Consider the following 57,671-nt stretch of genomic DNA (forward strand, 5'->3'; position numbering starts at 1 on the left):
TAGCCCTGATATTGCCCGAGTTCGAGGTCATGCAACGCATTTCTATGATTATCTTTTTGTCATGATGATCACCTTAGTCACGATTGCTGCGGTAAAAATTATTGGTGCAGTATTAGTTGGGGCGTTACTGCTAATTCCTGGTGCAACAGCCCGATTAATGACCAAAAATATGGGAAGTTTTGTACTACTTTCAGCACTGCTAGCGACAATCAGTTGCTTAGTCGGAACCGTGTTACCAATGGAGCTTAAACTACCTGTTCCATCAGGGGCATCGATCATTATTATTTCTGCGCTGTTTTTCTTAATGGCAACCTGTTATCGCATTATTCGCAAAGGATAATTTATGAAAAAGTTTACCCTGTCATTAACTCGAACGGTTGCGATGACAACTGTAGTCTGTTCTGCACTAATAGCATCAGTACAAACCCACGCTGCTGATATATTGATTGCGACACCAGTGACCTATTTATTGGCTAGCGAACTCACACAATCAACACCACTGACGACGGACTATTTGCCACCTAAGCGCTACGGTGTAACAAGATTGCCAAATTGGTTTGCATCGAAAGGTGATGTGTTATCACAACAAGCAGCAAAGAAGGCTCAAGTTGCCGTCACTATTCAAGCTATTTGGCCACAAGACCCACTCTATGTTTATGCTCGTCAGGGTAACATTCGTTTAATTGAAGTTGATGCATCTCAAGCAATCTCTCCAAGAGCTCAAGGTGTTGCAGCTTTAATGTTGGATTCTGGCGAGATCTCACCTTATGCATGGTTAAACCCAACAAATATTTCTCGTATGGCTGCGATAGTTTCTGAAGACCTGCAGAAAGTGTGGCCCGAGCATGCAAAAATCATTGAGAAAAATCAGCAAGACTTAATGATTGAAGTGAGAAAGTTAATTAATCAGCAACAAAATACACTGATGGAAGCGGGAATTGATTCGGTGATATTACTATCGAGTGAGTTGGAAGATTTTGCTTCAGGTAATCAATTATTTGTTGTCGACCGTTTAACTAAACCTGAATTGGAATGGAATAACGAGGATATTCAGCAGTTACAAGCGTTACTTATGGATGACCCAAATACTTGGTTATTAACTTCTAAGCGATTAAGTAAAAAAATAAAAGATCTCTTACCTAAAGAGACGAAGATCCTAACGATTGATAGTATTGATCGTTGGGGAGGAAAGGGTATCGATAAAGAAAATCCTTTAGAGCGTTGGTATGTTGAGTTACCAATATCATCTTAAAAAGATACCGAATAGATAAGAAGCCGCAGCTGAGTTAGCCTCAACTGCGGTTTTTTAATTATTGGAGTAGCTGTTTTATCTTAGTTACAGGAACCGTTAATACTCGAATTTTTCGACTATTATCTTCCACAATGACCATCGCGTTTTCATTGTCTAGTTGATAAATATCTGAATAAGCAGAACCGCCATTAACTAATTGTATAGGTCCTTGCCAAGATGCGCCTTCATCAAAACTCATCCATAAGCCTAGGTTTTCACGACCAGAGTTATTAGCTAGATCTCCAATTGGGTTAGTAAAGAGCAAATAGTTAGAACCATCTGATTCAGTAAATCGTGTAATTGAGGCATCAACGGTATTTTTGCTTAAATTGGAGAACTGCTGATAGCCATAATTTTCAGGCATGTGCCAGGTCATCCCCCCATCATGGCTAATAAACTGATGTCTAGGTCCATAATTAATGTTATTGACCGTTTGGTTAAAATCAAGACGAGCAGTTAGTAAAATATCACCGTTATTTAACTCAACAATATCTGTTTCACTTGGTTCTAACGTCTCAAGGCGATTTGGTAGCCAGCGATAAGGAACTGGAAGATGGCTGGCCATATCCCACGTTACTCCTTGATCATCCGAGAAAACTGACGCTACGTTTAAAAAGTATTTATCAAGAGTTATTGCTGGATAAATAATACGACCATTATTGTTACCCGTTACTTCTGTTTGATGTTTAAGTTCAATACCGTGACCGGGTCCAGGGTTAACACTTGCGACACCATAGAAACTGTATGCTCGACCAGACTTATGCTTACTCCAACCTTGAGATTCAGGAGTATTGTTCATTTCGTTAGGATTAATGTCGGTTAAAGTTTCAGCATCATAATCAATAACGCGTTGTCCATTGACGTTTAGGTTTATATTCGCGATGTGAAGTCGTCCGTCATGGGCAGCATTAGTTTGACCAAATAAAATGTGTTTGTCTGCCGATGGTATGCCTGATAACGTACCGACAACTGCATCATCAATAGTTAATTGTGCCGTCTGAGTTACTGGGTCAAAATCCATGGCAACATTAATAAACCCTGCAATATTTTGAATTGTTGTTCTGATCAATTTTGCAGAATTTTGGTCGTCTAGGTAAGCAACAAGCCCATTCTCGTTAACGGCAAATGATATTTTATATTGCTTCGTACCATTAGCTACAACCAAATCATTATCTTTGCCGTTGTATATCTTTAATTTAGATTGTAGGGACCAACTGTTTTGTGAGGAAATTTCGTCAAGTGATTTGCTATAAAATTCAGAGCCAGACCAACCGACAATCTGTAATGTCTTTTCTTTAACATGGCTAGAAACATTTATTGGCGCTGACCAAGTATCATTTGCAACATCATAAGTACTATAAAAGACGCCACTTGCCATCCATGGTTTGATTTTATCGCCGTTTTGGGCTGCATCAGTTGGCCAGCGTACGTAAGAGACAGTAATAGTATCTTGCTGAGGGAGGTAAATTGGTCGAGGATCTGAAAAATCATATTCATCATTAAGGTTAATTTGTTCTGTCAAATTAACTTCAGGTCCCCAAGTACGTCCGTAATCTTTAGAAATACGAGTAATTATATCATTGGTATTAGTCACCGCTCCTGGGTCGCCACCTCCCATTCGTTTTTCAGCAAAAATAGCAACAGTACCAGGAGTTTGGCTACTTGTAACTAAAGATGGAATTCTGTCTGGAGTAGAGAAAACAGGGTCGCCGCTTATTGTAAACGTGATAGAGCGATAGTAAGCTTCACCTGCTTGTGAACTCGAACCATTTCCCCATGCGATCATATTTTGAGATGATGGGTGGCCTTGCCAATCACTTTTGATCAGAACGCCGTCAAAGAAAAAGCTAGCTGTTGGATTTGGGCCTGGATGAAAAACAATATCATACTTATGATAACCATGAACATCGTCACCTGATGCGAGAATAGTTGCGCCAGAACGGCCTTCAAATTCAGCTACTAAGTTTCCATTTTGTAATGAGATGATAGGTAAAAAGCGATGTTGTCCATTGGCATAATAATTAGTGATATAGCCACCACTGACGACACGCATCTCTGTTGATAATGTCCAGCCATAGCGAGTTGCTTGATTATTAAGTTCTGTCGTTGGGGTTATTGTCCAATTGGCTCTGCCATCATTACCGTTTACATACCATTCATCAACACCTTGATTTACTACAGCTTCACCATACCCTGAATTACTTAGATAATTATTCCAACCTTGTTCAATTGGTTCATCATTGGTTGGGTTATCAGAGGGAATAAATTGGTACACATGTGCAGCAAGAGGGGCAGAAAGAAAAGAGAGGATACAACCGGTTAGCAAACGTTTTTTGAATACACGCATTACATTAATCCTTGTGTAAATGGATGATCAAAATAGCTTTTTATACATCACTCTGAATGAATTTAAATGATTAATCTTGTATTACTAAGTGGATAGTCAACACCTCAATGTCTGATAAAGAAGTAAAATAAAGCTACTCTCAAAGAAATAAAACTTCAAATAATAATAATTGCAATGGAGATCTGCTCCACAAAATCAGTAAGGTAATATCACCAGTAAGTGATTTAATTTTTACTGAGTTTAACAAAGAAGAAATTTACGGTCTCATATCACATAAATCGAAAAATTTTATCGATATGATGGATATTCCTTATTGGATATAGGGTGCAATTTAATGACTCTAAGGAACCTAAATATTCGGTGAGGTGCTACATTTACCAGTAGGTGATTTATTTATCATATCAAGAGGGTAGGTTTATGCTAGGAGAGAACCATTCATTAGTTCACGAGTTTCCCGATTACATTGATACAATTTCCCATCTCAATCAAACTGATACAGCATTTGCTAAACAGTCGAAGCTTTACGATAACCTAGATAATGAGATCCGAAAACTGGAGCTTCGGGGGTCACCTATTGATGACCATGAAATGAATCTTATGAAAGCGGAACGAGCAGAGTTAAAAGATCGCCTTTACCAAACGATTATTTCAGCGCAGAAGTAAAAGGTAGCAGCTTACTTTTTCGTTACTGGGTATAAAGCAATGAGGCTCTTAAAGATTAAACTAAGAGCCTCAGTGATATGTCAGTTTTTAATACAAGCAAAAATGGCGTTACCGGATTGCTTATCCCAAGGAATGATCTTGTTGTAATCATGCTCAAGGATATGAACTTCAAAGTATGGTTCAAGTAGTGCTTTTAATTCTGGAAAACTTACCGCTACCATCGGATGTTGGTCTTGCCATACTTCCGTTACATCTTCTGTCGTTTTCTCAATGCTTAATTGTAAAGACTGCCTTTCACCTTCACCACAATAGTTCCAACCAGACTGAAAGGTGAAATTGCTATTCTCGAACTCTGCCGAATGACGCATAAAAGAACGATTATCAATTTTTGTTTTATCAACAGCATTAAAGCAGAACATGCCATTATCATTAAGTGCTGCATGAACACTAGCGATACATTCTTTTAGTTTCTCAATACCATCATTATAGTGGATAGAGTATAAGAAGCAGGTAATCAAGTCTTGCGGTTCATCCAACTTAAAATCACACATGTTTTGTAGTGTGAAGTTAGCGTTTGGACAACGGATTTGAGCCATATCTAGCATAGGTTGGTTAATATCGAGCCCCCAGCTTTGGTATCCCCAACTGGTCAAATGCTCTATATGAGGTCCAGTACCACAAGCAAGATCTAAATGTTTAGTACCTGAGTTGCCAAATAGTTGATGGATTCTGCGGATATTATAACTTTGCTCATAGTAGTTAATATCTGCACACATTAGGTCGTAGTAACCAGAAAGATCGGTGTATAAAGCGTTATATGACATCGATTGTTTATTTTAGATATGATTTAAGAATAAAGAGCGCGCATCATATAGTAAAGCTCAAAAATAGCGAATGTTTTTAGGTATAAAAATCAAATGCAGGTCATATTTTTTCAATTATCACTAATGATTTAATTTATTTATCGTGAAGATTTAATTATTTCATTGAAAGGATGATATTCTATTAATGAATCTATTTAACATGAAATTGATATTCATCTTAGTCAAAATTATGAAAATAGAATAAGCTATATCTAAGTTATATTTAATTAATGGTTTTATCTCTATTGTGAAAAAATTGATAACAGTATTTCAAAATGTTTTTTAATTGATTTTTTAAATTTTAATATTATTATGAACACTATTCTATAGCGGATATATCATACAAATATGACATTTAAGAAGTTTTTTACTCAGTTACTGGTTGGTGTGAGTTTATTAGGTTCTGCAACACTTGCTCACGCTGATGATCAATTTACTCTTGGTCGTACAATTTTATTAGAGCATGGAAATCTGGCGGCTAAAATTCCCGTACCAGCTTGTCGTTATACTAATGCGATTAAAGTTAAAGCAGAGCGTGATGTTCGTTTACGTAAAGTTGTAGTTCATTTTCAGAATGGTGAAAAGCAAACTATTAAATTTTATCGTGATTTAGATAAAAATGAAAAAACGGCATGGCGATACTTTGGCTTTCGTCGTTGTGTAACAAGCCTTGATGTTTATGGTAACTCAGAGCGTACTACTGGTGGCATCCGAGTTTATGGTCGTAAAAAAGACTAATATTTAGGCCTATATTTAGTTTTATCAGGGGCAGAGATTGATTCTCTGCCTTTTTGTTATGTTTCTCTTTCATAAGCAATAGATTACTTAGATTTCACAGTTAGTTAGGTGGTACTTTAGGGTATAATATGCGTTCTAGTGACGATAAGTTACTTGAGTGTAGGATTTGTTATACCGTTATTGGTATCCATTATACCGTGATTTATTATGAAATATGTTGTGCCTTTGTTGCTGATTATAATATCTTACCTTTTAGCTTTGGGGCTAGATTGTAACGAATATTCGATACTCTTTTCAGTTATTACTTTATTTTTATCCCTTTATCTATTATCAGCGAATAATATTGTAAAATACGGTGTGGTTTTACCTCTTTTTTTCCTTCCTATTTTTTATTTTTCATCTGGGATGCAATATGGGCACCCCAATTTAGGTGTAATTGCTTCTGTTATGGAAACAAATAATCAAGAAATGTTTGAGTTTTTAGGTGATATTCCTGTAATAAACTTGATATTAAATTTACTGTTATTTGTTTTATTTATTTTCTATTTGGTTAAAATTAAGACAGAGCCTGGTAAGTTGAAAATCGTTCTGGGTTTAGTTGTATTAATTTTTTCGCCTATATATGCTTTCTATCGCCATATCTATATTAGTGGTGGACACTATATTAAAGAACATCGAAGTCTATTAGCGAGTGAGACGCAAGCACCTAACTGGCAGATTCTTTCTGTTCAACCTAAATATAGAAACTATGTTGTTATCATAGGGGAAAGCATGAGAAAAGATTACCTCTCTGCTTATGGTTACCCCATTGATACCACTCCATTTCTACGGCAAACGAAAGGCCTGCTGGTGGATGGATATATTTCGACTGCACCTAATACAGCTATTTCTTTGCCTAGAACATTAGCGATAAGTGATGGTCTTCATATTCAACCTGCCGATAATTTTATTACGCTGGCTAACAAAGCTGGATTTGAGACCGTTTGGATTTCTAATCAAGGTTTCCTGGGTAAGTATGACACTGCGATTTCTTCTATCGCTGTTAGGAGTGACAAAAAGTTTTTCTTAAAAAAGGGGGGATTTAATAGTTCTAACCATTATGATTCGGAATTATTACCTATCTTCACTGAGCAGCTGGCCCAAAAATCAGAGAAACCAAGATTGTTTGTACTTCATTTAATGGGGTCTCATCCTAAGTTTTGTGATCGTGTAAAGCAGGATATTTATCATCTAAAAGATAAACAGCTTTCATGCTATCTATCGAGCTATCATGAAACAGATCATCTGATAGCCCAGGTCGTTAATGATCTAAAGGCGACTCAACAAAGTTTTTCTCTTGTTTATTTTTCGGATCATGGGCTTAATGATCACATTAAAGGTTCAGGATCTAAACTAACTCACGGTAATCAGTTTCGTTCTAACTATGAAGTTCCATTTGTAAGGATATCTAGTGATGATAAGCGCCATCATGTATTGAAAAAAACGATTAGTGCCTATTACTTTCTGCCGTTTTTCTCTCGTTGGATAGGTGTAGAGACTCGGCAACTTAAGCCGTTTAGCTGGAAGCAGGCAGGAAAAAATGTCCGTGTGTTCAATTGGAGTAAGATGATTCCTATTGATCAGTTGAAAGCAGATCCTGCTGATATTGTTAGTCAGAAGTCGTAGTTTACGAGTGAAAAAAAGCTGAGGTTGTGGAGGCCTCAGCTTTTTTTGTGACTTATTTTTGGTGTTGCTGGTTAGCTTGCCAATACTTGAGGTTTGCGGCGTACACTTGCAAGCAGCATATAAATAGCAGTAGCCAGTAATACAATAAAGAAGAAATCCATTAACCCGTTTGGTTGTGCCATAAACTGGTTTGCGCCAATAGGGCCTAGTGCAGAACCTACACTGTAGCTAAATAACATTACCTGTGTTGCAGCGACAATCTGTGAGGATTCTAATTTGTCACACGCTAACGTAATTGCAATTGGATAAAGGGCAAAAGAAGACATACCCAATAGCGCCAATGCTGTGATTAGAATATAAAAATCACTGGATAGGTGAGTGATACCCATAGCAAACACACCAAGCAGAGATGCTAGCGCAAGCAATACTGTTTTACTCATACGAGTTGATAACTGACCAACAATAGGTTGAATAACCATACCACCTAAGATAATTGCAGCCATTAAAACGCCAACTTGTTCGGTATTTAATTGACTTTGTTTTAGTGCTAGAGGCATTAATCCATAGATGGTACCCATAACAACGCCAGAAGTAATACAGCCAATAATAGCCGCTTTGCTGAGACGACTAATTTGCTTCAAAGTTAGTGGCTTATGTTCTGTGCAACTAGGCTGACCTTGACGAACAAAAAGGGGCGGTAGAATAGCCGCAAAGAGTAGGCCAAGAATCACACTAAATGGGCCAAATCCTTGAGTACCAAAGATACCTACGGCAAGCTGACCAATCGTTGTACCACCATATAGTGATGTCATATAGATACCTAGACGGCGAGCACGCTCTTTTGCGCTATCACCAATAAGTAACCATGACTCGACGACAACAAAAATACCTGCAACCGCCATCCCTGCAATTAAACGTGCAAATAACCAAAGATCTTTGTTAGGAAACATTGGTAAAGCAACAACGGGAAGCGCCAGTAAACTTAAAAATACAATAAAAGAGATACGGTGGCCGATTCTCGCAATGATCGGTTCGATCATCATTGAGCCAATCAGCAGACCAACGTAATAACTACTTGCTAACCAACTTGCATAGCTTGAATCGATTTTAAAGCTTGCAAGTGAAAGCGGCACAAGACTCATTAAGTAGCCTGATGCAACAGCAAAAATAGTTAGGCCAGCAACTGGCACGAAGATTCCGTTACTTTTACGGCAATCTAAAGTAGTGGTCTGTGTCACTACCGTATCCCCACAAATAAGAGTCATAAATAATAGATATAAACGAAGACAACCCAAACTTGATGCTTTTTTAAAAAATAAAAAACAACACAGTTTAGGTTATTCAAATCTATCGTTGAGAGTTGGTTTTCGATTGAAAACAGGTGGAATATGACGCTAAAAAAAACATTAGTAAAATGAGAAAAACTAATCCGAAATGCGGTTTTGATTCATTTTATTAATGAAAGCAGAAGATTAATTAGAGCTAATTGTATTGTTATGCTTGTTAGTATTATGGTTTTTTGGATTTATCTTTATTTTTCAATGTGATATGGTTGTTAGTTGTCATTATAAAACATTGTTTTAAAGTAAAATGGTTAGAGTTATAAACGATGATTTTCTAGCAAAACCCGTTAAGAAAAGAAAAAATTTATCGTCATAATAAAATTAGATGTGGCAGTAGCACATAGAATGATTAGCTAAAGTATAAAACTTCAAATAATACGAATTTATCATACCAATTCATAATCCATTCATCTTCTACTGTTATTATATTTTTAAAATTCTACTTTGAGTTAATATAAATGACTGAACAACCTTTTTTCCCTAAGCTTCATCGCTTAATTCACTGGTCATTAGCGTTTGCTATTCTTTTTATGCTATTAACCGTGGTTCTAAGATCAACATGGTTAGATAAAAATAGTGTTGCGGCTCTGATTCAATCAGGGTTGAGTAGTGATAATTTAACGATCACCTCTCAACAAGCGATAACTATTGCTAAGTCAATTCGTAATGAGATGTTCCAGTGGCACTTCATTGTTGGGTATGTCGTTGGCTTGTTGTTAGTGGCAAGAGCGTACTATTCAAAAAAAGTGGGCGTTTTTATGCCATCCCCGTTTAAAAAGAATACCATTCACGATCGTTTACAAGGCTTGCTCTATATCGCATTTTACTTCTTTATTGCTGCGGTTGTGGTAACAGGTTTAGCTATTCATTTTCTTGGTCATGACTTTATTTGGTATGCTCAATTTAAGAGCTTCCATAAATTATCATGGTGGGGAATCTTAGGCTTTATGGTGATCCATATCGGTGGTGTGATAGTCGCGAATGGCAAACATAATCGAGATACTATTACCAAAATGGTTAATGGTTAACTTAATATCTTCAACTCGAATTTTCTAATTTAGATATAAAAGAGTTACTTAGCCGTATATGCCTAAGTAACTCTTTTTTATGTCAATTAGTTCACACGGGCAAATCGTGATAAATAGCGACCGTCTTTAGCAAAAAAGACAATTTCTTTTGTAGTTTCATTGCTATTTCTATGTATTCGGATCTTGTTATCAATGCCTTGGGCAAAAAGAGTATTTCTATTTTGAACCATTAAAGGAATGCGAAATTGGCTGACTTTTGCCACCAGCTCTCCATCTTGATATACCACTTGTAATGGTACGCCTAAACTGTCCATGTAATTACCGATAACATCGACGTCATCTTGCCATGGTGCCAAATGCTTGATTGGGGGCATAACCTTATAAATAGGTAATTGCTTATTAAGTAGACGTACCAGGTCGACGCTGAATAGCTCAGTATTGGTGTTACTGAAGTTACTCAGGGCTACAATGGTCATTTGAGACTTAGGCTCATACATCAAAATAGATTTAAAACCATCAATATGCCCACTATGAGTGTAGAAATCCGTCTGGCCTATCTCTTTAGCAAATAAGCCATATTGATGCTGATACATTTTATCTAAGCTTTCTTGGTTAATGACTTGGCCACTAGCCAGAGCTCGACTCCATACCAGCAAATCTCGACTGGTAGAAATCAGTTCACCGGCAGACCAAGCGCAACCTGTTGGAGTAATATGAGCGTTCAATAACCCCGAGAGTTCATAAGACTTAGCTAACTGAAAAGATAGGGTTAACTTCATTGAACTGTCTTTCATACCTAGAGGCCGAAGAAATTGCTCTGTAATGTATTCGTGATAAGGGAGGCCCGATGCTTTTTCAATAATCCTACCTAATAAATAGTAGCCGTTATTACTGTAGTTAAACATTAGAGCCGGAGGGTAGGTTTTAGAGCTAGTAATAACGGGGTTGATTAAATTCTTTTTACTACAAGATTGAGTTGCATCACTCCAGTTAAAATCACGACCAATTCCCGCTGTATGATTCATCAACATACCAATTGTAATATTTTTACTTCGACTCAAACTTGGAAAATAACGTGATATTGGCGTATCAATAGAGAGTTTTTTCTGTTCGTTGAGTTTTAGTATAGCAGCAGCGGTAAGTTGCTTTGTAATATCCCCAACTTTAAAGAGATTGTTCTTTTCTATGGGACGTTGCATTTGTACATCAGCATAGCCAACAGCTTGCTCAAATAAGATCTCATTCTTTTTGGCTATGATGACGTTACCACTAAAGCGGCCGTACTTGTTTTGATGTGTTAAATATTCAGATAAAGCCTGATTTGTCGCTGCATCCAGTGGAGTGGCGTAAGAATTAACGCTGGTAAGTGCACAAAGAGACAGTGCACATAATCCGATTAAGCGTTTCATGGTTCCCTCAAATTTATAAATCCATTCCGCCAGCAATATAACACTTGTATTTGTAGTGATATTTAATGAGCTGAAAACAAAATAAATAAATGCGAATAACCGTATAAATATGATTAGTAATGCTATATTTGTTGCATAAAAAATTAGAGAGACTTAAAAGAGTCTTTCCAAAAAATTGGAATGTTTTGCTTAAAAGATAAACAGATTATAGGGTTTCGATATGTATTTAAGGTTATATCGGTTGTTAGATTCATATATAATGTGGCGAATAAAAACATTGCTACAATAAAGATCTTGTTGTGATGTGGTGCTATTAACCGTTGAGGTCTGTTTTCTGTGTTAACCGATTATGAATTAACTGCGCTTTTATTAAGTTTGAAAATAGCAGGCGTAGCTATTGTTTTTAGCTTGCCTATGGGAATTTTTTTAGCTTGGTTATTAGCGAGAAAACAGTTTATTGGTAAAAGTATTCTTGATGGTATTATCCACCTCCCATTGGTTCTGCCTCCAGTGGTTATCGGATATCTACTCCTAATTTCTATGGGACGACAAGGTTTTTTGGGTAAGTATCTGTATGAGTGGTTTGGGTTCACCTTCAGCTTTAGTTGGCGAGGAGCTGCACTTGCGGTCGCCGTTGTCTCTTTTCCTTTAATGGTTCGTTCTATTCGTTTAGCGATTGAAGGGGTTGATCAGAAACTGGAGCAAGCAGCAAGAACATTAGGCGCAACGCCTCTTAAAGTATTTTTTACTATCACATTACCATTAACGATTCCGGGAATATTAACCGGAGCACTACTGGCGTTTGCTCGTGCGCTTGGTGAGTTTGGTGCAACCATTACTTTTGTCTCTAATATTCCGGGTCAAACCCAAACGATACCTCTTGCAATGTACTCTTTTATTGAAACCCCAGGAGCAGAAGAGCAGGCAGGACGTTTATGCGTGATTGCTATTGTGATAGCACTCTCTTCTCTGTTTGCTTCTGAATGGCTGACCCGATTAGCTCGTCGTCGTTTGGAGGCTAGATAATGAATAAGAATATAACTAGCTTACAAATTAAGATAAAACAACAGTTGGGTGATTTAGCATTAGACGTTGCTGTGAACCTTCCTTTATCGGGGATTACTGCAATTTTTGGCCGTTCAGGAGCGGGTAAAACATCGTTTATTAATGTGCTAAGTGGTTTAACACAACCCGATGAAGGGGCTATTCATCTTGGTTCTCACTGCTTAGTGGATACGGCGAGAAAGCTTTGTCTGCCACCAGAAAAACGCAATATTGGTTATGTATTTCAAGATGCGCGTTTATTTCCTCACTATACGGTAAAGGGGAACTTGAACTACGGTTGTCGAGAAAAAGATCCTAATCACTTTAATGATGTCGTTAAACTATTAGGTATTGAGGCCTTGCTAAATCGCTATCCTGCATCACTGTCTGGTGGTGAGAAACAGCGAGTTGCAATTGGTCGAGCACTATTAACCAAACCTGATATGCTGTTAATGGATGAGCCATTAGCGTCACTAGATCTCCCTCGGAAACAAGAGCTTATGCCATATTTAGAACAATTGGCAAAGCAGGTTAATATTCCAATTGTTTATGTTACGCACAGTCTCGATGAAATCCTACGATTGGCTGATCATATGGTGATGCTCAATCAAGGGAAGGTCGTCGCTTCTGGTCATGTTAATTCTGTTTGGGGCTCTCCTGAAATGCGCCCTTGGTTACCGCCGAAAGAACAGAGTTCGTTAATCAGTGCCCGAGTTAACTACAATCATCCTAACTACGCTTTAACGCAAGTGATGTTGAGCCATAATGCTTTTTTATGGGTGAGCCGTTTATCTTTACATCGAGGAGAATGGGGTCGTGTCCGTATTTATTCTAATGATGTCTCGATCACTCGAGCAAAGCCACAACAAACCAGCATTCGAAATATTCTGCGGGCCCGTGTTGATAAGATCCATCATGCGGAAGATGAAAGGGTGGAAGTAAAACTCCGAGTAGGTGAAACGCATTTATGGGCCAATATTACTCTGTGGGCCATTGACGAGCTGCAATTACAAGTCGGTGATGAGGTGTATGCACAAATTAAAGGGGTGAGTGTAACTAAAGATGATTTGGCTTAATAAGTACTTTAAATCACTTATGTTCAAGCTTACACCTTAATATCACTAAGTAATAATGGATGAAAAAATAGCGCTAAGAGTTTTAGGTCTTAGCGCTATTTTTATAGTCCGGATTTGATAGTTCAAATAACCGAATTGAAGAGGTTATGACGTTGATTCTTGAGTGTCATGGGAGACACAAGGCATCAGTTTATGCAAGATGATATGAGTGGCCCATATGGCAATAGACGTTAATATTACGGCTACGACAATAGAGCTAAAACGATACAGTATCGAGAAAAATGCGTCTTTTTGCTCTGGAACCAAAGAGGTCGTTAATGGAACAGAAAGTGCTGACATGGCAGAAAATGCAATACTAGATTTAATACTCCCTTGTGCCAACCAAACACAGAAAAATCCTGCTGCAATTGTGTAGGCCATCCAGAATAAAAGCCCATTATCAATCCAAGTATATAATCCGAGTTGAATTATCATACCTGCACAGCACCCAAGAAATGTACCAATAATACGAATCTTGGCAGCTCCCATACTCCCTATTAGCGTCATTGGGGTTAAAACAATAAAGATAGACGCTTGAGCTGATAGAGAATCACTTAGATCACCAAATTGAAAAACCAAGTAAGCAACCATTGCAACTGTCCATCCCATTGCGGCTTGACGAACCATGCCATATTCATCTTTGGTCACTTCATTATTTACCGTAACAGGCTGCGGAGTCGCGCACTCTGGCTCGGGAAATAAAAAGTAAGCTAAAGCGGTAATGGGAGCCGTTGCTAAACCACACATCCAAAGATTAATACTAAACTCTTCAATATCAAAGAAGTTATAACTGGCGAAGTTTAATAAAATAGAGCCAATTAATAAGCCAGTGAAACCAAATAGATAGGTGCTTTTATGCTGCATAGCTACACATTTAAATAGCATCATAATTGCAACGGCCATGGTCATCAACAATGGATAAGGTTGGAAGAAGCCAACAAGTAAGCTAACTTGAACCGTGACCCATACAATCCCTAAAACCAACTGAACATGCAGTGGTGTACTCCATCTGTCTGCTTGTACTAACACAAACATAGGCAATAAGGCGGCGAAAAAACCATATGACCAGCCGAAGATCATACTAACGGCTAGCCCCATTGAACAGCCAAACCAAATCCGCATTGTTTTCATATCGGACTCCTTATGCTCTATTGATTAGTAGATGTAGTGGAATACACTCGCAATCCAAATTTCAGCAGAAGCCATAAATTGCCAAATTGGATTTTCAGTTGGATAAATAACAACTGTTGCCCGAGAGCCTACAAATAATTGTTTTGGCATTGGTTCTTCGCTTACTAAATTGACACGAATTCGTTGAGCATCACGAACCCAACGATTATTAACTTCAACTGTGGTTAATTGGCCATTTGGATTTTGTTGTGCAGAAGAGACACCAAAGTCACGACTGGCAATTTTGAAATCAAATACTTCGCCTGGTAGGGCATCATAAGTAACGTATGCGGCAGATTTATCATTAATGAGCGCGGTCGCTTTTTCACGAAAATCAGCTGATACCCACATGTTATCTGTCGGTATAAAAGTAAGAATCGGTTTATTGGCACTCGCCATCGTACCTTCATCTAGCTGCATATTGGTGATGACACCATTGCTAGGTGCTTTAACTTGGGTATGAGATAGGTCTAATTCTGCTTGCTTTAAAGCATTCTCAGCCGCATGGACCATAGTACTGTCGCCAGGAGTTGAGCCTAGCTTTGCTTGAATCACGAGTAATTGTTGCTTAGCTGCTGCAAGGTTAGAACGTGTTACTTTATCTTGAGCAAAAGCATTGTCACGCATGGACTGCGAAACTAAATTTTTATTAGCTAATTTTTGGATTCGATTATATTCACGATTTGCATTGTTATAAGCTGCTTGCGCCGTGGCAATTTGTGCTCTGGCTGCATCGGCTTGGGCATATAGCGCCGTTTCTTGTTCGTGAGCTTGGGCTAAGTTTACTTTAGCGCGCTCTACAGCAATCTGATATTTACTGTCATCTATAGTAAATAATAGTTCGCCTTTTTTAACGTCCTGATTATTTTTAACTTTTACCGATGTTACATTGCCTGATACTTCTGGAGCTATCTGTACAACATAGCCATGAACACGACTTTCAGTAGTTAAGGGTGCATGGCGATCAGCAACAATAATGTATGCTAAAAAGATTAAAAACAAAATGATAAGACATCGCATCCAACGGCGGAAAGCAGATTCTGCAGTTTGCATAATTAACTCGATTGATAGAGAAAAACATTCCAAACATTATAGAAATTGCTGACTCGATTAAATAGAATGACAAATATGACATTTGAGACCTAAAAGTAGGACAATGAAAGTATCATTTGATGATTTATACTTGTTTATGTTGACTGTTCGTCATGGCGGGATCAGTTCAGCTGCGAAAGCGTATTCGATGCAACGTTCAAAGGTAAGTCGTCGATTACAAGAGTTAGAAAAATCAATAGGATGTCAGTTACTTATTCGTACAACACGCCATATCGAATTGACTGAAAATGGTCGAGCATTGTATGAACAAATCAGTCAACCATTAACATCTGTCAATCAAGCGGTGAATCTATTAGAGAGTCGGCAAAAGGAGCTTCAGGGTGTTTTGCGAGTTGCTGTTCCTGCGGCATTAATCACATCTAGTATGTTTTCTGCTCTTATTGAACGTTATGCTCAAGACTTTCCAGGTGTTGCACTTGAAATAGAACAAAGGCAAGACAGTGTTGATTTAAAAAGAGAAAATATTGATCTTCAATTAATTCCAAATAATATCAAAGTAGTTAATTTAGATTATGTTCAACAAACGTTATTACCTTTTCCTTGTGTATTAGTCGCATCGCCAAATTATCTAGTCTCTAAACCCGAACCAAAACATTTTGATGATCTTTATGATCATAAAATACTCGTGAGCCGCTATAACGTTAATGCCTTGCCGGATGAGCTTAATAAACGTTTAATTTCTGATGATCTTCATCTTATTCAGCATATGGCGATAACGGGTCATGGTATTGCTTTATTGCCGTTAATATTGGTAAGAAGTGCATTAGAAGCAGGGGATTTATGTTGCGTATTAGCTGATGAGAAGCATCCAGAGATTAAACTTACGTTGGTTTATCCTGCTACTCAATATTTACCTGAAAAAACCCGAGCAATGGTTAAATTACTCCGAGATGTTTTTGTTCATGGGGTGGCGAGTTTGTAAGTTTTATATTAAAAACGCCGACGTGGGCATTCGTCGGCGTTAATGGACAAATCAGGCTACTGAGCTTTCTTTTCCATTGCTAGTCGATATTCATCAACATCATGGACCCATGAAGGTTTATTGATGTATTTTCCGATAGCAATAGCTGGAATAATAAATAAAAACATGGTGGTAGCTTCTTTCAAAAACGCAATAGCTTGAGCTGTATCATGTGATAAATAATTGAGTAGAGCGAGGGCGCAAGTAATGATCCCCAACATAACCAACACCGCAAATCCAACTAAGGTTAAACCAAGAAGTTCACGAAAATAGAGTTTAGACGCTTTCATTTTACCACTCCTTTACTGTGATCGCGGGCGCGTCTGGGGGCGGAGGGATCACAGAGGCTATTCAGTCCTAAGAATAATTACGCTGTTATTAATACTACTCTGATTGGAAGTGGGAGTAGTGATGTGGATCACAAAAATATTTTCATAATGATGAACGTGCTTAAATGCATAGTTTTATGAGATAAGAACATCATTTTCTAAGAAAAATAAATGAAAAATCACATACATAGTTAAAAGGCAAATTGCATACCTAATAATGATTTTTTCATCTCTAAAAATGCAAAATAACAAATCAATTAAATATTAATGAAATAAAATTCTTACTAAAGTTAACAGTGATAAGAGATATTATGATTTCTTAGTATTTTAGTTGGATAATTATGTACTATTTTCTGAAATAAATACCAATTGAAAATATTAAAGATCTTTTATCTGTTAAATAACGTATATTTGTATGATAGCTTCATTAAATATGTACTTGTTCAAATAAGGATATATTTATGAATAAGATTTTTGGCTTTTTTAAGAGCATGACTTTTCCTAGTGCATTTACCATCCTCTTTTCTATTACTATTATTGCGGTTGCATTTACTTGGATTATTCCTGCTGGTTCCTATTCAAAGCTGTTGTATAACACCAGCGATAAAATGTTGCAGATTACCTCTCCTGTCGGTGAAGTAACACAAGTTAATGCAACTCAAACTGAACTGGATAGGTTAAATATAAAAATTAATATCGATCAATTTACCTCTGGTGTAATACGAAAACCAATTGCTATCCCTGATACTTATGAAGAAGTTGCTCCAATTCATAAAGGGATGATGGATGTAACACAAAGCATGGTTGAAGGCACAATTGAAGCTGCTGATATTATGGTGTTCATTTTAATTCTAGGTGGAATGATCGGCATAGTTAACAAGACAGGTTCCTTTAATTCAGGCTTAATTGCACTATCTCATAAAACGAAAGGACATGAATTTCTACTTGTTTTTTCAGTGAGTCTTGTGATGGCTTTAGGAGGAACAACCTGTGGTTTAGAAGAAGAGGCGGTAGCATTTTACCCCATTCTTGTACCAATCTTTTTATCCTTAGGTTACGACTCTATTATTTGTGTGGGCGCGATATTTTTAGCAGGTTCAATGGGAAGTACTTTTTCTACCATAAATCCATTTTCTGTTGTTATCGCTTCTAATGCTGCAGGAATTCCATTTACAGAGGGGATTGTTTTTAGGACTTTAGGTTTAATCATCGCTTTTTCTGTTGTTATCTCTTATTTGTATTGGTACGCTAAAAAAGTAAAACAGACACCGTCTTTCTCTTATACCTACTCTGATCATGAAGCATTTGAAAAAAGATTTTTAGAAGATGTGAATCTTGATGCTCCCGCTCCATTTAATATTAGAAAAAAATTAATTCTTACTCTATTTGTTGCCGCATTTCCCCTAATGATATGGGGTGTCTCTGTCGGTGGGTGGTGGTTTCCTTCGATGGCCGCATCATTTTTAACTATCACCATTGTGATTATGTTTATTTCAGGTTTAAAAGAAAAAGAGCTCATTGATTCATTTATTAAAGGGGCTTCAGAATTAGTCGGTGTGTCCCTTATTATTGGCTTAGCAAGGGGAGTTAATATCGTATTGGATCAAGGTATGATCTCAGATACGATTCTTTTTTATGCTTCTAATATTGTATCTGGTATGGAAGGCAGTATTTTTATTATATCGATGATGTTTGTCTTCTTTTTGCTGGGCTTTATTGTTCCTTCCTCTTCAGGGCTTGCTGTTTTATCAATGCCAATAATGGCTCCATTAGCAGATACCGTGGGGATCCCAAGAGATATTGTGGTTTCAGCTTATAACTGGGGACAATATGCAATGCTATATTTAGCACCAACAGGGCTCATATTAGCGACGTTACAGATGTTAGATATGTCATATAATAAGTGGTTAAAATTTGTATGGCCTATGGTGCTCTTTGTCCTTAGCTTTGGTGCTATTTTGCTTGTGATTCAGGTGAAACTGAGTGGTGCCTAGTAACGTAACTATATAAGGTTTACTGGAGAATTCATTCTTCATGGTTTGATAAAGGTAGCGTGTCATTTAAGACCCAATGAAAAGCTTTCGCAAAGAGAGCTTTTCCATCTGTTTCAATAACTTGTCCATGTGAAAGAATAATTCGGTCAAAAGGCCAAGTAAGAATTTCTTGTAAAGACTGGCGCATTCGAGTTTTATTGTGAAAGCTCAATCGCCAGTAATAAGGCATAGCAGGGTTGAAATAACAACCATTGATTAAGCCTAATAAAATTGAAATAGGAGAGGTTCGATTTTTTAACCACACCAATGAATCCCCGATAATTAATGTACGAGACAGAGGGTCACAAAATATTACTTCTTCCATGGTGTCACTGCCTTTAAGGACGGTTTGCAGTAATTGTCCGTGCCATAAAGGTTCAGTTTTAGTGTTTAGGGTGCCATCAAAAACCAGATCAGAGCGTTTTTGTTGTAACCCTGGTGGGGCATAAAAATAAGCCGATGGATAAGCTAACCACCATTCAGATAAAAACAGATGGTGGTTAAGGTTTGGTGTGACAACCATTGCAACGTGTCCGAGCTTTGATAGCTCAAGTTGCAGTTGTGTGGTCAGTTGGATTGGCGAATGAATGAAGAGTTTCTCGTCCGCTAATTTAATGATGGTCATACGACTACCAACAGCAATCCCCAATTGTGAAAATTGCCCATCTTGGTACCAGATACGATCCTTCATCCATTCAATCATACAATTTCCTTATCGTTATTAAATCCCCATTAGACCAATAAGCTCTTCTGCTGTGGTTATGGCTTCCTGACGATTGGCAATTCCTAGCTTTTGATACAAATTACGGATATGAGTTTTAATGGTCGTTGCTGCAACATCAAGCTCTGATGCAATTTGTTCATTACTGTAACCTGAATAAATTAATCCTAAAACCTGCCATTCTCGTTGGGTGAGGGGGCTGGTGCGGATAAGCTCAGGAATATTGGGTAGCGTTAACAGTTTCTCGACAAAGTCTTCATCGAAATGAACAGAGCGTGTCCGTTCTTTATTATTCATTTCACGCAGTAGTTGCTGAGCTCGATACAATGCTAGATCGGAAAGATGCTGTTTTTGAATCAATTCATCGAGTAGTTTTGCCACAATTTCGGCATCACATAGGAAGTTACCAACCATGCCTGTATTATTAGTCAACAATAATGCATTTTTGAGTTTACTCAAAGCAACTTCTTTATTACCCATCTGTTTATAGATAACGGCTTCGAGTACTAGATTTCGGTTATTATCTGTGACTAGATTATGTTGCTGGCATGCCGCATCAAGCATATTCATAATGTCTAACGCTTGCTGATAATGGCCCAGATACATGTTGGCGCGAGCAATATTACGCCACTGCAGTTGCTGAAAGTGATTACATGCCTGTTGTGGTTGCTCTGCTTTTACTAAATAGTGCTCAATGGCTGTAATTTCGCCTTTTTGATGCCAATAAAGAAGGCTAGAAAACTCGCTGTTTGCCCGCCAATCAATATGAAAAGCAGAACGTTCCATTAATTCATCACATAAAGTTAGGTAACGAGCGGCTTTGTCTAATTCCCCACGAGTTAATGCGATTCGAGCTAACATTGAGTAAGCGTGTAAAGAGTAATTATCTTCAAAAGGCGCTAAAACATCTAAGCTTTTTTGTGCGCATTCTTCCGCTTCATCTAATCGATTCCAACACCATAAAATTTGAGCTTTTAGGCGTAGTACAAATTCATGAAGAGGGACTTGTTGTAAATGTTGTTCACGAATTAATTTGAAAGCTTGTTCCAGAAGTTCAAAGGCCGCTTGTACATAACCTTGTGCCACCAGTATTTCACTTTGTTGGATCAGAGCCCATAGAGCTTGGTGGTATACATGGTATTGACGCGCTAATTTTTCTGTCTGTTGCATCATAGGTAAAGCACGGTTTAGGTTACCGATGCAGTGGTGAACTTCACCAACAACAGAGGTTGCAACAATGCGACTGCGATAGGTATTTGATGGTAATTGCCCTAATGATAACTCAGATAATTCAAGGGCCTCTTGTGGATTGTTTTGGTTAATCGCAACTTGAGCGCGTAAGGCATTAAATTCACCTTGCAAGCCATCATCCAGAGTAATATTACGATGAGTCATTTCAATTTCAGCTTCGTTGAGCAATGCGCCTACGTCATCATATTGGTGCTGGCTTTGTGCTAACCAGGCTCGTAATAAAGCAAGACGAGGAGTGCTAAATAAAGCATCACGGCTTAGCGCACTAATTGCTCCTTCAAGTAATTTTAATTCACCATGATGAAAGAGTTTCCAGCCATGCTCGACAATAATATCAACAGTCAGCTGTTCATTTTGTCCTTTTAATGCATGGGCTAATGCTTGCTGTGGGCTATTTTGTTTCAGCCATGCTTGAGCTGCAAGAGTATGAAGATGATCTTGCTGTTCTGGTAACCGACTATGACGCTGGTGGTTAAGAAATTCTGCAAATAAGTTGTGGAAGCGGTACCAGTTATCATCGCTATCTAAGGTTGTTAAAAATAAACCAAAGCGATTTAACGATTCAAGTTTCGCTAGGCTATCACAATAACCTGTTAGTTCTGTTACTAATACAGCATTAAAGGTATCGAGTACCGAGCACTGTAATAAGAATTGCTGTGTTTCATCATCCAATTGATCAAACACTTCTTCAGCCAAGTAATCCCATAGATGACCGCGATTAAATTGAGCCATGGAAAGGGCGGATTGAGCCAAATGCTGTGGTTTTTGTTGAGCGTGGAGAGCAATTAATTGTAGCGCAGATGGCCATCCCTCAACTTGAGAGTGCAATGTGTGTAGCACTTGAGGTTCCACATCGGCTTTTATTCTTTGGCCAAAAAAGCGTTCTGTCTCTTCTTCATCAAAAGCAAGCCATTCGTTATCAACTTCAATCAGTTGATCTCGAACGCGAAGATTCGCCGTATTAAGTGGTGGTTGGGTGCGACTGGTTAAGACTAAAGTTAGGTTATCTGGCATATGTTTTAAAAAGAAACGCATGCCATCGTGAATGTCTTCATTGGTGATGACATGATAATCATCTAATACCAAATAAGTTTGCTGTTGGTAATCGGCAATTTCTGCAAATAACTCACCAAACAAAGTGGTTAGGCACGCAAATTGGCGACGTTCTGCCATAGCTTGAGTTTTAGGTGCTGCATCTGAAGTGCCACGGTTTAGCGCTTGAATCAGATAGTTAGCAAAGCGAAAAGTATCATTGTCGTTATCATCAAGGTTTAGCCAGCCCGTGGTTGGGTGCTCACTAAGCCATTGAGCTGCCATGGTTGTTTTTCCGTAACCTGCTGGAGAGCGGAATAAAACCAAACGATAAAATGGAGCATGCTCAAGGGTGGCTAACAGTCTTGGGCGCAAAATTGCGTTGTATAGACGGGCTGGGCGAGTGAGTTTCGATGGTATCCACATAATTCTTACTTCACTTATCGGTTGCCAGATAAACGACAACAGTAGGGATTTATTAAGATTTGATAAAAATGTGTCCTACATATTTATTCAAACCTAATTTATTTATGTTTACTTTACCTGTTTAGAGGCAAATTCGATGCGATATCTTTCATCTCAACCCTAAATTTATGAGTGCTGTCACATATCTAACCTATGCAACTAAATAATAACGGGCAATTTACACATTGTTCAATACTATAGATTGCATATGTACTTTTCAGTCTCCGCCCTCAAACTGCGGTGAATGTCACAAAATACAGGGAATTAACGTCACTACGCCCTTGCTACTCCTCCCTAATCTTTTCTTTTTAGGAGGATGTTTTTATGGCACTAAGGGCGCAGGATAGAAAGTAATCGGACTAATCGAAGAGTGAGATAGCAACATGACAACTCGTGCTCCAAAACAGCATTTTGACAAGGAATTATTCAAAAACGCCGTTAAGAAACATTTGTCGGCAACGTATGCGCAAAGTAGCGCAACAGCATCATCTCGTAGTTGGTACTTAGCTTTAGGTCGTGCTTTAGCTGAAATTAGTACTGAAGGTCTATTAACCACTGCGGATGCGGTCGCAAAAGCTAATACTCGCAGTGTGAACTACCTATCTTTAGAGTTTTTGATCGGTCGTTTAACCGGAAATAACTTAATTAGCTTGGGCTTATATGAAGAAGTATCTCAGGCGATGGAAGAGTTGGGCCAAAACCTAACGGATTTATTAGAAGAAGAACGAGATCCCGCGTTAGGTAACGGTGGTTTAGGTCGTCTTGCTGCATGTTTTATGGACTCTCTAGCAGCTCAAGAATACCCAGCCGTTGGCTATGGTTTACATTATGAATATGGTTTGTTCCGTCAATCGTTTGAAGATGGTCGACAAACTGAAGCGCCTGACGCATGGCGTGGTGTTGAAGGTTATCCTTGGGAAGTCGTACGTCCTGAGTTGACACAAAACGTGGGTTTTTATGGCCATGTAGAGCAGTATCAAAATGAGCAGGGTGAAACTTGCTCACGTTGGATCCCTGGTATGTTCGTTGAAGGCATCGCATGGGACCTACCAATTATTGGTTATGCAAATAAGAGCGTTTACCCGCTACGCTTGTGGGAATGTCGAGCACCAGCTCCATTTAATTTAGCTCGTTTTAATGATGGTGACTATGTTGGTGCTCAATACAGTCAGCTAGAAGCCGCTAATGTCACGAAAGTTTTATATCCAAATGATAACCACGAGCAAGGTAAAGTACTGCGTCTAATGCAGCAATATTTCCATTGTGCTTGCTCAGTTGCTGATATCCTTCGCCGTCATAATGCATTAGGTCGCGATATTCATGACCTTGCGAAGTTTGAATCTATTCAATTAAATGATACTCACCCAACGATTGCGATTCCTGAATTAATGCGCATTTTACTGGATGAATATCAACTAAGTTGGCAGCAGGCATGGGCTATCACATCAAAAACTTTTGCCTACACTAATCATACGTTGTTGCCAGAAGCTCTTGAAACATGGAGTGAAAATTTAATAGCACAGTTGTTACCTCGTCATATGGAAATCATTTTCGAGATTAACCATCACTTTATGCTGCAAGTGGAAGCACATTGGCCAAATAATAATGAAGTAAAACGCAAGCTTTCGATTATCCAAGAAGGGCCTCAACGCATGGTTCGTATGGCTAATCTTTGTGTTGTTGGTTCATATGCAGTCAATGGTGTTGCAGCTCTGCACTCAGAGCTAGTTAAGCGCGATTTATTCCCTGAATTTAACGAATTATTCCCAGGTCGTCTGCAAAATGTGACCAATGGTGTAACGCCTCGTCGTTGGTTGAAATTCTGTAACCCAGGTTTGTCTGCATTAATCAGTGAGAAAATTGGTACTGAATGGCCTGCGAAGCTGGAACAGTTATCTCAACTGGAGAAATTTGCAGATGATAAAGCGTTCCAGCAACGTTATATGGCAGTAAAGAAAGCCAATAAACAACGTTTTGCTGATTGGGTGCTTGATAATATGGGCATAGAGTTAGATACCAACGCCATCTTTGATGTTCAGATTAAGCGTTTGCACGAATATAAACGTCAGCACTTAAATCTACTTCATATTCTATCGCTATATCATCGTCTACTGAATGAACCAGAATTTGATATGCACCCTCGTGTATTCATTTTTGCGGCTAAAGCTGCACCGGGTTATGCGTTAGCGAAAGATATTATCTTTGCCATCAATAAAGTGGCAGAGAAAGTGAATAATGACGCTCGTTTAGGCGGTAAGTTGAAGGTTGTGTTTGTGCCTGATTATCGTGTGAGTTTGGCTGAAATTATTATTCCAGCGGCAGATGTATCTGAACAGATTTCAACAGCAGGTAAAGAAGCATCAGGCACAGGTAATATGAAGTTAGCACTAAACGGTGCATTAACGATCGGTACTATGGACGGTGCAAACGTTGAAATTCGCGAAGAAGTCGGCGATGACAACATCTTTATCTTTGGTTTGCTTGTTGATGAAGTGATGAAAACCTTAGAACAAGGTTATCAGCCATATGACTATTACCACAATAACGCCTTATTAAAAGCGGCTTTAGACCTATTACAAGGTGATGAATTTACACCAGGACAATCAGGTCAGTTACAAGCCATTCGCTATAACTTGCTTGATGGTGGTGACCCATACCTTGTTCTGGCTGATTTTGCAGATTATGTGAAAGCGCATGAACGTATTGATGCTGAATACCGAGACCAACAAAACTGGGCTCGTAAAACGATATTAAATACAGCATTAGTGGGTAAATTCAGTTCTGACCGTAGTATTCGTGACTATGTTAATAACATCTGGAAACTGACTGCGGTTCATCAGAAATGAGTTAAACCTATCTATAAATAGTTATCGGTATATAAGTGGCTTAGTATGGTTTCTAAGCCACTGCAATAATAATAAATTTGAATCGTTGCGATTGGGTTAGTCGCTAACGGAGATTTCAATGTTAGAAAATTCAGTACTAAAACACGTTGCTCATATGGCTGGTATTACAGATAAGTACATCAGTGCTTGGGGTGATGAAGCAACGGTTGAAGATGAAACATTAAGCCGTTTATTGGCTGCGCTTGGTTACGATGTTCGTAATGATGAAGCCTTATTAGAATCTGCGCGAAAGAAAAATCGCACCGAAGTATTAGCTCCAGTTAAAGTGATTCGTGCTGGTGAACCAATGCAGGTTGAGCTTCATCTTGGTGCCAGTGCTCGTGTTAGTGATTTCAGCTGGCGATTAGAAACAGAACAAGGTGAGGTTTTTGAGGGCTGGTTACAATCTCAATTGGTTGCTGATGAACGAGATGAAGGTCAACCCCTTGTTTTCGCGTTACCGAATGATCTTGCTTGGGGTTACCATAAACTGACAGTTTCACGTAAGCGTCGCAAATCACCTTATGAAATGACTTTAATTGTTACGCCAACTGCATGTTATAAACAGACTGCGCTTTTAAATAATAAAAAGCTCTGGGGTACCAGTGTTCAATTATATTCAGTACGTACTCAACATAACTGGGGTATAGGTGATTTTGGTGATTTAAAACAATTGGTTGCTGATATTGCGAAAAATGGCGGTGATTTTGTAGGCTTAAACCCTATTCACTCACTATTTCCTGCCAATCCTGAAGGGGCAAGTCCATATAGCCCATCATCTCGACGTTGGTTAAATGTTATTTACATTGATGTAAGTTCAGTGTGTGAATTTGCGCAAAGTGATGCGGCCCAACAATTGGTGGGGAGTCATGAATTCCAGCAACGTTTAGCTGAAGCTCGCCAAAGTAACTGGGTGAATTATAGTGAAGTCGCATGCTTAAAAATGGCGGCTTTGCGTCTACTGTTTGATACGTTTGTTACGCGTCATTTAGAGAAAAACACAGAACGTGCAAAACAGTTCTTAAATTTTGTCGAACAAGGCGGTGAAAGTCTACTGCACCAAGCGGCTTTTGATGCACTGCATGCGTTATTAAAATCTCAAGATGACACCATGTGGGGATGGCCTGTATTCCCAGAATCTTATCGTCATTTTGACAACCAAGCAGTACAAACCTTTATTCAAGAGAATCAGCATGAAGTGCAGCTTTATATGTATTTACAATGGCTTGCTGATTGCCAATTAGCTGAAGTACAGGAGTTGGCTGAAGAGAAGGGTATGGTGATGGGACTGTACCGAGACTTAGCAGTAGGTGTTTGTGATTCTGGTGCTGAAACATGGGCACAACATGGTGAGCTATGTCTGGATGTGAGTGTTGGTGCTCCACCTGATATTTTAGGTCCCCTAGGTCAAAACTGGGGCTTGCCACCATTAAATCCAGAGGTATTGGTTGAGCGTGCTTATCAGCCGTATATTGATCTATTACGAGCAAATATGCGCCATTGTGGTGCCTTGCGTATTGATCACGTATTAGGGCTATTACGTTTATGGTGGATTCCAAAAGGTGAATCGGCTAAAGCAGGCGCTTATATGTATTACCCAGTTGAAGACCTACTGGCTATCTTAGCGCTTGAAAGTCATCGTCATCAATGTACGGTCATTGGTGAAGATCTTGGTACTGTGCCAGATGAAATTATTGATAAGTTAGCGACTGCTGGTGTTCACTCTTACAAAGTTTTCTTCTTTGAAACCGCTGAAGATGGTGGTTATTTCTCTCCACGCCATTATCCAGACCAATCAATGGCAGCTTTATGTACTCATGATATGCCGACATTACGCGGTTTTTGGCATTGCGATGATTTAAAAATGGGCAGTGAGCTTGGTTTATATCCAGATCAAGATGCTCTGAACGGATTATTTGACTCTAGAGCAGAAAGTAAGCAAAGAATTCTTGATAGTTTGGATTGGCACGGTTATCTTTCACAAAACATTGGGCGCAATGCTGCATATGTACCAATGGACAGTAAGCTCAGTGAAGGTATGCAACTTCATCTGGCAGCTGGTGCCAGTGCATTATTAAGCTTGCAGCTAGAAGATTGGTTAGAAATGGATAAACCAGTCAATATACCGGGAACGGTTGATGAATATCCAAACTGGCGACGTAAATTGTCAACTACGCTAGATGACCTATTTACACGTCAGGACATTATCGATTTAACACGTCGTTTAACAGAAGCTCGTCAACAAGCGAGTGAGAAGTAAATTAGGAGTACCGCGTTGGACACAGGAATCGTGACACGCAGTGAAAAGGAATATATGCAGCTCGCAAGGGCTGCTTTTTCAGATCCATTTTCATTTTTAGGGCCGCAATACCACAATTTAGGTATTGCTCTTCGCGTTTGGATGCCAGGAGCTGATGCGGTTAGCGTTAAGACTCAAGCTGGTGATATTTATCCGCTTTCTCGTGATAAAGAAAGTGGATTTGTACTTGAAGGGGATCTGGACCTTACCTCTTCGCTTTATCAATTAATCATTAGTTGGCCTCAAGGCGAACAAACTATCAATGATCCTTACCAATTCCATCAACTCATTTCACACCCTCAAGCGTTAATTTCTCCCGAGCAAATGCACAGTGAGATGGGCGCTCAATTACTCAGTTTAAATATTGGAAATCAACCAGTTGCTGGTGTTCGCTTTTTAGTGTTTGCACCTAATGCATCGGCTGCCAGCATTGTGGGTAATTTCAATGGTTGGGACGGCCGTCGTCATCCCATGCAGCGCTTAGACGATGGATTATGGGGATTATTTATCCCAGGTCTTGAAGAGGGCGTACAATATAAGTACGAGCTAAAAGATGCTCAAGGTAATGGTCTTCCTCATAAAGCCGATCCTTGGGGATACGCATCAGAACAATATCCATCTTTTACCTCACAAGTGTACGATCAGCACCGTTATCAATGGCAAGACAAAACTTGGCAGACAAGAGCGGTCACTGAAAAGCATAAAGAAGCACTCTCTTTTTATGAGTTGCATGCAGGCTCTTGGCGTAAAAATGCAGCAGGGGATTTTCTCTCTTATCGTGAACTAGCAACAGAACTGGTTCCGTACTTAGTTGAGATGGGATACACCCATGTTGAATTAATGCCAATTTCTGAGCATCCATTCTATGGTTCTTGGGGCTATCAACCGATAGGATTATTCTCACCTACAAGCCGTTACGGTAGCCCTGATGACTTTAAGTATTTTGTCGATCAGTGTCACCAAGCTGGGATCGGGGTGGTATTAGATTGGGTTCCGGCTCACTTCCCATCTGATGAGCATGGTTTGGCTAACTTTGATGGTACTGCATTGTATAACGATCCAGATCCTCGCCGAGGCTGGCATCAAGATTGGCACAGTTATATTTATGACTATGGCCGCGATCATGTTCGCCGTTTCTTAGTATCCAATGCTTTGTTCTGGTTTGAGCACTATCATATTGATGGTTTAAGAGTGGATGCGGTTGCTTCTATGCTTTATTTGGATTACTCCCGCGAGCATGATCAGTGGATCCCTAACTGTGATGGTGGCAATGAAAACTATGATGCAATTAGTTTACTGCGTTGGGTTAACGAAGAAGTTTATCGCCACTACCCAAATGCGATGACAATTGCAGAAGAATCAACGGCATTTCCTGGTGTTTCTCGTCCTACAAGCATGGGAGGGTTAGGTTTTGGCTTTAAGTGGAATATGGGCTGGATGCACGACAGCTTATCCTACATTAAAGAAGAGCCTGTTCATCGTCAGTATCACCATAATACGATTACCTTCCCATTGATTTACGCCTTTAGTGAAAATTACGTGTTATCGCTATCACATGACGAAGTGGTATACGGTAAAGGCTCACTCTTAAATAAGATGCCAGGTGATGAGTGGCAGAAAACGGCAAATCTACGTGCTTATTTGGGCTATATGTATGGTCAGCCGGGTAAAAAACTCAACTTTATGGGTACTGAAATTGCGCAAAGTGCAGAATGGGCTCATGAAGGGCAATTAGAGTGGCATTGGTTGCAATACCCAAGGCATGAAGGTGTTCAGGCTCTGGTTCGCGATCTTAATCATCTGTATCAAGATTTACCTCAATTACACCAGCTAGATTGTGACCCTGCTGGGTTTGAGTGGCGAATGCAAGATGATGCTGAGCGCAGTATTTTGGCCCATGAGCGCTTTGATGAGCAAGGAAATAAAGTTTTAGTTGTAACGAATTTTACACCGGTTCCCCGTGAGAATTACCGTCTAGGTGTGCCTCAAGCGGGTGAATATGAGTTGGTACTCAATACGGATTCACCTCAATACTGGGGAAGCGATTACGCTATTTCTAATTTATTACCAACAGAAGCGATCCGTACTCAAGGATTAGAACAATCGATTAATCTTACATTGCCGCCATTAGCCACGGTATTTTATCGATTTAATAAAGTGTAATCTGAGCTCTATTTACTATGAGTTAGTGCACCTCCTTGGGCTTATGGTATGAGAAATAAAAAAACCTCACTGTAAACGAGTGAGGTTTTTCTCTATTCTAGCTTTGCTTACTGAATTACTTAAACTCAGCCGCACGCATACGGTTTAGTACCGCCATTATTTCCATAACACGTGGTTTTGCTAGATCGCCGTAACGAGGCATCATTGTTGCCCAGTTTTCATTTAGCATCTGCGCAAACGCACGAACTGGTGCTTTTTCCCAGCCTTTATTCTGTGCCATCATAAACCACAAACAACCAATAGCATGAAGCTGACTTTGGTGTGCAATTTGTTCTAGAGCTTGCAGATCAACGAACTCACGACCAAAACGTAATGAATGTTTGTTCTTCGCTTGAATACGGAATTTGCCTTCTTCTAGCATTAATTTCAATGCAGAGCGGTTAAGCTGACGAGTACGTGGACGAGCGATGGTCTCAGAGCCTTCAAAGCTACGGCGAGTAGGGTGTGAAGCTACAACTTGACGCGCTTTCTCTGTTACATCAATCGCTTCGTAGTTATGCATTTGAATCACAGTATCAGCAACATCTAAGTAGTCACCAGAACCACCCATAATCAACATTACAGATACATCAAGTTGATCACGAAGAAGAGCGATACGATCCACAAGTGGTGTAATTGGTTCTTCATCTTTTGCGATCAAAGCCTGCATACGCTCATCACGAATCATAAAGTTTGATGCTGAAGTATCTTCATCAATCAACAGTGTTTGCGCGCCAGCTTCTAGAGACTCTTGTAGCCAAGATGCTTGAGAGGTAGAGCCCGATGCATCTTGAGTCGAGAATTTGGTTGTATCTTTACCCATTGGCAAATTGCTAATGTATGGAGAAAGATCCACATTATGAACACAACGACCGTCTTCCGCACGAATCTTGGTTGCCGTTTCATCCGTTACAATGTACTCACGGCCATCCCCTGGAATGTGATCGTAAACAGAGCTTTCTACCGCGCCAAGTAGTGTTGATTTACCGTGGAAACCACCACCAACAATCATTGTGATACCTTTAGGGATACCCATACCTCGGATTTTACCGTTATGTGGTGTATCTAGCTCAATTGCAAGCGCATCTGGGCTCTTAAACGGAATCGCATCAGGCATTGGTAATTGGCTGTTACCCGCAAGGCGAGGCAAGATACTGCCATCAGCAACAAACGAAACCAAATTATGTTCTGCTAGTTGGTTACGAAGTGCTACTTGGTTTTCTGCTGCTTCACAGTGACGTTGTAACTCTTCCATTGGCAATTCGCGAGCAATTGTTGCACGACGAATGATTTTTGGCATGTGGAAAGTTAATAAATTCAGTGTACGCTTAGCAATGATCGTGCGGCCATCTGATGGCAAGTTAACACGAAAACGTAGTTCAATACCTTCATCATCAAAGACAACAGCAGTGCGGTCTAAAATCACTTGTCCTGGGCGATCGATTAAGATGGCATTCTCATGCTGTGCTAATTCAGCAAAGAAACGTGCCATAAAATCGCGGGCAGCACGTTGATAATCAGCTGATTTATCACGTAACCATTCAAGATCTGTTAGCGACCAAGCTCGGCGAGCACGTACTCGAGACGCGGGAGCGAATGGGTCTGTTTGGACCGTATCGATAAAGAAATCAAAATCAACAAAATGATATTCGCCACGTAAGCTAGAATAGCTACGGTAGTTATGACGGTCAATTTTATGAAGTTTTGCTTCAAGTAATTGCATAGCGCCTCGATGTAATACGTTTTATATAGGTTTTGGGGGCAGGATATTACACTAAACTCATGATATTTGCATGTAAGTTTGATAACTGAGTTGCTTGAAAAATAAAGAAAGGCCGAAAACTCTATAAAGTAGAGGTATTCGGCCTTGATTCATCAATTTATCTAGCTTATATATATCGCTAGTGGCGAGGAAGAGGTAAGGTTAATTCAGCCTTTAAGCCACCTAATTTGCTACGGCTAAGCTTTAATTGACCTCGATAGCTGTGGCAAAGTTCGTTGACAATATTTAAGCCAAGCCCTGTACCAGGAGTGCTTTCATCTAATCGGACTCCTCGTTTTAGAACTTCGCTAAACTCATTATCAGCAATACCTGGGCCATCATCTTCAATGACAATAGTCACAAAGCCGTTATCATCATGCAGCTTATGTACTCGAATTAAACTACTGGACCATTTGTAACTATTTTCAATAAGGTTACCAAGCATTTCATCCGTATCTCGTTTTTCAACTGCGATCATTAACTCACTATCAAGCTCGTTAACTAAAACAACTTCTCTAGCCGCATACACTTTATCCATTGCCATCGAAATAGCATCTACCCGAGGAGCTGGGGCTGTTTTTAGACCAAGAATATTGGCCGATCCTGCCATTCGTGCTCGACCTAGATGATAGTCAATATGCTGTTGCAGTTGTTCGAGTGCTGGACGTAGCTTAGCTTGTTGTGTCGGCTCCAATAGTGCGACTTCATTGTTTAGGATCGCTATCGGTGTTTTTAAAGCGTGCGATAAATTACCAGAGTGATTTCGTGCCCGTTCTAATACTTCTTGATAGTGGAAAAGAAGAGCATTGAGATCATCAACTAAAGGTTGGATCTCAAGTGGATATTCACCTGTAACCGTATTGATATTACCGGCGCGAACCTCTTTTAAATTACGTTGTAACTTACGAAGTGGCCAAAGTGACCATGAGATTTGCACGGTAATGAGAATCAAGATCCCTATCACCATAATACCAAGTAGAGCCCAGACTTGATGCGTTAGCTCTCGTATCGTTGTTACTAATCTATCTTGATTAATCGCAACCATAAGGTGAACAGGGTGATCACTTTCAGGTAATAAGAATTTACGTTCAACCACGATCAAAGGCTGTTTTTTCGGCCCTTCATAACCAGATTTTTCGTTACCGGTAATGGTTGTATCCCACAGTGAACGAGAACGTAGCTGTTTTTTGTCTAGGTTTAATGTCCAATAGAGGCCACTGTACGGTGAATAAAATCTAGGGTTACTCAGTCTACCTTGTACTTTGATATGACCTGTCGGTGTTAGGTCGATCATACCCGTTAATTGATCTAAATAGAGGTAGAGTTGAGTTTTTTCCTGTTCGATAAGATAGGTTTTAATAAAAGAGGGAACAAGATAACCCGTTAGCAGTGATATGACCGATAGCCACACAGCCGCTGCAATTAATAAGCGGCTGCGAATACTTCGACGAGGACGTTTATTTGGCATTGATTCGGTATCCTAAACCTCGGACAGTCTTGATAACATCAGTGCCTACTTTACGGCGAATACGACCAATAAAAACTTCAATGGTATTTGAGTCACGGTCAAAATCTTGTTTATAGATATGCTCGACTAACTCTGTACGTGAAATCACCTTATCTTGGTTATGCATGAGATAAGAAAGCACTTTAAACTCAAGCGCGGTTAATTCTACGGGCTGACCATGGAAAGTAACTTTAGAGCTGCGAGTATCTAATTCAAGTGGACCTGCTTGAATTACAGGGGATGTGTTACCAGTAGAACGACGTAACTGAGCACGTAAACGGGCAACCAGTTCTACCATCTGAAATGGTTTAGTAAGATAGTCGTCGGCACCGGCATTGAGTCCTTCAACACGTTGAGTTAGTTCACTTCGCGCGCTTAAAATCACAATAGGACAATCGACATTTTCTTCTCGAATACCTTTTAGTACGGTGATGCCATCCAGTTTAGGCAGTCCTAAATCCAGTACGATGGCGTCCCAAGGTTCTGATGTTGCACGATATAAAGCATCAATGCCATCTGTTGATAGTTCTGCTACCCAACTGTTTTGTTCAAGACCTGCAACAATTTGTTCACCAAGTTGGATTTCATCTTCTACAACTAGAATTTTCATTGGGTTAATCCTTTTAGAACGTGTTCAAGGCCACGTCCTTTAATTTCAATAATGCTGAGAGTTCGAGCGTCATACTCGACTTTTATAATATGATTGTTGGGATCAATCAGTTTAAGTTCATATACCCACTCATCATCATCTTCATCGAGCTCGACTTTGATAATGCGGCCATTAAGTTGTTTTGCTACTTTGGCTTCAAGCGCTGAGTAGGGTTGAATAAGCCCCTGATCGACGGCGGCCATTACTTCATCATGGTCTTCGTCAATCTCTAGATTTGGGGCGGCATGAACAACAAACGTGATGCCCAGCAAGAAACCCAACAAGTATTTATAACGATGATATCTTTTCATAAGACAAATAATAGTCAACGAGCCATGAACAGAAGATGAATAATACATTTATGTTGCCAATCGCATTAGTTGATTGGTTATCCTCGTTATTATGGCGATTTACCACCGAGGATACTTGCTACTTTGCGTGATTTGTCGCACACTTTCAAACAATTAAAGAGATAAACTTCGTGTTATTCTAAGTTGTTATCTCACATTTATACTGACAATCAATAGGCTGATATCTCATGGCTTCTAGCGCACACGCACTTCACATCTTAGTTAAACATAAAGAATTGGCTGATGACATTCTAGAGCAGTTAAAGAAAGGTGCTAAGTTCCAAGACCTTGCAAAAAAACACTCAACTTGTCCATCTGGTAAAAAAGGTGGCGACCTGGGTGAATTTCGCAAAGGTGCAATGGTTCCTCAGTTTGATAAAGCCGTTTTTTCTGGTAAAGCGATTAGTACAAGCCAAGCTTTAAAGCTAAAGAATAATAACTTGCGAGGTTTGATCCCAGAGCCAGTAAAAACTAAGTTTGGTTGGCATGTAATCAAGGTTCTATACGTGTTGTAAGTTACTAGTATGACCGTGCTGTCTTTCAAGGTTAAACGATTATTCCTCAACTAGTTGAAAGCCAAGTTTGGGTGGTATATCGTGAAAACTCTTTGGAGAGAGTTATATTTCTTGTTGTAGAAGAGGTACTAGAACACCTCTTCTCTTATAAATGTAAGACCTAACTAATTGTTTCAGTTTTCCATTTTTGACCAAAAGCGACTCGATCTTTATCTAGTTTAATGAACTTCGATTTTTCAATTAAATCTCTTGTCTCATCTTTGTATTTGGACACTTCATCAATCGAGATGAAGATCTGTTTATTGAAACTAGCATAAGTAGCTATAAGATTTTCAATTGATGTTACATCCATATTTTTGAAAAGTAGGCTGTCATGAATAATAGCTGGCAAACAAGTTTTCTCTAGTATCGTAAGGTCTAATGAAATCATGTTTGCAAATCCCTTTCCTGTGCCTCTATCATCACCTCGATAAAACACATAGTCATTATCTAAGATACGTAGTTCTGGGCTAATAGGGTTACCTAAGTAGATTTTTCTTATGTACTCAGTTAAGCCTTTATTGATTTCAGTTTGAATGTTATCGATTGATTGTACCAGCGTTTCTTTTATTTCTGTTTTGATACTCTTGATTTTATGTGTAGCCTGATCTTCTTTTAACCAGAAGTCATTTTGTTGTGACAACTGCTTTTCAAGACGATCTAATTCAATCAATTTCTCAAGTAAATAAATTGAGCCTTCTTTGGAGTTAACTATTTTTAGTAGTTCGCTATCTATTTTTCCAATTTCAATGTCTAGTTCATTAATATTTTGGATTAATGCTAGTTTTTCTTCATTTAATTGTTCTCTCATAATTTTGCTGATGCCACAGTGGAAGGCATCAACTTGAGACAGTCTTTCTTTATCAATTTCAGGGAAAAAATCGACTAATTCATTAAAACTTCTGCTATTTTTCAGCTTTGTTTTTGAAAGGTTGTCTTCTATTCTGCTTAGACTAGTATCTAATTTAAATTTCAAATCAACTAGAGTGTCTTTATTTCGTTTCAATTCAGCATTTTTACTATTTATTATTGACTTTATATCAGTAACATTAGCCTCTAATGCTGATTTAATAGAAGTGATCTGTTCATTAATTTCATGAAGTTTAGCTTCATTATTTTTAAAGGTCGTTTTATTAATCTTGCTTATAACGCCAGTATTAAATGTACCTTTAATATTGTTTTTATTTTCAGTTTCAGTTTTTTTATCTTGCTCTAATTTTGATATTGCATGGTATTCGTTAAATAGCTTGAGGATTCTTTTGCGAATTGATGCCCAGGTTTCTTTAGGGAAGTTATCTAATGGCCTCTTGTCATTATAATTATCTCTTTGATATACCCTATAAAATGCACTCACACATTCTCGAAAGCTCAGCTCAAATTTATCAATACCATAGCTATTTTTGAGAAAATTACGATACTCTTCTATAGTTAAAAGTTCTTGTTCCTCAACATGATACACACTGTCACTAGAGCCTGTATTTCGAACAAAAGAGTATGTTTTATCGAACTCAAAGGTGACCGCTAAGTCAAAGTCTTCTACATTTTTGATTACATCATCACACTTAGTGGTAAAGTCATCACCACCGAAAGCGAAATCAATCAACATTAAAATTGACGACTTTCCAATTGAATTGTGAGCATCATCTGCACCTACAACAGAGTTTAAGCCGTGTTGAAAAGTTAAGGTAATATCGATGAGCTTTTCGCAACTTATTGATTTAAGCAATTTTAATAACTCCGTTATCTAAATCTACGTCTATTTTGTTTAATGCAAATAAAACGTCTAACGCTTCGATGAAGTCGGGTATATCTACAAATAGTCTTTTGTTCTTTGTATATAGCTCTGATATTTGAGCATCATTATTGATTTTTGGTAATAGCTTCGCGGCTTTATAAATGACGCTCTCATCAATGGATATTATTTTATTCGGCACTATCATTTGAGAATATCTCGCAGTGTTGAATGAAGTAGGAGACTAGCACTTCAGCCTTTGTTCTTTCTTTGATCCCAGTATTTACCATGAACCAATCACACATCTGCTCGAAAATATCGTTTTGGTTGAAATCTTGAAATAATAACATGCTATAGTAGCTTCTAACTTGATTACATATTACCAATGAACTTGCTTTTCTCTGCATCTCAAGTCTCTTTAGCGACTCTTTAATATTTGCAAAGTAGTTCACAACAAACATGCTGACTTTCATCTCATTTAATTGACCAAAGGTATCATCTGTCTTATCTGAAACTTTTAATGCATCAAATGAAAGTTTGGTATCTTCTAAAGTACTGGCGTCTAGTTGGTCGATTCTCTCTGCGACTAGAGCAATATCTTTATGTAAAGTTTGGTTATCCCAAGTGTCAGTCAAGGCTCTTATTTTGTTAATCGCTTTTTTGACTTCAACAAGATGCCGATATTCTTCAACAGTTTTTTGAGTATCGTACATTTTGTGACATTCTTTACATAAAGTGATGAAGTTTCCTTCGGAGTCAATGTCATCACATAGCCTCTCTTCATCTTTGAGTAACTCTAACTCTCGCTCTGTGGCGTTTAGCGGGTAAATATGAGCCACATCAAACACACGGACAGGTACATTTGGTGCTTTCCTTTTGATTAGATTTTTTCGGCACAAGGGGCATTTCCCTTGAACTTCTGCAACGAGGCTCATTTTGACGGTTTCAGTAACCTGTGCACGCCTTAACTTGTTTGCCAATCGAGTAACACTCCCCAGAGAGATTTATAGGTAGCTATTTGGGGTGAGGTATATGGCCTCTATCCCCATATCTGCTATTCTATCTTACGGTAAAAGTATTTTCAAAACATGCGGTTAGTGTATATTTTTATCCGAAATGAGTATTTTAATATTCATCTATATTGTTTCCATCCTAACAACCGAAACGTTGGTTATTCCAAGCCCTGTTAGCGTTTCATAGTGCGTTTGCTGATCGTCTGGGTCATAGTAAGTAGCAACCCATTTCGCATCGGTTTTGACTGATCCTGCTAGCTTTTTGAAGTAGGGGAGATCTACTTCAGCTAATGAGTGACCTAAAATGAATACTTCATCCACATTGCCAAGACCTGCAAAGAAATCTTCGTTGTTTTTGATTATCTGTTCTGTTCCCTTAAACGTTGCAGAAAAATATTGATTGATAACATCCTTTCCACGCTCGTATGAATAGTCATATTGATCAGACTGATATTCCATCCAATGCTCTAAGTCTTCTTCACTCAATCCAGCTGGTGGTTCAGCTGGTTTCTCTTTGAAATTTTCAGGATCTACGCCATGACCAAGTATTAACTCTTCAACATCCTCATCAGCTTTCTCATGAATGAACAATACATTTTCAACAGGAACTTCGTAGTATTGAGCAAGTGTATCCGTGTAGTTGAATGTGAGGTAAACAGCGTCTCTATCAATGTTTATAGCTCGACTGCTATCAAACTGAGGAAACTGTACTGCCAAAATGAATTCTTTGAACGCCTTATACAGTTCAGTGGTTAGAAGCCCAAGTATTCGCTTCATCTCAATTTGAAGCGTGTATCGGCCTCTGTCTCGAAAGTCATCGGAAGCATAATTTGGCATTGCATCCATATTGGCTGCTAAGACCGAATCTTTATCAAGTAGCGACATACTCGTTTCAAATTCAGACCATAAAGGGTCTGAGATTGATGTAGGGTCGTTTGGATTTAGGTCTCTGAAACCGTAGTGATCAATCAGCAGTTCGTATGTTTCCCAGTAGTTATTTTTAAGATAGAGCCCAAAAGATGTATATCGGGTGTCCAGTCCATGATGAACATCAAAGCCATTACCAATTATATATAGTTTCATGTTATTCACCGTTAATATTTAGTCTTTGAGGCTAATGACTTCGGAGTCTTCATCAGTCAGCTCGAAATATGTATCTTGGAAGTAAAGCTTTTCAATATATGTATTAGCTTTTAATCTGCTGTCATAAGCAAGTGCTAAGTGGGCAGTGTATGTTTCTTTGTGTTTTTATTTGTAGCTATGATATTTATTTTTGGATTAAAGCCTCAAAATTAGTCATTCATTTTGCTCTCAATAATTTGTTGCTTCAGACTGAATTCCTATCAAGGTAACGTTTAATAGAGAATTCGAGTGGATATAAAGGAATATTGTAATATCAATGAATATAGACTTAGTGAGCGTTCTGTTAATGCGGTTCATCAAATAAATAATACCGTTGAACTTGGTAACTATACAGCAACATTTGCAGCCGCTTTACCATTGGTTCAAATATTCTCTAATCCAACACCTCATGAAGTCATTAAAGAAATTACAACATATGACTGGGAAGAATTTTCCTCAGGAATGATGTCTGTTAATAAAATAGTAAGACGGAAAGTTGAAACTATCGCTGAGCAAGAAGCGTTTTTTGGCGATGGACAGGATTCTACTTTTTGGAAGTGTGTTACAGAGGCCGTAAGATGAAGAAACTAGCAGCATTAATTGGAATTTTCTTTCCTATAGTAGCTATTTCTACGCCATTAAAGATGGCTGAAAAGAATTATTTTCAACAGATAGAATATTGTAAACAACAGAAAAGAAGTGTGGGGAATATTTCTGATTCTTGGTTTAATGCTCAAGACTTAGCTAAGAAGAAAGCAATAATTTTTAAACTATATCAACATGCTTATCAGCTTTGTTATGAAAATGAAGAGCGAGAATATGCATATCAAGCTGTATTACTTGCAGCAGAATCTGGCGACAAGTCTGTTTTAGATTCTATAATTCAGCTTAAAACGCCATACAATAAACAAGATTGGTCAATGTTAACATTGGATGATGAGAAGGAAATTCAACGTTTATCTGAGACTGAATTATTTAAAACGCCATTTGATTTATTTAGTGTGACGCTAAAGTAAGATATGTATGGTATAGCCCATTGAATAGCAAGGGTTAAGATAGCAATATGGCTGAAGATAAAAATATCGAGATAAAAGTAACCATTCGTCCATATCAAGAACAAGATGCTGAACATTTATGGTCTTTGTTATTTAATACCATCCGTAGTGTTAACATTCGTGATTATAGTCAGGAGCAGGTCGAGGCGTGGGCTCCAAAGCCTCATAATGCTAAAGCTTGGCGAGATCGTGTAAATCAAACTCAGCCATATATTGCAGAGCTAAATGGGGTCATTGTGGGCTTTGCTGATCTTCAATCGGATGGGTTAATCGATCACTTTTTCTGCCATCACCGATATCAAAGACAAGGCGTCGGCTCGGCACTAATGGCGCATATTTTTATCAAGGCTCAAGAGCTGGGGTTACAGAAGCTGTATTCAGAAGTAAGTATCACCGCAAGATCATTTTTTGAGCAATATGGTTTTAAAGTTGTTACAGCACAGAAGGTGGCACTACGAGGTATAGTACTTGATAATTTTCTTATGCAAAAAGTGTGATTAGCACAAAACGATCCGCTATTTAAATAGATAACTTATCGCTTTGTACTTTACGGTGTTTATATAACAATATTACGCAACGCGATGACTTCGATGATCAGCAATACTTTGATCACAGGTGTTACGATCTCGACAGTGCTTATAAAGCTGTTCTGTTTCAGTTGGACTATTATGGCGGTTATCATGATCACAAGAAGAACACCCTACCAACGTTAAGAGAACAGCACATAAAATAATCGGCTTCATGACATACTCACTCTCAATTTTCCTTCTGAAATTCTATCTAACTTCTGCTATAAAATAGATAGCAAACAAAATCTGTAGAAAACACAGATGCTAATAGGAAAGATTTTTAAAAACAGAATGTTAATGAGACATAATCCACAGATTCTAATCTTTTCTTCTTCTTTTTTTCCTTGCCATCTACAGTATTAAATAAGGGAGAAAAAGGAGTGAGGTTGGAATGAAAGGATTTATTCTAAAAGCGGTAAAAAGCGCAATATTTGCATCCATCGTTGGAAGTAGCGTGGTATTTGTCGGGATTATTGTCACTATGATACCTCATCACTTACAACAGCTTGCTTGGCTAATGAAAGGGGCTTTAGCTTATTACTTGTTTGCAGTGGTATGTTCTATCTTAATGCTATTTGTCTTCACACCCATGTATTGGTTATTACGCCAGTTAAAATGGAATAGCTATGCCTTAGTGACGGCTTTTGGTGTGTTTCAAGTATTCCTCATTTTCCGATTTCAAATTCCAATCAGTGAAATCTATTTCCCTATTGCTGGTGGGATTGTTTTTGCTCTTTTTCATCACCAGTTTATGACGGTAAACAAGAGACAACACAGATCTCTAATATAAAGAATTGATTGTTCATCATAATAATTTCATCGGTCGTCCCTATTGATACAACAGGGTAAATGATGTGTTAAAAACGTGTTCCTTTGGGTATGTTTATTGTGAAAGCATAATAAAAAGGAATAATCATTATGAATAACGTGAAACTAACTCAATTTATCGCAGAGATTTTACGGCTTGAAAATTTCACTCCCAAAGAGTGCGAATTGGAAAATATCAAGAAAGATTTGCTAGCCACTATTGATGCCAAACGTTTTATTAATTACAGCATTTTCCGCAATATTGTTGCTGAGCATGTAGTTTCAATAACGAAAACTTGCTTAGATGATCTTGATCGTCACGATCTCTCTCAAGATATTATTCGTGCAGACATTTTGTAGTGAAAAGAAATAGGCAGGGTAGATTGCTTACTCTGTCTAATATCCTGGTGGTGAATGTATTGTTTGCAGATTAATCTTACAGGTTATTATTGATGCATAAAAGATATAAAAAATGCTCTTTTATTCCTAAAGCAACCTAAAAACCTTTCCTGTATCACATTATTAATGAAAAATACGCGCTAATTATTCACATGAAATACCAACAAGGAATTATGTTGTATGAAATTAGCGTTCAAATGGCCTCAACTCTTAGCCGTAATTGCAGTAACGGCTTTGTTGTATAGTCAACTTCCACCTGCGGGTTTATCTACGGAAGGTTATCATCTCGCTCTACTCTTTATCGCAACTATTGCTTCTATTGTATTAAATATTATGCCCACAGGAGCTATTGCGGTTTTATCTATTGCGGTTTATTGCATTATTTTGCCTGTAGAGCCAACGGGTAAGGCTGCAATTACAGCAGAATTACACGATTTCAATAACTCGCTTATTTGGTTAATTGTGATTGCTTTTATGATGGCAAGAGCATTTGCTAAAACGGGGTTAGGTGAGCGCATTTCTCTGGTTCTGCTGAGTAAGTTTGGCCAATCTTCATTACGAATTGCTTACTGTTTAGGGTTAGCGGATTATATTTTAGCTCCAGCTACTCCAAGTAATACCGCTCGATTTGCGATTACTTCTCCAATTGCAAACAGCCTAGCAAAAACCATCAATGAGAAAGATCGCAAGCTCGGTGAGTTTTTGATTTCAAATGCATCTGCTATGAATGATGCGTCAGCGGTTGGATTTAGTACTGCATTTGCAGGTAACCTGGCTCTTATTGGAATTGCATCAACATTGCTGGGTATTAACCTTACATTTGGTACTTGGGTTACGTATCTATTGGTACCTTCTCTTTGTCTATTTTTAGTAATTCCATTTGTGCTTTATCTGTTTATCTCACCGGATACAAAGCAAACACCAGAAGCACCCGTTTTTGCAAAAGAAAAACTCAAACAATTGGGACGAATTTCGATTCCAGAACTGATGTTGGCTATCATTTTTGTCGCTCTTGTTGTTATGTGGATATTTGGCGCGGCATTAAATCTAAACGCAACCGGTGCCGCTTTTATTGGCTTGTCAGCTATGTTGATGCTGGGTGTATTAAGCTGGGACGATATTAAAGCGGAAAAAGGGGCATGGGACACCTTAATTTGGTTTTCTGTATTGATGGGTATGGCAAACCATTTAAGAAGTTTAGGGGTAGTGAAATGGCTAGGGACCAATGTCTCTGATTTCTTGTCATCGGCTATGCATGGCGCATCTCCAACCATATTCTTACTGGTATTGATGCTATTTTTCTTACTGACTTCTTATCTGTTCGCTTCTGGCACAGCTAAAGTTGTTGCGCTTGGTGGGGTTATTATTGGCTCATTACTTACCTTAGGGGTTCAACCTATGATTGCACTTCTTTCTGTAGCTGGGGTTATGAACATCGGTTGTAATCTGACAACGTATTCTCATGCGCGAAATCCATTAGCTATGGGCTACGGTTACCATACTCCAGGGAAATGGATGGTAAATGGTTTGGTGATTTGTGGTACTGGGTTTGTACTATTTATGCTAACGGGCTTAATTTGGTGGCACTTGCTAGGGGTTTAATTGGTACAAGGAGCCTTTAGAAGATAGAGGCTCCTTGGTTTTTAGCATAGCGGAAATGCGCGGGGTTATTTATCAAAAGAAATAGGAACGACAATCGCTGATTGCTTTCTAATATCACACCATGAGAGGAGTTGTCGGTAATGGTGTTTGAGTAAATAGATAAGTGTAAAATTAATCACGCCAACCCATTGACATAAGGCGCTATCGGTTGTGGTTGCAGTAGGATCGAACAAGAGCAACATTCCAATAAAAACCAGCAGTAAATTAAGGAGCTGTACGATAAAATAGCTTAAAGAGAAAAACGGTTTAAAAGTGATTAAAAGAGTAAATAATCTTGCTTTTATCTGTTTCATATCAGCTCCTTAGTCCTAAAAATGGATTAAGTATTTTATTCTTCGTCGTCTTTTATTCGTTTTTTGTACGGCGTTGGAATAGTCCTTAACAGTTGATCCATCTTACGGTTTTTAGAAAACAAAATTTCTAACTCAAGCCACACTCCTGGATTTATATGGTGGTTATGCTCACGAGGAAATTCAATTTGTGGCGTAAGCGTTGTATATAACCAATTTTTGTATAAATTTCGTTTCCAACTAGCACTTAGCCATATATTTGATACTTTCTTGAGCTCATCGGTTTCCGAGCTAATCCCCACCGAATATTCCATCAAATTCCGTCGCGATACCCGATCAAAATAGGTAAAGGTCTGAACCAATTCCCAAGTATCGTCATTTTCTAAATACTGGGCACTCGATGCTGATTTAAATATTTGGCTATGGTCTTCTTTAAAAGCATAGTAAAAATCCAACTCAGTAAGAGAGCCAGGTCCTTTTGAATGGTAATAGAAAAGCTCTTGTTTGAAACGAGAAGTCCAGTTATCGCTTAAAGCATCAACTCGACGAATATCGGCTCTTACAAAAGGGTCAAGGGGGAAGCGGAATTTAATGCCGACATCAAAATTAGTTTTCCAACTACCAAAGTAAAGATCTTGCAATCGAACCCCACCAACCGCTTCGCTAAAAGAGCTGGTTCCATTTGTTGGTGTATTTCGCTGTTTACTTTCTAATGAATCAAAATCATCAGGGTCTGTTTCCAGAATCAAATTCCAGTCTTGTTTGGTATGGGGTAGATCAACTTTTAAGGAAGCCCGAGTATCAAATTCAAATTTATCACGATAGCTATAACTTGGTGTTAGACGAATTTTTAAATAACTATTATTGATGAGTTCTTCTTCATCCTCATCTTTAGCCATTGAATGATCGAGATAGCTACTCACATCATGAACTTGCTCTGAAATGGTGCTTTGTCCCACTTCTACCCATTCTGGAATGGTAATATCTTGCTCTGCTTCAGTTGATAATGGTTGGGCGTAGTTAGCAGAAGAATAGATAAGACACAAAGGTAAGCTCAGCCAGAATTGCCGCCTGCTTTTATTGTTGCCCCTCAACGTGGTGTGATCTCCATACACCATAGATCTCTCCATAATACATATAGTTATTTTTATCTGTAAGGTATTAAATTCAGTATAGGAAGAGTTATTAGTCAATCACAATTTTAATTCGTGAATTTGCGAGATTATCCCGAAGATACAAACAGTAATTACAACTTAATTCAGCCATTTTATCTTTTGATGGAATAATTTGTCCTCAAGAGAATAAAAGTCTAACTACACTTATATCCAAGTAACTTGAATTAGTGACATTGACCTAAACCTACAGATTGAAGTCACTTAGGTATCATTTATTGCGTCGAGAAGAGAGTACGATTATGAACTCATTAGAGATCGCAAGTATCAAGCGAGATTTGTCGGGACAAGTTGAAACGGTATTTGATGAATTGGAGCAAGAAAACAATGGATTGCCTACATTAGAAGAGTTTCGAGCAAGGTTTGCATCATGTGTTGATGATTATTTAGAGAATCTCCCTATATCTCCGGTAGAGCATCTAGAATACCGTGATAAATTGGAACAAGCGTTGTGGGTTGCGGCGAATGAATTAGAAGCTGAATTGCGCCAATTAAAAGAAGAGTCGTAAAGGAGTGTGATCTTGCTACAAAAGTAGAGATAACTTGAATATAGTTATGAAAACTCTGTTTACACAAACAAAATTAAAAACAGTGTACTATGTTCTATATAATTAATTACTGGTTCATTATCGATTCTTAGGGGAAGAGGATCATGGAAAAAGGAAGGATCCTAGTATCGTATATTGAGTGTAAAACGGGTAACAAAATAGGGGTATTAACATTAGATAACCCTAACTCACTCAATGCATTAAATTATGACATGCTAGTAGCAATTAAAGCGCAACTTCAACAGTGGGAAAGTGATCCTGAGGTTGTCTGTGTTTTTATTGATTCGGTTGACGACAACGCTTTTTGCGCTGGTGGGGATATCCGAGAGATGTATCGCGCTATGGCTGATCATAGTGATGATGTTACTCAGCTGTTATTTACTCAATATTTTACAGCTGAATACAGTTGTGATTATGAGGTTAATTGTTGCTCTAAACCGGTCATTGCTTGGGGGCATGGTTTAGTCATGGGCGGCGGGATGGGCATTTATATGGCTGCAGACTACCGCATTGTGACAGAGAATTCACAATTAGCGATGCCTGAAGTGCGTATTGGACTATATCCTGATGTGGGGGCAACCTATTTTTTAAGTCAGTTGCCATCGGGTGTTGGCTTATTCTTAGGTCTAACCGGTTGTCGCGTCAATGCTAGCGATGCGCTGTTTCTGGGTATGGCAAATGCCTTTATACGTAAAGAACAAAAAGAACAGTTTATTGCGACGTTACAACAAATCTCATGGCGCTCTGATATTACACAAGAAGCTCAGAATGAAAACCATCAACATATTGAGTCACAATTATCAATATTAAGTGAAGAGAACGCAGCTGTTTATCCTGCGAGTCAAATGGTTCCCTATCTGCCACAGATACAAGCAGCATGTCACCATGGCGATCTCAATATTGTTGCAGAGCAGATTTTAGCTATCGATGGACTTGGCCCATGGCTTGAAGAGGCTAAGCAAGGGTTAAGAGATGGTAGCCCAATTTCTGCTCATATCTGTTTTCGTCAATTGACGCAGTATAACCACATATCATTGGCTGAGAGTTATCGGCTAGATTTAGGGCTCTCTATTCGTTGTGGGTTATTAGGTGAGTTTCAAGAAGGCGTTCGAGCAAAATTAATAGATAAAGATCAATGTCCTAATTGGCGCTATAAATCATTAAAAGAGGTTGATTCATCCCTCATAGATACGCTTTTTGAGCCATTATGGCTTGCTGATGATCATCCATTTTCAAGTTTTAAATAATTTATCTTCAGAGGATATTTATGGAGATTCAAGATCGTGTTGTTATTGTGACAGGGGCTGGTCAAGGCCTTGGTCAGATGATTGCGGTTAATTTAGCAGAGCAAGGTGCTCAATTAGCGCTGATTGATGTTAATGAGGCCGCCTTACGCATCACTCAGGATCAATGTCATTTGCTCAATAGTAAGGCAATGATCTATACCGCTGATGTGAGTAATGAACAAGAAGTTGAAGAAGCTTTTCAGCATATTGTTGAAGACTTTGGTCATATTGATGTCTTGATTAATAACGCAGGTGTTATTAATGATGGTCTGCTGGTTTGTAAACGAGATGGTGTGATCCGCAAGATGCCATTAAGTCAATATCAGAAGGTGATGGATATTAATGCCACTGGCTCTTTCTTGTGCGGACGTGAAGCTGCTGCTCATATGATTGAGCACGATACTCATGGTGTCATCATTAATATCTCTAGCGTGGCTCGTGCTGGTAATGTGGGGCAAACAAATTATTCAGCATCTAAAGCGGCAGTCGCGGCAATGACAGTTACTTGGGCAAAAGAGTTAGCTCGATACCAGATTCGTGTTGCAGCTGTAGCTCCTGGTGTGATTGATACACCTATGATTGAGCAGATGAAGCAAGAAGCTTTAGAGCGCTTAGAAAAAAATGTTCCGGCTGGTCGTGTAGGCAACGCTGAAGAAGTAGGGCATGCACTTAAATTTATTCTTGAGAATGACTACTTTACAGGGCGTATTCTTGAAATTGATGGTGGTCTTCGCATTTAATCGTATTGATTGAGTATTTGCTGGCTGCAATTGACAATCGGTAGACCAAACAAAAATGCCGTTATCTCTTTGTTGAGGGATAACGGCATTTTTTGTATTACAGCAATGATTAGCTATGACCACCAAACAGCATGGTAACTGCCATAACCGCACCTAAGACAAGCATTGCCATTGATACGATATAAGCAAACTTTGCCATGTAAGGATAGATTTTATCCATTGAGTGATCTCCTCATTAGTGTAAATGATTAGGCTTAGAATGGTTGTGGTGCGTAACCTGTTACTTCTTTTAAGCCCATGCTACGGCCAAGCGCTGTCATTGGGTGAACAACTACAAGTCCCTTAACTGATTTTTTCAGTTTACCCATATCTGCTTGCTCTTGCTTAGTTAGCGCACGGTGGAAAGACAGTGATTTAGCATCTTTACTTTGTGTGGTCACTTTTGCAGAACGACGATGCTTAACGTTTTGAATCTTTTTACGAAGCTTCTCGATCTCATCTCTAAACTGTTTGATGATCACATCATCATTACGCGAGATAGCTGCCGCAAGTTTACGCTGACACTTATCCATACGGTTGTTTAGACTTTGAAGCTCTTGGTTTAAATTCATTGGATTACCTTTAACTATAAGATCGCTATCTACTGTTCTCTAATAGATAGAATACCGCTAGTATAACCTATCTTATTGACTCTGCGCATGCTCTATAAAAAAGGAAATCGCGAATATGGCAAATAATGTTCATGAATTTTGTGTTGTTATGACCACTTATGCCGATGAAAACGTTGGGAAACAGTTAATTCATGCATTGATTGAAAAAAGATTGGCGGCTTGTATTCAGTCAAAACAAGTTGAAAGTCATTACCATTGGCAGGGAAAAGTATGTTGTGACATTGAAACACAGCTAATGATTAAGACTAAAACAGCGCTATTTGATCAAGTAGAAGCTGAGATCAAAGCGATACATGATTATGAGACTCCAGAAGTCATTGCATTGCCTATAACAGCAGGCTCTCAAGATTATTTGGATTGGATTTCAACTGAATGTAAGAAAATTGACTGATTTATGTGATGATGCTTTGATTTTTAGGTTGTGATTAGGTAAAAAGAATCTATCACTTTTTTCACGGATTGAATCATTAAGTGATAAAAGACATGAACGTCTTGAATCCCATTGCGGTTCTTACTTAATGACAACAAGTTTAACATGGAAGTTAACTATGCAACCAATTACCAATTATCAAGCTCTTTCCTTGCAAGATTCTGAACTGCGAGTGCGTTATAACGATGTCACTCGTGGGGTTTATTTTATTGGAACAACCCCACCCAAAACCAGCACTGATTTATCAGATGTCGATGGTATTGCCGATAAACTTGTTGATCGTATTAAAGATCTCGCATTTGATGGCCTTATTGTTTATGACATCCAGGATGAAGGCTCTCGTATCAGTAAACCGAGGCCATTTCCTTTTAAATCAACGCATGATCCTCGCTATTATTCCTCATTGCTAAATAAAAAAACTGGACGTCCAGTTATTACCTATAAAAGTGTGGTGCAATCAGAGCCCGAAGTTTTTAACCAATGGCTTAATGAGGCATGGGAGCAGTATCAAGTTCGCGATATTGTGCTGGTGGGAAGCCCATCAACACAGAACCAAGTTTCACTCCCGTTACATGAAGCATATAAAACCATTGCTGATAATGAGCATCCATTTTTTACGGGTGGAATTATGATTGCAGAGCGTCATGCTAAAAAGGGGAATGAACACCAGCGCTTGATAGAGAAATATCAGCAAGGATGTAACTTTTTTATCTCGCAAGCCATTTATGATACGCAAGCAACTATCGACCTTTTGACTCGATATGCAATTGAATGCCAAGAGAAAGGGTTAAAGCCGCAGCGTATTATTCTTACCTTTTCTCCGTGTGGAAGTGCTAAAACGTTAGAGTTTATTGAGTGGTTAGGGGTAAGCGTACCTGAAGCAACCAGCTTACGAATTCTTAATGCGGATAACCCATTACATGAATCGATTAAAATGTGCTGCAACAGTTTAAACCAAATATTAGAAGCGGTTGTGGAGTACGATTTACCATTGGGGTTAAATATTGAGAGTTTAACTAATCGAAAAGAAGAGATAGAAGGTTCTATTTTGCTGTATAAACTCTTGCGTTCAACAATGGACATGTATTTAGCACAGCATGAATTTAGAAAGCAGCAGGGGCTTAAAAAAGCGTTTTAATTATATTGTGAGTCATGAAAAAAGAGCCTGCTATCTGCAGGCTCTTTCAGTATGAATAGGTAAGACTACTTACGCTTTAGCATGTTGTTCCATTGCTTGACGTTTTTTACGATCAAAGATAATGATTACACAAATTAAAATAACAAGAATTGCAGCGATAGAACCTAGAAGAATAAATACACCATTCCAAGAATACGCGTTTTTAAGCATGGCAATAGGCGCACCAGCAAGAGCAGCACCCACATATGTTACACCACCTTTTAGGCCAGTTGCAGCACCTGCACCGTCTGCGTGAGATGCTTCAATGATACCTAATGCAAATAACATTTGTGGTGCATAGATACCCGCACCAATAATAAAGAAACATAGCGCAACAAGCATGTAGTCGATATGAATGGTTAACATAACGCCGATCATACCAGCGATTAGAACAAAGCTATAAATTAGGATGGTTTTCCAACGGTCAGCGCCAAAGAATTTATCTGAAATAATACCAGAAGTTAGGCCGCCTAAAATACCACCAGCTTCGAACCATGCTACAAGTGAGTTTGACTTCATTAAATCCCAACCAAGTTGCTTAACAAAGTAGACGTTAACCCAGTCGGTACTTACGGTACGAATGATGTAGATACATAAGTCACCACCAATTGCTAACCAAATAATAGGGTTAGTTAGGATGTAGCGCTTAAACATAGTCCACATGCTTAAACCCGCTTCAGAGTTCTTATTGATCTCTAACTGTTTAGTATCATTTTTCCAAACCCCAACATTGGGTAAACCGTAGTTTTCAGGTTTACCACGCATAAATACTGCGGCAATAATCGCTTGAACGGCTGTAATAATAGCAGGAACGTAAAATGCGTAGCGCCAGTTACCTGTTGAGGCAATAACGGCAGAAGCAATTAATGGGGCTAGAGCACCACCAACGTTATGGGAGGTATTCCACAGTGAATACCAACCGCCACGTTCTGATTTTGAGTACCATTGACTGATCGCTTTTGCAATAGGAGGGAAGCCACAACCTTGTACTACAGCGGTTAGACAGTATAGAGTCAGTAGGGTAGTCACACTGTTAGACATACCAATACCAACGTTAATGATCGCAATGACCACTAGAACAGGTGCTAAGAACAAGCGAGGGTTAATGCGGTCTGCAAGTAAACCAGAGCTAAATTTAGATAGGCCATAAAGAATGTAATAAATTGAAGAGGCCATACCAAACTGAACGGCAGTCATGCCTAAATCTTCCATTAGTAGCGGAGCTGCAGCAGCAAACGCTTTACGGGAGATGTACATAACCGTATAGGTCAAGAAGGTGGTGATGATAATTTGCCAACGAAGTCGTTTATAGGTTTCGTCAAGTTTGTAATTCGTGCTCATTGTTTAATGTCACATGTAAAATTTTAGTGGCGAGAGGTTAGACCTATAAATCCCCAAAGACAATATTGTTTTGATTGAATATTCTAAATTGGAATTAATTATGATTTGGATGATTATCCTGATTAATTACTTTTGTTTTCTATATTTATAGATAATTTAACTGGTTTCTTGTTATCTATTATTGTTTATATTCTTTAAATGGCTTTTTTTCTGGGTTTTTATATGTGTGATGAATGCAACATATAATTTTTGTTTATTAAATAATGTTAATTAATGTTGCTCAATAAAAGGTCGTTTTATTTGGTGAGAGCCGAAATATTGACATCAATGTGTCAGCATTTAATGCGGTCGATAGAATCAATGCCTATATTCTGATGTGTTATATACCCAAGTGACTTCAATATGCGAGGTTACGTGGGTATATGAGCATCGGCTTTGGTTAAGCAATAAACAAATAATTATTTGCCGAGTTGTTCATAATATTTGGCTATGTCGGCAATATCTTGATCGGTTAGATTACGAAGTTGGTCTTTCATCATTGAAGACATTCCACCTGTTCTTTGGCCATTTTTATAGGCTTGCATTGAATCATACAGGTATTGGGCATGCTGACCTTTGAGGTTTGGATAAGCGGGACGAGGAGCAATGCCATCTACACCATGGCAAAAACGACAACTAGGTGTTTTTAATTCGCCTTTAGATGCGTCACCTTCTGGCATTGCAAATGCATGAAAAGAAAAAACAACAGTAAATAGAGTTGAGGCTAAAAAAAGAGGCTTTTTCATTTATTTCTATATCCTTAAGAATTTCAGCGCTATATTAATAGAAATTATCTGTAGATCAAACAGTAAGCATCTTATCTACAACGGTATTTGGCTAGTGAAATAGCGAATGATAAGAGTGAATCTACAATTCTGATTAAATGGAGATTTTTGATGACTATTTCTGGTTATCAGGTACAACCTGGTGATATTGTTGCTGTTGATTTTGGGCGATATGACCATTGGGCTTTAGTATCAGACAAAGTGTGTCATCAAGGAAAGCGAATGTTGATTTCAGCCACCAAACGAAATGGAACGGTGATGGAAGAAACCTGGGATGAAGTAACGCAAGGACAAAAGGTTGTACTGTCAAAGTTACATTGTCACAATGATGTGAGGGGTAGTTTAGAAAAGGCACGTAGCCAAATTGGGGTATGGCGATATTCTATCTATAAACGTAATTGTGAACATTTCATCTATTGGGTTTTATCCGACAAGTTACGCTCTAAGCAAGTTATTGGTGGTGTAAGTGGTGCTGTTTTAGGCGCGATAGGGGTTGTTACCTTAAGTAAAAAGCCTAGTGTTCTTAAAGTATTGGGTGGTGCGTGGGCCGGATTGAGTTCGGGTGTTATTTTAGCTAAAGCATCCAATAAAACCCGAAAAAAATCATAGCAGTTGCATCGCTTTTGCTTTGCAGTAAGCCGCGAGCGTTTTGTTATCTTGAATTTGATTTGCAGCAATCTTCTGTTCAAATTCTGTTATAGAGAGAGTAACCACATCCATAATTTCATCATCATCTAATTCACCATTCGCTTCACTTAACTCTTGAGCGAGAAATAGGTATTGAATCTCATCACAAAAACCAGGAACGGGTAATAACTCCCCAAGGCTTTGCCAGTTTTTTGCTTGCAGTTTTGCCTCTTCTGCTAATTCTCTTTGCGCACAAGCTAGAATATTTTCTTTATCTTCTAATGTTCCTGCTGGAAATTCGTAAATCCACTGTTTTATGGCAGGTCGATACTGATGGACAAGAATTAGATCGCCGTTACGATCTATTGGTATGATCACAACTGCGCCAGGATGTTTGATTGTGGTAAAAGGAATGGTTCTACCATCTGGCAGTTGATGCTGCTCTTCATCAATAGAAAAACATTTCCACTGATAATGTGTTTGCACTGTTGTCATGATTTAATTTGAGAGCGTTAAGAAAAAGTACCGATTATTGTACGCTTGATAACAAGGTAATCAATGAGATAGCAATAGGATATTTCATAGGGTTATTGTGGTGATGGATAATAAAAAATCCGCCCAACATGACGGATTTTGAAGTGGTGATAGGGTGATATATTGCTATTCACTGATCGCTAATTGATTCCCACCCCAATGTTTCGCTCTCATTACAGCATTATCCGCTTTAATATAGTCATAATTAAATTCACGAAATTGGATTGGCGTTAATCCCATACTCAGGGTTACTGAAATTCGATGACCAGATTCTAATTCTAAGACCCAACTGTTTACTTGTTCTTGTAAGCGCAGCGCAAATTTTTCAGCTTGTTCTAATGAAGTATCTGGTAATAGGAGACAAAACTCCGTTCCACCTAAGCGGGCGATTGTGTCTTCTTTTCGACTCAGTTGTTGCAAGCATTTTGTCAACATCATTAATACTTTATCACCAGTCTCAAGGCCGTAACGGTCGTTGATGTTTTTAAAGTCATCAACACTGAGCAGTAACATCGAAAAATCTTTTAGATAACGTTCGCTACGAGCGGCTTCAGCTTGGTAAATAGGCAGTAGGCCTTCTCGATTGTAGAGGCCGGTTAAAAAGTCATTAGTTGCAGTTTGCTTAACACAGTGAATCGCTTCGTTTCGGTGCTTGGCTAGGAGATAGGCCATCACAAACACTAACGAATACGCACTCATATTTTGTAGTGCATCATTAAGCTGCAATTGTTTTTCGCCAATTTCTGAAATACTTAAGATAACGTAACAAAAACCAAATAGACCGCTATACCAAGCAGCCGTCTTTTGTTTTAACGCAAAAAAGCACAGTAAAGGAATCGTTAGCCCTATGGTATTGCTGATATGGTGAGTTTCACTAAAGCTATAACCTGTAATGCAAGCCAAAGTGGTGGAAAGAATAAAAATCCACATTAAAACTTTAGGATTGATGTTTATTCGATTAAAAATTGCCAATGTATAAGAGATCGATAGTCCTAATAGTGCTGAATAGAGTGATACTAATGAAGTCTTAGCGACAAAATACGCAAAAGCAACTAAGGTGCAAATAATGCCAGAAGAGGTAAACAGAAGAGAAAGTTGGCGTTGTAGGGTATTTTTGCTTAATTCGATATAGGCAAAGTTAACAGATTCAAGCTGAGTACTTTTAACTAATGTCGCCATTTTGTTACGTCCTTGTTCCATAAGAAAGCCATCAATGCAACTATGTGCACCGATGGCATAAGAATAGCGATTTTGTTAAATATGTCTAATTTTTTTTGATATATAGTGCAATCAATTGACCTGAGATAAGAATGACTCGATGGTTTTGGCGGTTAATTCTGGCTTTTCATTGGTAACCCCATGAGCTGTCTCTGGAAATACAACAATAGGAGCCTGCAGATAATGACTTAGCGCGATCCCGTTTTCTAATGGGAAAATTTGGTCTTTATCTCCCCAGATCAGTAAAGTTTTCGGTAGAGTCTCGGTCGATATTTTACCTAAACGTTCACGATCGGCAGTAAGTGTATTAAGTAATGACTCCCGCTCTGGTTGCCAATCTTTAAAATAACCATCATAGATCTGCTCTGCGATGAAATCGGGTATATAAGGCGATTTAATAAATACCTGATCGTACAGTTTTTTGATTCCACTTTTATCCTGTGGCACAAAAAGCTCTTCAGGATTCTTAACATTTGCTCGCTGGCACAGTTGTGCTAAATGTTCATCACTAAAAATAGGGCCCGGGCTCGCAATAATAATGGCCTTATTGATTCGTTCTGGTCGAGCCATCAAGCTGTAAGTAACAAAGCCTCCATAGGAGATACCCGCCACATTCACTCGCTGTACTTTTAGGTGATCGAGCAACTGCCAAATAGCTTCGGTCTGCGTTGTTAAATTGGAACGACCTAAACTGTGTGATTTACCAAACCATAATAGATCGGGTGCAATAACATAATAATGCTTACTCAGCTCTTGCATGGTGGCTAACCATGTCGCTGAGGCGCTACCGCCAAAACCGTGTAGTAACAGTAGAGGTTCGCCTTGTCCACCTTGCCAATAATTTAGCGTTCCGCCTTCTTTTAATAGCAGAGAGTGCTCTGAAAATCCTTGCTTTTTTAAGCTATGAGTATCGTATTGGCCTTTCCATTTTACAATTTCACAACCAGATAGACTGGTGAGCAGACTGCCACACAAAATGACAGATTTAAGTAAATTCTTCATCAATTCCTAGAATCTTCAAAAAACAAACGATAGATTAGTAAAACAAAATAAATAAGATTAATTATACGGTGTTTTATTTTGAATGGAAGCATCGATATGATTTTAGGGGATGGCGTGTCGCTCACCATCTTTCATAAGAGACTGCTTGCAATTGGTTAGGTTTAACAGCATTATACCGAGCAAGAAAATGTGATGCTATTGATTATTTATTAACTATTAAATCAACTGGTTAATGATTATAGCATGACAAATTATCTGAATAAGGGAGAGCACGATGCGTGTTTTAGTTACAGGTGGTATGGGTTACATTGGTAGCCATACTTGCGTTCAAATGATTGAAGCTGGCATGACGCCAATTATCTTAGACAACCTTTATAACAGCAAAGAGACTGTTTTAGAGCGTGTTGAAAACCTAACGGGTGTTCGACCTGCTTTTTACAAAGGTGATATTCGTGATCGCGCATTCTTAGATAGCGTTTTTGCTGAAAATGAAATTGACGCAGTGATCCACTTTGCTGGTTTAAAAGCCGTAGGTGAGTCAGTAGAAAAGCCACTTGAATACTACGACAATAACGTTCACGGTACGCTAGTTTTAGTTGAAGCGATGCGTGCAGCGGGTGTTAATAGCTTAATTTTTAGTTCATCAGCAACGGTATATGGCGATCCCGCTTCTGTGCCTATCACGGAAGATTTCCCAACTAGCGCTACAAACCCATACGGTCGCAGTAAGTTGATGGTAGAAGAGTGTCTAACTGATATTCAGCACGCTTATCCTGAGATGAGCATTACGCTTCTACGTTACTTCAACCCAGTGGGCTCGCATAAATCAGGCACTATGGGTGAAGATCCACAAGGCATTCCAAATAACCTAATGCCATTTATCTCTCAAGTTGCTGTTGGTCGTCGTGAGTTCTTATCTGTATTTGGTGATGATTATCCAACTGTTGACGGTACTGGCGTGCGCGATTACATCCACGTGGTTGACTTGGCTGATGGCCATATTGCTGCACTTAAATACAAAGGTAGCGAAGCGGGCCTTCATATCTACAACCTAGGTACTGGTAACGGTAACAGTGTATTGCAGATGGTGTCAGCATTTGAAAAAGCTTCTGGCGCAAAAGTTGCGTATAAGATCGCACCTCGTCGCCCTGGTGATATTGCAGAATGTTGGGCTGATCCTGCAAAAGCAAAACGCGAACTACACTGGGAAGCAACGCATACTATTGAAGATATGACAGCAGACACTTGGCGTTGGCAATCAACCAACCCAAATGGTTACCCTGACGCATAATTTCATGGTTTGATCGTGAAAAAATAAGAGACAAAGGCGCTAATCAATAGCGCCTTTGTTGTTTTTGGCTTCCCAGTATATTTTAGGTTTCTTCAAGCGGTTTTGTGATATAATCCGCAGCCAACATTACATCAGTGCTTTCAAAAAGATGTGATGTTGATCGTGATAAACCTTTTTTGATTCTACACTCTATCTAAAGAGCGATTTTACCGGAGCATCATTTTGCATTTTAAAGATCTTGGATTAGACCCACGCCTACTGAAAAAACTGTCTCATTTGGCGTTTGATCAAGCAACCGAAATTCAACGTACCGCAATTCCTGTTGCCATTTTAGGTAAGGACATTCTTGCGTCGTCGAAAACGGGTTCAGGTAAAACTCTTGCGTTCTTGCTACCTGCAATGCAACGTATGTACCGCAGCAAGCCATTTACACGTCGTGATCCTCGAGTTCTTATCTTGACTCCAACCCGTGAATTGGCAAAGCAGGTATTCGCTCAGTTGAAACCATTGAATGCGGGAACACCGTATGATGCCGCGCTTATTGTTGGTGGTGAAAACTTCAATGATCAGGTTAAAGCACTGCGTAAAGATCCTATGTTCGTGGTTGCAACCCCAGGCCGTTTAGCTGATCACCTTGAGCATCGTAGCACTTACTTAGATGGTCTGGAGATGTTAATCCTTGATGAAGCAGACCGTATGCTTGATCTTGGTTTTGAAAAAGAGCTGCGTCGAATTCATGAAGCAGCAAGTCACCGTCGTCGCCAGACATTAATGTTCTCAGCAACATTGGATCACCCTGAAGTGGTTGAAATGGCGCACGAAATGCTGAATGCACCAAAACGTATTTCTATTGGTCACTCAGCAGAAGAGCATAAAGATATTACTCAACGCTTTATTCTATGTGACAACTTAACGCACAAAGAAGCGTTGCTAAATAAGATCTTAGAAACAGAAGACTACAACCAGATGATCATCTTCACAGCAACTCGTGCAGATACCGATCGTCTAACCAAAGAGCTAAATGATCGTAAACTAAAAGCGGTCGCTCTAAGCGGTAACTTAAACCAGACTCAACGTAATAGCATCATGAGTCAGTTTGAGCGCTTCTGCCATAAGATTCTGGTGACAACAGATATTGCATCTCGTGGTCTTGATATCAGTAATGTATCGCACGTTATTAACTTTGACCTGCCAAAACATGCGGAAGAGTATGTTCACCGTGTTGGACGTACAGGCCGTGCGGGTAATAAAGGTGATGCAATCTCATTTGTTGGTCCTAAAGATTGGAAGAGCTTTAAAAATATTGAAGCATTCCTTCAGCAGAGTATTGAATTTACCGCAATTGATGGTCTAAAAGCGAAATTCAAAGGCT

Annotated in this window: 54 protein-coding genes (2 of these 54 cut by a window edge); 28 read left to right on the top strand and 26 right to left on the bottom strand. The window is 38.8% G+C overall.

The genetic code is table 11. The annotated features are described in order from the left end of the window. Nucleotides 1-340: the end of a metal ABC transporter permease gene (locus CTN07_RS11155; protein ID WP_005305081.1), read on the top strand. Its footprint begins 536 nt before the window's first position; 340 of the gene's 876 nt are visible here — the last part of the coding sequence; its start codon lies beyond the left edge, outside the window; the stop codon is at nt 338-340. 3 nt (nt 341-343) lie between these two features. After that, entirely contained in the window at nt 344-1,252 is a 909-nt protein-coding gene (locus tag CTN07_RS11160) for a metal ABC transporter solute-binding protein, Zn/Mn family (RefSeq protein ID WP_005305080.1), read from the top strand. Between the two features lie 58 nt (nt 1,253-1,310). On the opposite strand, the gene CTN07_RS11165 is transcribed toward CTN07_RS11160, so the two are convergent. Next, a complete protein-coding gene (locus CTN07_RS11165) occupies nt 1,311-3,638 on the bottom strand; it encodes an exo-alpha-sialidase (protein ID WP_005305077.1) in 2,328 nt (775 codons plus the stop codon). Nucleotides 3,639-4,055: 417 nt separating this feature from the next. Between CTN07_RS11165 and CTN07_RS11170 the strand changes: the two genes are divergently transcribed. After that, nucleotides 4,056-4,301: an HP1242/YdcH family protein gene (locus CTN07_RS11170; RefSeq protein ID WP_036765661.1), complete on the top strand. Its 246-nt coding sequence runs from the start codon at nt 4,056-4,058 to the stop codon at nt 4,299-4,301. Between the two features lie 80 nt (nt 4,302-4,381). Here CTN07_RS11170 and CTN07_RS11175 read toward each other — a convergent pair whose 3' ends face one another. Further along, nucleotides 4,382-5,125 (bottom strand): class I SAM-dependent DNA methyltransferase, encoded by a 744-nt coding sequence (locus CTN07_RS11175; protein WP_005305074.1) that lies wholly within the window; start codon nt 5,123-5,125, stop codon nt 4,382-4,384. 387 nt (nt 5,126-5,512) lie between these two features. Between CTN07_RS11175 and CTN07_RS11180 the strand changes: the two genes are divergently transcribed. Next, nucleotides 5,513-5,902, top strand: a complete 390-nt coding sequence (locus tag CTN07_RS11180) for a DUF2541 family protein (protein ID WP_005305072.1) — start codon at nt 5,513-5,515, stop codon at nt 5,900-5,902. 207 nt (nt 5,903-6,109) lie between these two features. Next, on the top strand, nt 6,110-7,567 hold the full coding sequence (locus CTN07_RS11185) for a phosphoethanolamine transferase (RefSeq protein ID WP_005305068.1): 1,458 nt from the start codon (nt 6,110-6,112) through the stop codon (nt 7,565-7,567). Between the two features lie 71 nt (nt 7,568-7,638). Here the strand turns inward: CTN07_RS11185 and CTN07_RS11190 are convergent, their stop codons facing one another. After that, nucleotides 7,639-8,805 carry an MFS transporter gene (locus tag CTN07_RS11190; RefSeq protein ID WP_005305065.1) on the bottom strand — a complete coding sequence of 389 codons (1,167 nt, stop codon included), beginning with the start codon at nt 8,803-8,805 and terminating at the stop codon, nt 7,639-7,641. Nucleotides 8,806-9,368: 563 nt separating this feature from the next. Between CTN07_RS11190 and CTN07_RS11195 the strand changes: the two genes are divergently transcribed. Then, nucleotides 9,369-9,938, top strand: coding sequence for a cytochrome b/b6 domain-containing protein (locus CTN07_RS11195; protein ID WP_036765659.1), 570 nt, complete (start codon nt 9,369-9,371; stop codon nt 9,936-9,938). Nucleotides 9,939-10,024: 86 nt separating this feature from the next. Here CTN07_RS11195 and CTN07_RS11200 read toward each other — a convergent pair whose 3' ends face one another. After that, nucleotides 10,025-11,347, bottom strand: coding sequence for a serine hydrolase domain-containing protein (locus tag CTN07_RS11200; RefSeq protein WP_005305062.1), 1,323 nt, complete (start codon nt 11,345-11,347; stop codon nt 10,025-10,027). 336 nt (nt 11,348-11,683) lie between these two features. On the opposite strand from CTN07_RS11200, the gene modB reads away from it, so the two are divergent. Together modB and modC are read left to right on the top strand one after the other, a co-directional pair. Beyond that, nucleotides 11,684-12,373 carry a molybdate ABC transporter permease subunit gene (gene modB, locus CTN07_RS11205; RefSeq protein ID WP_005305059.1) on the top strand — a complete coding sequence of 230 codons (690 nt, stop codon included), beginning with the start codon at nt 11,684-11,686 and terminating at the stop codon, nt 12,371-12,373. Next, a complete protein-coding gene (gene modC / locus CTN07_RS11210) occupies nt 12,373-13,467 on the top strand; it encodes a molybdenum ABC transporter ATP-binding protein ModC (RefSeq protein WP_005305058.1) in 1,095 nt (364 codons plus the stop codon). The genes modB and modC overlap by 1 nt, the downstream gene beginning before the upstream one ends. 144 nt (nt 13,468-13,611) lie before the next feature. Here the strand turns inward: modC and CTN07_RS11215 are convergent, their stop codons facing one another. Beyond that, nucleotides 13,612-14,637 carry a DUF2955 domain-containing protein gene (locus CTN07_RS11215; protein WP_005305056.1) on the bottom strand — a complete coding sequence of 342 codons (1,026 nt, stop codon included), beginning with the start codon at nt 14,635-14,637 and terminating at the stop codon, nt 13,612-13,614. Between the two features lie 24 nt (nt 14,638-14,661). Further along, entirely contained in the window at nt 14,662-15,729 is a 1,068-nt protein-coding gene (locus CTN07_RS11220; protein ID WP_005305055.1) for an HlyD family secretion protein, read from the bottom strand. Nucleotides 15,730-15,832: 103 nt separating this feature from the next. Between CTN07_RS11220 and CTN07_RS11225 the strand changes: the two genes are divergently transcribed. After that, entirely contained in the window at nt 15,833-16,711 is an 879-nt protein-coding gene (locus CTN07_RS11225) for a LysR family transcriptional regulator (RefSeq protein WP_005305053.1), read from the top strand. A gap of 56 nt (nt 16,712-16,767) precedes the next feature. Here CTN07_RS11225 and CTN07_RS11230 read toward each other — a convergent pair whose 3' ends face one another. Continuing rightward, the gene (locus tag CTN07_RS11230) at nt 16,768-17,040 is read right to left on the bottom strand and encodes a hypothetical protein (protein ID WP_036765655.1); all 273 of its coding nucleotides are present in this window, start codon (nt 17,038-17,040) and stop codon (nt 16,768-16,770) included. A 500-nt stretch (nt 17,041-17,540) separates the two neighbouring features. Here CTN07_RS11230 and CTN07_RS11235 point away from each other — a divergent pair, with 500 nt between their 5' ends. Then, the gene (locus CTN07_RS11235; RefSeq protein WP_005305050.1) at nt 17,541-19,073 is read left to right on the top strand and encodes a YfcC family protein; all 1,533 of its coding nucleotides are present in this window, start codon (nt 17,541-17,543) and stop codon (nt 19,071-19,073) included. Between the two features lie 31 nt (nt 19,074-19,104). On the opposite strand, the gene CTN07_RS11240 is transcribed toward CTN07_RS11235, so the two are convergent. Continuing rightward, nucleotides 19,105-19,815: a DUF4336 domain-containing protein gene (locus CTN07_RS11240; RefSeq protein ID WP_005305047.1), complete on the bottom strand. Its 711-nt coding sequence runs from the start codon at nt 19,813-19,815 to the stop codon at nt 19,105-19,107. Between the two features lie 18 nt (nt 19,816-19,833). After that, the gene (gene malT, locus CTN07_RS11245; protein WP_005305045.1) at nt 19,834-22,542 is read right to left on the bottom strand and encodes an HTH-type transcriptional regulator MalT; all 2,709 of its coding nucleotides are present in this window, start codon (nt 22,540-22,542) and stop codon (nt 19,834-19,836) included. 422 nt (nt 22,543-22,964) lie between these two features. Here malT and CTN07_RS11250 point away from each other — a divergent pair, with 422 nt between their 5' ends. From CTN07_RS11250 to glgB, 3 genes are all read left to right on the top strand, one after another. Next, on the top strand, nt 22,965-25,427 hold the full coding sequence (locus tag CTN07_RS11250) for a glycogen/starch/alpha-glucan phosphorylase (protein WP_005305042.1): 2,463 nt from the start codon (nt 22,965-22,967) through the stop codon (nt 25,425-25,427). A gap of 118 nt (nt 25,428-25,545) precedes the next feature. Beyond that, nucleotides 25,546-27,726, top strand: coding sequence for a 4-alpha-glucanotransferase (gene malQ / locus CTN07_RS11255; RefSeq protein ID WP_005305038.1), 2,181 nt, complete (start codon nt 25,546-25,548; stop codon nt 27,724-27,726). A gap of 54 nt (nt 27,727-27,780) precedes the next feature. Then, nucleotides 27,781-29,928: a 1,4-alpha-glucan branching protein GlgB gene (gene glgB, locus CTN07_RS11260; RefSeq protein WP_005305037.1), complete on the top strand. Its 2,148-nt coding sequence runs from the start codon at nt 27,781-27,783 to the stop codon at nt 29,926-29,928. 115 nt (nt 29,929-30,043) lie between these two features. Here the strand turns inward: glgB and CTN07_RS11265 are convergent, their stop codons facing one another. The 4 genes from CTN07_RS11265 to CTN07_RS11280 form a co-directional block, all read right to left on the bottom strand. Next, nucleotides 30,044-31,690 (bottom strand): ABC-ATPase domain-containing protein, encoded by a 1,647-nt coding sequence (locus CTN07_RS11265; RefSeq protein ID WP_036765648.1) that lies wholly within the window; start codon nt 31,688-31,690, stop codon nt 30,044-30,046. Nucleotides 31,691-31,868: 178 nt separating this feature from the next. Beyond that, nucleotides 31,869-33,197, bottom strand: coding sequence for an ATP-binding protein (locus CTN07_RS11270; protein WP_005305031.1), 1,329 nt, complete (start codon nt 33,195-33,197; stop codon nt 31,869-31,871). Further along, nucleotides 33,187-33,846, bottom strand: coding sequence for a response regulator transcription factor (locus CTN07_RS11275; protein ID WP_005305028.1), 660 nt, complete (start codon nt 33,844-33,846; stop codon nt 33,187-33,189). The genes CTN07_RS11270 and CTN07_RS11275 overlap by 11 nt, the downstream gene beginning before the upstream one ends. After that, nucleotides 33,843-34,214 (bottom strand): PepSY domain-containing protein, encoded by a 372-nt coding sequence (locus CTN07_RS11280; protein WP_370466091.1) that lies wholly within the window; start codon nt 34,212-34,214, stop codon nt 33,843-33,845. Before CTN07_RS11280 ends, CTN07_RS11275 begins: the two co-directional genes overlap by 4 nt. Nucleotides 34,215-34,423: 209 nt before the next feature. Here CTN07_RS11280 and CTN07_RS11285 point away from each other — a divergent pair, with 209 nt between their 5' ends. Then, nucleotides 34,424-34,750 carry a peptidylprolyl isomerase gene (locus tag CTN07_RS11285; protein ID WP_005305024.1) on the top strand — a complete coding sequence of 109 codons (327 nt, stop codon included), beginning with the start codon at nt 34,424-34,426 and terminating at the stop codon, nt 34,748-34,750. 160 nt (nt 34,751-34,910) lie between these two features. Here CTN07_RS11285 and CTN07_RS11290 read toward each other — a convergent pair whose 3' ends face one another. The 4 genes from CTN07_RS11290 to CTN07_RS11305 all read right to left on the bottom strand — a co-directional run bounded on the left by CTN07_RS11290 (nt 34,911) and on the right by CTN07_RS11305 (nt 38,617). Next, on the bottom strand, nt 34,911-36,515 hold the full coding sequence (locus tag CTN07_RS11290; RefSeq protein WP_005305022.1) for a DUF2326 domain-containing protein: 1,605 nt from the start codon (nt 36,513-36,515) through the stop codon (nt 34,911-34,913). Then, on the bottom strand, nt 36,508-36,729 hold the full coding sequence (locus CTN07_RS23320) for an ABC-three component system middle component 7 (protein WP_036765644.1): 222 nt from the start codon (nt 36,727-36,729) through the stop codon (nt 36,508-36,510). The genes CTN07_RS11290 and CTN07_RS23320 overlap by 8 nt, the downstream gene beginning before the upstream one ends. Next, nucleotides 36,713-37,501: an ABC-three component system protein gene (locus tag CTN07_RS11300; RefSeq protein ID WP_005305019.1), complete on the bottom strand. Its 789-nt coding sequence runs from the start codon at nt 37,499-37,501 to the stop codon at nt 36,713-36,715. Before CTN07_RS11300 ends, CTN07_RS23320 begins: the two co-directional genes overlap by 17 nt. Before the next feature lie 156 nt (nt 37,502-37,657). Next, nucleotides 37,658-38,617 carry a bacteriophage abortive infection AbiH family protein gene (locus tag CTN07_RS11305; protein WP_005305016.1) on the bottom strand — a complete coding sequence of 320 codons (960 nt, stop codon included), beginning with the start codon at nt 38,615-38,617 and terminating at the stop codon, nt 37,658-37,660. Between the two features lie 288 nt (nt 38,618-38,905). On the opposite strand from CTN07_RS11305, the gene CTN07_RS11310 reads away from it, so the two are divergent. From CTN07_RS11310 to CTN07_RS11320, 3 genes are read left to right on the top strand one after another with little or no spacing between them, the layout of a single operon-like run. Beyond that, nucleotides 38,906-39,238, top strand: a complete 333-nt coding sequence (locus tag CTN07_RS11310) for a hypothetical protein (RefSeq protein ID WP_036765637.1) — start codon at nt 38,906-38,908, stop codon at nt 39,236-39,238. Beyond that, nucleotides 39,235-39,672 carry a hypothetical protein gene (locus CTN07_RS11315; protein ID WP_036765635.1) on the top strand — a complete coding sequence of 146 codons (438 nt, stop codon included), beginning with the start codon at nt 39,235-39,237 and terminating at the stop codon, nt 39,670-39,672. The genes CTN07_RS11310 and CTN07_RS11315 overlap by 4 nt, the downstream gene beginning before the upstream one ends. 47 nt (nt 39,673-39,719) lie before the next feature. After that, nucleotides 39,720-40,208, top strand: coding sequence for a GNAT family N-acetyltransferase (locus CTN07_RS11320; protein WP_036765633.1), 489 nt, complete (start codon nt 39,720-39,722; stop codon nt 40,206-40,208). Nucleotides 40,209-40,280: 72 nt separating this feature from the next. Here the strand turns inward: CTN07_RS11320 and CTN07_RS22775 are convergent, their stop codons facing one another. Then, nucleotides 40,281-40,454, bottom strand: a complete 174-nt coding sequence (locus CTN07_RS22775) for a hypothetical protein (protein WP_157132373.1) — start codon at nt 40,452-40,454, stop codon at nt 40,281-40,283. Between the two features lie 217 nt (nt 40,455-40,671). Between CTN07_RS22775 and CTN07_RS11325 the strand changes: the two genes are divergently transcribed. The 3 genes from CTN07_RS11325 to CTN07_RS11335 all read left to right on the top strand — a co-directional run bounded on the left by CTN07_RS11325 (nt 40,672) and on the right by CTN07_RS11335 (nt 43,088). Next, nucleotides 40,672-41,070: a hypothetical protein gene (locus CTN07_RS11325; protein ID WP_036765631.1), complete on the top strand. Its 399-nt coding sequence runs from the start codon at nt 40,672-40,674 to the stop codon at nt 41,068-41,070. Between the two features lie 128 nt (nt 41,071-41,198). Beyond that, entirely contained in the window at nt 41,199-41,447 is a 249-nt protein-coding gene (locus tag CTN07_RS11330) for a hypothetical protein (protein ID WP_036765629.1), read from the top strand. Between the two features lie 219 nt (nt 41,448-41,666). After that, a complete protein-coding gene (locus CTN07_RS11335; protein ID WP_005305009.1) occupies nt 41,667-43,088 on the top strand; it encodes a DASS family sodium-coupled anion symporter in 1,422 nt (473 codons plus the stop codon). Between the two features lie 65 nt (nt 43,089-43,153). Here CTN07_RS11335 and CTN07_RS11340 read toward each other — a convergent pair whose 3' ends face one another. Together CTN07_RS11340 and CTN07_RS11345 are read right to left on the bottom strand one after the other, a co-directional pair. Then, nucleotides 43,154-43,441, bottom strand: a complete 288-nt coding sequence (locus CTN07_RS11340) for a hypothetical protein (protein ID WP_036765625.1) — start codon at nt 43,439-43,441, stop codon at nt 43,154-43,156. A 35-nt stretch (nt 43,442-43,476) separates the two neighbouring features. Continuing rightward, nucleotides 43,477-44,556: a hypothetical protein gene (locus CTN07_RS11345; protein WP_005305007.1), complete on the bottom strand. Its 1,080-nt coding sequence runs from the start codon at nt 44,554-44,556 to the stop codon at nt 43,477-43,479. A 296-nt stretch (nt 44,557-44,852) separates the two neighbouring features. Between CTN07_RS11345 and CTN07_RS11350 the strand changes: the two genes are divergently transcribed. The 3 genes from CTN07_RS11350 (at nt 44,853) to CTN07_RS11360 (ending at nt 47,184) form a co-directional block, all read left to right on the top strand. Beyond that, on the top strand, nt 44,853-45,119 hold the full coding sequence (locus tag CTN07_RS11350) for a hypothetical protein (RefSeq protein WP_036765622.1): 267 nt from the start codon (nt 44,853-44,855) through the stop codon (nt 45,117-45,119). A gap of 143 nt (nt 45,120-45,262) precedes the next feature. Beyond that, nucleotides 45,263-46,405, top strand: a complete 1,143-nt coding sequence (locus CTN07_RS11355; RefSeq protein ID WP_005305004.1) for an enoyl-CoA hydratase/isomerase family protein — start codon at nt 45,263-45,265, stop codon at nt 46,403-46,405. A 20-nt stretch (nt 46,406-46,425) separates the two neighbouring features. Further along, nucleotides 46,426-47,184: an SDR family oxidoreductase gene (locus tag CTN07_RS11360; RefSeq protein ID WP_005305002.1), complete on the top strand. Its 759-nt coding sequence runs from the start codon at nt 46,426-46,428 to the stop codon at nt 47,182-47,184. 254 nt (nt 47,185-47,438) lie between these two features. Here the strand turns inward: CTN07_RS11360 and CTN07_RS11365 are convergent, their stop codons facing one another. Further along, nucleotides 47,439-47,795 carry a YibL family ribosome-associated protein gene (locus tag CTN07_RS11365; protein WP_005304997.1) on the bottom strand — a complete coding sequence of 119 codons (357 nt, stop codon included), beginning with the start codon at nt 47,793-47,795 and terminating at the stop codon, nt 47,439-47,441. A gap of 115 nt (nt 47,796-47,910) precedes the next feature. Between CTN07_RS11365 and cutA the strand changes: the two genes are divergently transcribed. Together cutA and CTN07_RS11375 are read left to right on the top strand one after the other, a co-directional pair. Continuing rightward, the gene (gene cutA / locus CTN07_RS11370) at nt 47,911-48,246 is read left to right on the top strand and encodes a divalent-cation tolerance protein CutA (protein ID WP_036765620.1); all 336 of its coding nucleotides are present in this window, start codon (nt 47,911-47,913) and stop codon (nt 48,244-48,246) included. A gap of 157 nt (nt 48,247-48,403) precedes the next feature. Next, complete coding sequence (locus tag CTN07_RS11375) at nt 48,404-49,423, top strand: methylenetetrahydrofolate reductase (protein WP_005304991.1); 1,020 nt, start codon at nt 48,404-48,406, stop codon at nt 49,421-49,423. A 69-nt stretch (nt 49,424-49,492) separates the two neighbouring features. Here CTN07_RS11375 and CTN07_RS11380 read toward each other — a convergent pair whose 3' ends face one another. Further along, nucleotides 49,493-50,803, bottom strand: coding sequence for an MFS transporter (locus CTN07_RS11380; protein WP_036765618.1), 1,311 nt, complete (start codon nt 50,801-50,803; stop codon nt 49,493-49,495). A 458-nt stretch (nt 50,804-51,261) separates the two neighbouring features. Beyond that, nucleotides 51,262-51,588: a c-type cytochrome gene (locus CTN07_RS11385; RefSeq protein ID WP_036765616.1), complete on the bottom strand. Its 327-nt coding sequence runs from the start codon at nt 51,586-51,588 to the stop codon at nt 51,262-51,264. Between the two features lie 150 nt (nt 51,589-51,738). On the opposite strand from CTN07_RS11385, the gene CTN07_RS11390 reads away from it, so the two are divergent. After that, nucleotides 51,739-52,236 (top strand): lecithin retinol acyltransferase family protein, encoded by a 498-nt coding sequence (locus CTN07_RS11390; RefSeq protein WP_005304986.1) that lies wholly within the window; start codon nt 51,739-51,741, stop codon nt 52,234-52,236. Here CTN07_RS11390 and CTN07_RS11395 read toward each other — a convergent pair. The 3 genes from CTN07_RS11395 to CTN07_RS11405 all read right to left on the bottom strand — a co-directional run bounded on the left by CTN07_RS11395 (nt 52,231) and on the right by CTN07_RS11405 (nt 55,008). After that, the gene (locus tag CTN07_RS11395) at nt 52,231-52,749 is read right to left on the bottom strand and encodes an NUDIX hydrolase (protein ID WP_036765614.1); all 519 of its coding nucleotides are present in this window, start codon (nt 52,747-52,749) and stop codon (nt 52,231-52,233) included. The two genes, CTN07_RS11390 and CTN07_RS11395, sit on opposite strands and share 6 nt — an antisense overlap. Before the next feature lie 165 nt (nt 52,750-52,914). Then, on the bottom strand, nt 52,915-53,988 hold the full coding sequence (locus CTN07_RS11400; RefSeq protein WP_225314501.1) for a GGDEF domain-containing protein: 1,074 nt from the start codon (nt 53,986-53,988) through the stop codon (nt 52,915-52,917). Nucleotides 53,989-54,078: 90 nt separating this feature from the next. After that, nucleotides 54,079-55,008, bottom strand: coding sequence for an alpha/beta fold hydrolase (locus tag CTN07_RS11405; RefSeq protein ID WP_005304978.1), 930 nt, complete (start codon nt 55,006-55,008; stop codon nt 54,079-54,081). 274 nt (nt 55,009-55,282) lie between these two features. On the opposite strand from CTN07_RS11405, the gene galE reads away from it, so the two are divergent. Together galE and CTN07_RS11415 are read left to right on the top strand one after the other, a co-directional pair. Next, nucleotides 55,283-56,299 carry a UDP-glucose 4-epimerase GalE gene (gene galE, locus CTN07_RS11410; RefSeq protein WP_005304975.1) on the top strand — a complete coding sequence of 339 codons (1,017 nt, stop codon included), beginning with the start codon at nt 55,283-55,285 and terminating at the stop codon, nt 56,297-56,299. 222 nt (nt 56,300-56,521) lie between these two features. After that, nucleotides 56,522-57,671, top strand: partial view of a DEAD/DEAH box helicase gene (locus CTN07_RS11415; protein WP_036765612.1) — the 5' portion only. Its footprint extends 197 nt past the window's final position; only the first 1,150 of its 1,347 coding nucleotides appear in the window; its start codon is at nt 56,522-56,524; its stop codon lies off the right edge, out of view.

It is taken from the genome of Photobacterium damselae, assembly GCF_003026815.1.
In the GTDB taxonomy this organism is placed as follows: Bacteria; Pseudomonadota; Gammaproteobacteria; order Enterobacterales; family Vibrionaceae; genus Photobacterium; species Photobacterium damselae.

Bases quoted from the DNA above. Each gene is read 5' to 3' on its own strand.
- CTN07_RS11340 (WP_036765625.1), bottom strand. From the start codon at position 43,441: ATGAAACAGATAAAAGCAAGATTATTTACTCTTTTAATCACTTTTAAA.
- CTN07_RS11195 (WP_036765659.1), top strand. From the start codon at position 9,369: ATGACTGAACAACCTTTTTTCCCTAAGCTTCATCGCTTAATTCACTGG.
- CTN07_RS11315 (WP_036765635.1), top strand. From the start codon at position 39,235: ATGAAGAAACTAGCAGCATTAATTGGAATTTTCTTTCCTATAGTAGCT.
- CTN07_RS11235 (WP_005305050.1), top strand. From the start codon at position 17,541: ATGAATAAGATTTTTGGCTTTTTTAAGAGCATGACTTTTCCTAGTGCA.
- CTN07_RS11405 (WP_005304978.1), bottom strand. From the start codon at position 55,008: ATGAAGAATTTACTTAAATCTGTCATTTTGTGTGGCAGTCTGCTCACC.
- CTN07_RS11215 (WP_005305056.1), bottom strand. From the start codon at position 14,637: ATGAAAACAATGCGGATTTGGTTTGGCTGTTCAATGGGGCTAGCCGTT.
- CTN07_RS11360 (WP_005305002.1), top strand. From the start codon at position 46,426: ATGGAGATTCAAGATCGTGTTGTTATTGTGACAGGGGCTGGTCAAGGC.
- CTN07_RS11380 (WP_036765618.1), bottom strand. From the start codon at position 50,803: ATGAGCACGAATTACAAACTTGACGAAACCTATAAACGACTTCGTTGG.
- CTN07_RS11270 (WP_005305031.1), bottom strand. From the start codon at position 33,197: ATGCCAAATAAACGTCCTCGTCGAAGTATTCGCAGCCGCTTATTAATT.
- CTN07_RS22775 (WP_157132373.1), bottom strand. From the start codon at position 40,454: ATGAAGCCGATTATTTTATGTGCTGTTCTCTTAACGTTGGTAGGGTGT.
- CTN07_RS11390 (WP_005304986.1), top strand. From the start codon at position 51,739: ATGACTATTTCTGGTTATCAGGTACAACCTGGTGATATTGTTGCTGTT.
- CTN07_RS11225 (WP_005305053.1), top strand. From the start codon at position 15,833: ATGAAAGTATCATTTGATGATTTATACTTGTTTATGTTGACTGTTCGT.
- CTN07_RS11185 (WP_005305068.1), top strand. From the start codon at position 6,110: ATGAAATATGTTGTGCCTTTGTTGCTGATTATAATATCTTACCTTTTA.
- CTN07_RS11365 (WP_005304997.1), bottom strand. From the start codon at position 47,795: ATGAATTTAAACCAAGAGCTTCAAAGTCTAAACAACCGTATGGATAAG.
- malT (WP_005305045.1), bottom strand. From the start codon at position 22,542: ATGTGGATACCATCGAAACTCACTCGCCCAGCCCGTCTATACAACGCA.
- CTN07_RS11375 (WP_005304991.1), top strand. From the start codon at position 48,404: ATGCAACCAATTACCAATTATCAAGCTCTTTCCTTGCAAGATTCTGAA.
- CTN07_RS11220 (WP_005305055.1), bottom strand. From the start codon at position 15,729: ATGCAAACTGCAGAATCTGCTTTCCGCCGTTGGATGCGATGTCTTATC.
- CTN07_RS11160 (WP_005305080.1), top strand. From the start codon at position 344: ATGAAAAAGTTTACCCTGTCATTAACTCGAACGGTTGCGATGACAACT.
- CTN07_RS11355 (WP_005305004.1), top strand. From the start codon at position 45,263: ATGGAAAAAGGAAGGATCCTAGTATCGTATATTGAGTGTAAAACGGGT.
- CTN07_RS11230 (WP_036765655.1), bottom strand. From the start codon at position 17,040: ATGAAAGCGTCTAAACTCTATTTTCGTGAACTTCTTGGTTTAACCTTA.
- CTN07_RS11165 (WP_005305077.1), bottom strand. From the start codon at position 3,638: ATGCGTGTATTCAAAAAACGTTTGCTAACCGGTTGTATCCTCTCTTTT.
- CTN07_RS11175 (WP_005305074.1), bottom strand. From the start codon at position 5,125: ATGTCATATAACGCTTTATACACCGATCTTTCTGGTTACTACGACCTA.
- CTN07_RS11265 (WP_036765648.1), bottom strand. From the start codon at position 31,690: ATGCAATTACTTGAAGCAAAACTTCATAAAATTGACCGTCATAACTAC.
- CTN07_RS11325 (WP_036765631.1), top strand. From the start codon at position 40,672: ATGAAAGGATTTATTCTAAAAGCGGTAAAAAGCGCAATATTTGCATCC.
- CTN07_RS11350 (WP_036765622.1), top strand. From the start codon at position 44,853: ATGAACTCATTAGAGATCGCAAGTATCAAGCGAGATTTGTCGGGACAA.
- CTN07_RS11345 (WP_005305007.1), bottom strand. From the start codon at position 44,556: ATGGTGTATGGAGATCACACCACGTTGAGGGGCAACAATAAAAGCAGG.
- CTN07_RS11330 (WP_036765629.1), top strand. From the start codon at position 41,199: ATGAATAACGTGAAACTAACTCAATTTATCGCAGAGATTTTACGGCTT.
- CTN07_RS11305 (WP_005305016.1), bottom strand. From the start codon at position 38,617: ATGAAACTATATATAATTGGTAATGGCTTTGATGTTCATCATGGACTG.
- CTN07_RS11240 (WP_005305047.1), bottom strand. From the start codon at position 19,815: ATGATTGAATGGATGAAGGATCGTATCTGGTACCAAGATGGGCAATTT.
- CTN07_RS11320 (WP_036765633.1), top strand. From the start codon at position 39,720: ATGGCTGAAGATAAAAATATCGAGATAAAAGTAACCATTCGTCCATAT.
- CTN07_RS11200 (WP_005305062.1), bottom strand. From the start codon at position 11,347: ATGAAACGCTTAATCGGATTATGTGCACTGTCTCTTTGTGCACTTACC.
- CTN07_RS11180 (WP_005305072.1), top strand. From the start codon at position 5,513: ATGACATTTAAGAAGTTTTTTACTCAGTTACTGGTTGGTGTGAGTTTA.
- CTN07_RS11335 (WP_005305009.1), top strand. From the start codon at position 41,667: ATGAAATTAGCGTTCAAATGGCCTCAACTCTTAGCCGTAATTGCAGTA.
- modC (WP_005305058.1), top strand. From the start codon at position 12,373: ATGAATAAGAATATAACTAGCTTACAAATTAAGATAAAACAACAGTTG.
- CTN07_RS11400 (WP_225314501.1), bottom strand. From the start codon at position 53,988: ATGGAACAAGGACGTAACAAAATGGCGACATTAGTTAAAAGTACTCAG.
- galE (WP_005304975.1), top strand. From the start codon at position 55,283: ATGCGTGTTTTAGTTACAGGTGGTATGGGTTACATTGGTAGCCATACT.
- CTN07_RS23320 (WP_036765644.1), bottom strand. From the start codon at position 36,729: ATGATAGTGCCGAATAAAATAATATCCATTGATGAGAGCGTCATTTAT.
- CTN07_RS11395 (WP_036765614.1), bottom strand. From the start codon at position 52,749: ATGACAACAGTGCAAACACATTATCAGTGGAAATGTTTTTCTATTGAT.
- CTN07_RS11385 (WP_036765616.1), bottom strand. From the start codon at position 51,588: ATGAAAAAGCCTCTTTTTTTAGCCTCAACTCTATTTACTGTTGTTTTT.
- CTN07_RS11250 (WP_005305042.1), top strand. From the start codon at position 22,965: ATGACAACTCGTGCTCCAAAACAGCATTTTGACAAGGAATTATTCAAA.
- CTN07_RS11170 (WP_036765661.1), top strand. From the start codon at position 4,056: ATGCTAGGAGAGAACCATTCATTAGTTCACGAGTTTCCCGATTACATT.
- CTN07_RS11275 (WP_005305028.1), bottom strand. From the start codon at position 33,846: ATGAAAATTCTAGTTGTAGAAGATGAAATCCAACTTGGTGAACAAATT.
- CTN07_RS11285 (WP_005305024.1), top strand. From the start codon at position 34,424: ATGGCTTCTAGCGCACACGCACTTCACATCTTAGTTAAACATAAAGAA.
- glgB (WP_005305037.1), top strand. From the start codon at position 27,781: ATGCAGCTCGCAAGGGCTGCTTTTTCAGATCCATTTTCATTTTTAGGG.
- malQ (WP_005305038.1), top strand. From the start codon at position 25,546: ATGTTAGAAAATTCAGTACTAAAACACGTTGCTCATATGGCTGGTATT.
- cutA (WP_036765620.1), top strand. From the start codon at position 47,911: ATGGCAAATAATGTTCATGAATTTTGTGTTGTTATGACCACTTATGCC.